Origin of the sequence: Belliella calami (assembly GCF_022549695.1) — a bacterium.
Taxonomy (GTDB): domain Bacteria; phylum Bacteroidota; class Bacteroidia; order Cytophagales; family Cyclobacteriaceae; genus Belliella; species Belliella calami.
The window spans coordinates 1-57,671 of sequence record NZ_JAKZGS010000006.1 but is presented as its reverse complement, the minus strand read 5'-3'; the positions used below and the strand labels follow the sequence as shown (position 1 = coordinate 57,671).

The window sequence follows — 57,671 nt, the reverse complement described above, 5'->3', positions numbered from 1 at the left end:
GAAAAAAGAGTTATTCCAGGATTTGGGGCATCCAAGACTTCTACTTTGTTGAAAGAAGATTTGTTGCAATCACCCATGTGGATGAAAGAATGGGAGAGTATAATAGGTTGCAAAAAGCTCTTGAAACACGAAGCTATCCTGGCGGGTGGATCGACAGGAGCCCTGGTCTCAGCTGTAGAAAAGCTAGAAATGAAACCAAATGAAAAAGCTGTAATCATCATTTGTGATAGAGGGGAAAGGTATTTGGATACGATCTATTCTGATGCTTGGATCAAGGAAACTTTGGGAATTGAAATCTTGGAACTGATAAACAGAAATGTAGATGAAGCTGTGGAACTCAAGCAATATAATTGATATCAGGAGCCAAAATAGGGCTGTTTTGGCTGTTTTTGCAAACAATGATTATCTTCCGGAATCCAATTTCCGTGTTGCAATTGTTGGTGGAGGCCCAAAAGGAGCTTATTCCATAGAACGCCTGGCGAGTAGGTGGGAGAGGAACTGTCCTGGTAAACCTTTAGATATCGTTTGCTTTAACAAAACGCCCGATTTTGCATCAGGACCAAATTACCAAACGGAGCAACCTGATTTTCTTCTGATGAACTATCATCTCGGAAAAGTTGACTTCTGGACAAAGGAAGATGATCAGTTAGTCAATGACAGACCAGATCTTTTGACTTTTCTTCAAAGGTTCAAATTGAATTCTGAGGTGGAAGTTGATCCTTCAGATTATTGTTCAAGGTCTTTGACGGGAATTTATCTCCAATTTTGTTTGAGTAGGGTCATCGAAGCACTTCCCTCTAATATCAGGTTGCATTTGATCATGGATGAGGTAAATTCTATTTCCCAAGAATCAGACAATGTACTGATAAACACAAAGGGTGGTATGAAGTGTTTTTTCTCTGAAGTGATATGCTGCACAGGACATTCCTATAGTTTCGAAGAGAAGGTGAAAGTGCAAAGTCCTATTAACAGCCTAAACCTATGTCCACCGATTATTCTACAATCAGTCTATCCGATTCAAGATCTTCGCGAACAGAATTTTGCAGGGCTGACAGTTGCGGTAAAAGGAATGGGTTTGACGTTTGTAGATGCAGTGTTGACAATGACTGAGGGTAAAGGTGGCTGCTTCAAAAGATGCAATGGAAAGTTGATATATAGGTCTTCGGGAAGAGGGCCACATGAGATTTTGGCCTTTTCTAGAACAGGTTTACCAATGATTGCCCGCCATGAAGATTTGCGAGGGGATGATTTTTCTTTGAGATTTTTCACAGAAAAAGCTGTAAGAGAATTACTGGAAACCGACGCTAAACTCGATTTTCAAAGTCAGTTACTTCCTCTGCTACAACAAGAGTACAGGTATCAGTATATATACAAACTATTGAGTTGGGAAAATGGACTATCCGACTGGTCTGGAAAGACTTTGGAAGAGCTGGAATCTTGGATTATTGAATTTTATCCTGATTTTGACTCCTTTGATTTGGAAACATTTTTGTCACCAAATTTACCGATAGATAATCAACATCTAGGGGTTGTTGATTATTTACATGAAACGATCTTTCCGGAGCGATTTTGCAAACTTCACCATGCTAAAATTTTAATGTCCTCTTTGTGGAGAGAGATTTATCCGATTTTCAACCGAATCTACTCTTTTGGGAGAATGACTGGGGAAAGTCAGCGATATTTTGACCAAAACTATTTTGGTAAATTCCAGCGAGTGGCTTACGGTCCGCCGAAGGAAAACATGGAAAAAATCCTCGCTTTATCTGAAGTAGGGATTTTGAATTTTGACTTGGCAGCCAATCCAAAAGTTTCTATCCAAAATCAGTATCTCTATGCTAAATTGAGTAATCAAAAGATTCCTCATTCGAAAATCATCAGTGCATTGATCGATGCTAGAATACCCAAATCTGTAGGCTTGGCATCTCAGCCAGAATACATCAGAAATCTAGTCAAGGAAATGGGTGTGGGATTTTTCACCAATGGAGAATACCAAACTGGATGCTTGGAAATTGGTACTGATGGCAGATTGTTGCAACAAAAGCATATTTGCATGTATGGAACTCCTACTGAAGGCTGGACGCTAGACAATGAAAGCCTTTCTAGGTCAAACAATAACTTTCTTTCACCTTGGACAAAACAAATTATTGATAATTATGTCAACTTCAACCTTACCAAAACTGACACCAATAACCCAACCTTGGATCAAGGACATCACCGGAGAACTGAATCTTCCTAATAAATGGATTGAGCAATATGGCTCACCAATCAATCTCCTGAATTTGGAGTCTTTCAAACTGAATTTCAAAAGGTTTGATCAGGTTTTTAATCAATATGGAGTCAAAAACAGCGTATTTTTTGCCAGAAAAGCCAACAAATGCAAGAGCTTTGTTTGGGCATCAAAAGAATATGGATTTGGCGTAGACACAGCTAGTCTGAACGAAATCAAGGAGTGCATTGAGGTCGGTTTGGATCCAGAAAGAATCACTGTGACTGCTGCTGTAAAAAACAGGGCACTTCTGAGTTATGTAGTCGAGCATCAGATTCCTGTAGTTTTGGATAATTTGGATGAGTGCGAACTTTTGAATCAAATTTTGGGGGAAACGGACAAGTCGCTAAAAGTTGGTTTCCGAATAAGTGGATTTTCGCATAATGGAGAAAAGTTATATTCCCGATTTGGTTTTGATATAGATCAAATCGTATCATTCATTTCTGAAAATCTTTCTGAATCCGGCAAATTCAAACATTTCAAATATCATGGTTTACATTTTCATTTGAATGGATACAGCACAGAACAGCGAGCTGATGCCTTGTCTCAAACAATAGATGTAGCCGATATTCTAAAAAAATCGGGGTTTGAAACCTCATTTATAGATATTGGAGGAGGGATTTTGATGAATTATTTAACTTCTTCTGAGGAATGGGAAACATTTCACCAAGCTTTGAGAAAAAGTGTCAAGTCTGAAAATCCTGAGATAACATTCCAAAAAGATCTTTTGGGAATGGTCAATGTGGATGGAGAGCTGAAGGGTGAGCCAAAAGTTTACCCATATTTTAATGGTTTGAATCAGGAAAAATTCATAGGTAAAATTTTGGGATCGGATAAGGGAGGAATGAGTTTAGCCGACCATTTGATAGTGCGTGATATTGAAATTAGGCTTGAGCCAGGTAGGTCATTGCTGGATCAATGTGGGATTACCATCGCCAAAGTTGCTTTTCGAAAGAAGGATTCCCATGGAAGACTTTTGGTGGGGCTTGAGATGAATAGAACTCAGATGTTCAGTTCCAGTGCTGATTTTCTCCTAGATCCAATTTTCCTTCCACAGAATACTATTGAAAATTCCCCTTGTGAGGTCTATTTCGTAGGGGCTTATTGCTTGGAGCAAGAACTTCTGCTGAAAAGAAAAATTTCCCTGAATCAACATCCGCAAGTTGGTGATTTGGTTTGCTTTGTAAATACAGCTGGATACATGATGCATTTTTACGAAAGTGAAGCACACCTTTTTGATCTTGCCAAAAATTTGGTGGTGGAGAAAAGTGATTCTTGGAAGGTTACCCTAGATGGGGATTTTGAATTGTCGAAAGAGGTGGGTGAAAAAGGAGCGTTCTGAACAATGAATGAGTGAATTCATTGTTTCCAGTACCTAATTCATTAAAAGACAGCAGTAAAAATTATTGAAAAAAGAATTTTTTGTTTCAATGTGAAAATCAAATTTGGGCACAAACAGAAAAACCCGGTTTTAAACCGGGTTTTTACTAATAAGATCGGAGACTACAAGGATTATAAAGAGTCGATAAAACCTTTTACTTCCTCTTTCGTTTTTCCAGTTTTTTTCTGAATCTTTCCAAGGACTTCATCAGATTTACCTTCTGCGTAAATCAAATCATCATCGGTTAATTCGCCATATTTTTGTTTGAGTTTACCTTTAATCTCATTCCAATTGCCTTTCATTTTATCTTCTAAAGCGCTCATAGTTAAATAATTTAGTTGGTTAGTAATTTATTTAAAAGTATTATTTCACAATCCGTACCATTTCATATGGAATATTGAAAATCGTTTCAATTTGACCAAAAATGAAGGTTTTTATTTATAATCTCATCTGTACTACATTTTAATGCAGTAGCTATGTGGATTTAAGACCATGTATTGGGGAAATGGTTTCCAAAAAATGATTAAAAATAGGTTTTTCAAAATCTTTTGCAATAGAATTGTATTAAATATAACATTCATAATTTTTAATTTAAATATTACAACATTAGTTGTCTATAATGGGGTAGGTATTCCTATGAATGTGGAATTTTCTCACCGATTGGCTCACTGAAAAATTTTGCGGGTATTTTATGTGTATTGTGCTTAGTGTATTGATAATCAGATTTTTACATGTTATTTGTATCCCTTGATTTGAAAATTATTTTATTGGAATCAGGTTTGTTATTGTTTGAAGAAAAAGAAACAATATTAAACAAAACAATACTTAATTATGGAACGTACTAAAGCAATTTTATTAGGAATGGGAATGGGTTTATTCCTGGTAGTTTCTTGTGAACCTAAAGGTAATACAGAGGAACAAACTGAAAGTATCAAAAATCTAGAAAGTTTTGTGGACAGTGTTGAAACTGCAGTAGAAAGAGAAGCCAATCACAATTGGGCAACGCTAGACCGTAGGTACACGCAATTGGTAAGTAATGTTGAGATGGCATACGCAGATGCAAGCGAGGAAGCCAAAGAGGACTGGAGAGAATTGGAAAGAGAATATGAAGAAGCTAAAGTTGAAGCCAATGACAAAACAGCAAAGTGGGAAGCGGATGCGGAAATGCATATGACCAATGTAGAAACGTGGTGGGAGCAGAATACTTCCAAAGCCGAAAAAGGAGCTAAAAGGACAGCTGCCGATATCGAAGAAGGAGCGAAAGAGAGTTGGGATTGGTTAGAGAAAAATGCCGATAAGCTAGGTAGCGATATCCAGACAAGGTACCAAAAGATCAAGCTTGATTTGCAAGACTAAATTATCACTTTTAAATTTTTATACCACAAAAAAGGTTATCCATTTATGGATAACCTTTTTTGTTAATTTTAAATACAAGCCGCAATTTTCAAGTAGCTATTTAAAATTATGATTACATTATAATTATACTATCAGTTGGACTTCATCTAGGTACTAAGAACCAGTTTACGAGTTGATTAAAATCACCCGCAATCTAGAGATATGTAAAATGTCGTGCCGACACCTTCTTTACTTTGCACTCTGATAGATCCGCCATGACTAAAAATGATGTTTTGGGTATTGGTAAGCCCAAGTCCAGAGCCTGTTGGTTTGCTGGTATAGAAAGGTTCGAATAAACGATCAAGGTTTTCCTGAGGGATTCCGGCTCCATTGTCAGAGATTTCTACGATACACTTGTTGGATTTGATGCAAGTTTTGACTTCCAAGAGACCTTTTTTACCATCCATCGCTTCTACCGCATTCACCAAGATATTCACAAAGGCGATTTTCACTTTTTCCACATCAAGGTTTACATTTCCTACATCGGGATCGAGATCTTTGATCAATTCTATGCATTTGAGATTTATTCTTCCTTCTACTTCCTCCAATGCTTCATCTACCAACTTATTCAAAGAATATCTTTCTGATTTCAGCTCAGTGAATCGCGTAGATTCCAGAAGTTCGGTAATCAATTGATTGATTCGTGAACAATTCTTTTTGATAGACTCGATCAAATCGCCACTTTCTTCTTTGACTTCTTTTGGGAGTTCATAACCAAGTTGTTCTGCAGAAAGGAGAATTGTAGTCAATGGATTCTTTACTTCATGAGCCAAGATCCTTGCAATCCTGCCTGTAGAAGAAAATCTTCTCAGGTTAAACAGTTCCTCATTTCTGATTTTAAACTCAGTGAGATCTTTGATCATGATTTGGAATAAGCCCTTGTTTGACTCATTCATCACAATACTCAGCAGGGCTACTATGTTTTGATTCTTATTGACTTTGATTTTTGCTTCAAAATCAAGTACACCAAAGTTCGAATTCAGATTGTTTTTTAGAAATGTTTTGTCCTTCTTATCCACCAAAAGATCAGTGAAATAAAGGGCATGAAAATCCGATTCCTCGGGATTGTACCCAAATTTCTGAACAAAGGAAGGATTGAAATCCATTATAAGGGAATCCTCGTTGATGAGGATGATTGGATCAGCAGATCTTTCAAAAATATTTTTGAACTTCCTTCCGGCAATTTCCAGACTCTCGTGCAATTCGGCATCTCGGATGGCATAGCGGATGGTTCTTCCGAGCATTTGGCCATCAAAAGCCCCTTTGACTAGATAATCTGCAGCACCAAACTCCATAGCTTGGTTGTCAACTTGCCCATTTTCCATGCCTGTCAAAATAATGACAGGAGCATGTTTGGATTTTCGCTTGATAAGTCCAAGTACTTCTATCCCCGATTCAGAGCCAAGTCTGTAATCTACAAGATATGCATCAAAATTTTGTGAAAGCTTTTCTTCCGCTTCTTTGAAGTTCTTGGCATGAGTAAGTTCAAAATTTATCATTTTATAGCTCCTGAGCATCATTTCAATTAAGAAAAAATCCTCAGGATCATCATCTACAAATAATACTGTTTTCTTACTGTCTTTCATTGGCATCGGTAATAGTTTAATTTGGTTATCCGCGATGATACCAGGAGTTGAATTTTCCAATAAAATCATGCGGATAATCGTAACTAGATATTAGTCGATTAGTAAATAGTGCGTGGGTTGATTAAAATATTTCTAGCTTAAAACTTAGTTGGGTAACAAAACTGTTTTCCCCCAATAAGTCTGTAACTCTTTGCCAACTGACAGTAACCCATCAAAAGTGCCAGGTTTGGTGATATAGCTATTGGTTCCACTCGTATAGGTGGCTTTGATATCATCCTCAAGTTGAGAGGTTGTAAATATAATTACAGGGATTGTTTTGAAATTCTCGTCAGATTTGATTTCAACCAAAGCTTCTCTACCGTCTTTCTTTGGCATATTCAAATCCAATAGAATAAGGTTGGGAACAGGGTATTTGTTTTGGTCTTGGTACTTTCCTTCTCTTCGTAGATATGATAATAGGATTTCCCCATTTTCAACACAAATTAGATTGGCTTTGTCAAAAGATTCTTTGAAAGCTTTGGTAATTAGAAGTCTGTCATCAATGTCATCTTCAGCTACCAATATGTTCATTATTTTTTCATTTTTCATTTGTGTTGGGGTCTTAAACTGTTCGTCTGTGACGAAGTTAATTAAAATTTTCCTTAATTAAGCTTATTATAAATTTTAACTTTAAATTATAATATTAAATGGATTGTATTTTAACTTAAAAAATTTATCTTTTGCAGGTAAGTTTTACTACAAAGCTTATTTTTGATAATCTGGGAAAATCATGTGAAAAGTTGCCCCTTCACCCTCAATTGACTCTGCATAAATAATTCCACCCATTTTCTCAAATATTTTTTTACATATTGCCAATCCTATTCCGGTCCCTTCATAGATATCTTTACCAAATAAACGTTGGAATATGATGAAGATTTTTTCTGCATATTCGGGGTTGAAACCAATACCATTATCACTAATTGTCAAATGGAAGTAGTCAATTTCCATGTCAGGTTCATTGATTTTTGTTTTTATCAAAGCTTCATCTGCAACTTTGGAGCTTATTAGAATATGAGGTGGAGTGTCTTTTTTTGCGAACTTGATGGCATTGCTGATTAGATTTTGGAATACTGTCCTCCAGTCAATATATGTCCCGAGTATTTTGGGGAGTTGATCTATTTCTATGACAGCTTTTTTTTCTTTGACTATTACATATAGGTCATCGACGACTTCATTTACTACTTCTTCCAAATCCAAGATGACCTCTTCTTCTTTCTGTCTTCCTGCACGGCTATATTCCAAAAGGTCTGTGATTAATTTCCGCATTCTGTTGGCTGCAAAAGCTATTCTGTCAAGATAAAGCTTTCCATCACCTTCCAAGTCTTCGCTGTACTGTTCTTGGAGTAAGTCATTGAAGGAAGTGATTTTTCTCAATGGTTCTTGGAGATCATGTGAAGCTACATAGGCAAATTGCTCCAGTTCTTTGTTTGTGATGTTCAATTGGCTGACTTGATTTTCCAGCTGTTCCTTGTAATCAGCCAGTTGCCTTGAGGATTCTTCCTGTTCTTTTTTGTAAGCATAGAATGCTTTGAAACTGATGATTACTGCAAGGATTGATATTCCTGTGACGGCCAATACTATGAATGTGAGGATATTGAGGTTATTTAATAGCCCCCTTTCTTTTTGGTTGAACGATGCTTGCTGTTCATCCAAAATAAGGTGATTTAAACCTTTGATTCTTTGTCCAAACTTCAAGAAGTTTTTGTATCGATTTTCTCTTACATTTTGGAGGAAACTGTCATAATCCAAATTTTCCCTGTGGGATTTTTCAAAAACCTCATTTCGCTCTTTGATACTGCTTTCAAGACTGTTTAGCAAGTCAGTATTATAGCCAAGAGAATTGTTGAATTCCCTAAGCGTATCCAGTTTTTTTGAAATATTTCCTTGTATCATATTGATACTATCCAAAAAGATCGAGTCATAAGTAGTCGCATAACTTAGGATAGCGATTTCATTTTCCAAAGACATGATGTGTATGTCATTGGTGTAGTCCACCATTTGGCTCGTTAAGCTATTCGCATTGTTGAGGTGCTTGACTCTAAAGATAGTGTAAAGAGAAATAGCACCACTTATAATGATGAGTATCAGGGTAAGGATTGAAAATGATTTGATTTTGGACATGTCGGGCTTTTTATTTCAGTTTTTGGTACGCGTTTCGGGGTTCTTTTTCCCCGTAATCTCAGTGATTAAACTCATCTTGTACAGAAAATGCACCATTTGACGTCACAATGCACTAAATCCTATTAAGGCACAAAGTTTGGAAATATTTATTTAAAATATTATTTAAATTTAAAATATTAAAAAAATGGGAAATCTATTGTACATAATCGCGGTAATTTTAATAATCGGATGGATCTTTGGTGCGTTCGTTTACAGTGTAGGTGGTTTGATCCACATCTTATTGGTATTAGCCGTTATCTCAATATTGTTTAGAATAATTTCAGGACGAAGGGTGTAATATCTTTTGTGCTAAATAAAAACTGAACACTGACAACCAAAATTTAGTATATAAGCCAAAAGACAATAGCTTTGTCTTTTGGTTTATGTTTAATATACTATCATAACTGGTCAAAAATTCTTCAAACAGGGATTTACAAGGGGATTTCAATATCATAGAGAAAATGGGAAAAAGAAGCGTTTTGATTATAGATGATGAAGTAGGGATTTTGAATTTGTTATCCCGGTTTTTGAAAAGAAAAGGATTTGAAGTGCATACTGCGGTAAATTTGACAGACGGTAAGTCCCAACTGCAAAATATAGCCCCAGATTTCTTATTTTTAGATGTTAATCTCCCTGATGGAAATGGGCTAGACTCTTTGCCAAACCTCAAAAGCATTCAGCCTGAGTTAAATGTGATCATGATGAGTGCTTTTGACCAGAAGATAATGAGAGACGAAGCGAAATCAAAAGGTGCATTGGCTTTTTTGAGTAAGCCTTTTTCCTTTGATGAAATTGACTTGTTGATTAATTGAAAAAAATCACCCGCATTATACTATGGCCAACATATTAGTAATAGACGATAATCTTGATATTTGTAACCTCCTCAAGAGGTTTTTGACCACTAAAGGTCACCAAGTAGAAACTACCCTAAGCGGTAAAAATGGTATTGAACTAGTGAAATCACAAAGCTTTGATTTGATCCTATGCGATTTCAAATTAAGGGATATAGAAGGGCCTGATATTCTACAAGAAGTAAAAAAAATCTCACCAGAAACAAAATTGGCTATCATTACTGGCTATTCGGATGTCCGTGTGGCTGTAGAAGTAATGAAAAAAGGAGCGTTTGATTATGTGGTCAAACCTTTGATTCCAGATGAAATTTTAAGTCTTATTGACAGGGCCATGAATACGCCAACTTTAATTCCAGTGACGGAAGAGAATTTGGAAAAGAAAAAGCTTAAAACCTCTGAAACCCCACAGTTAGATACTGATGAATATATTTGGGGTAAAGGAGAGGCTTCAAAAAGCCTGCTAAAGGAAGTTAGTTTGGTTGCACCTACGAATTTCAGCGTGATCATTTACGGAGAAAGTGGAGCGGGAAAGGAAAATATTGCTAGAACTATACACAATTTGAGCGAGAGAAAAGACAAACCTTTCGTTCCGATAGATTGTGGTGCACTTACTAGGGATTTGGCTGGAAGTGAATTGTGGGGTCATGAAAAAGGCGCATTTACAGGTGCACAGACTGCAAAGCAGGGACAATTCGAAATTGCTGATGGCGGTACGATATTTTTGGATGAAATAGCCAACCTTTCTTACGATATCCAAATAGGTTTGCTGAGATTGGTACAAGAAAAGAAGCTTAGAAGAATAGGAGGGGTCAACGACAAAACAATTGATGTTCGAATTATCGTGGCATCAAATGAAAACCTTAAAGATTCTGTCAGCAAAGGAAAATTTAGAGAAGATCTATTCTACAGGTTCAATGAATTCACAATCAATGTTCCTGCATTGCGCGAGAGGGGAAAAGACATCATGCTCTTTGCAGAGCATTTTTTGAGTGCTGCAAATATAGAGTTGAAAAAAGATGTGAAAGGTTTTTCAAAAGAAGTCAGTGAGTTGTTTATGAAATATGAATGGCCTGGCAACTTGAGGGAAATGAGAAATATTATCAGAAGATCCCTTCTCTTGACAGATGGAGACAATGTAGAAATCAGTGCAATTCCACATGAAATTGTACATGCCAATAAGTTTAATTTTCAAGGTGAACCATCACAAAATCCTTCTAATTCATCCCAACCGATTGTTCAGAAACAAGAGGAATTGGTCGATCTAAAAGAGATCGCAGCACAAGCCGAAGCAGATGCAATCAAAAAAGCACTTTTGGAAAATAACTATAACAAGACAAAAGTAGCAAAGCAATTGGGGATAGATAGAAAAACGCTCTTCAACAAAATCAAGCTTCACAATATCTAGCAGATTGGGTAAATAATATCTTCAAGTGCATAGATGGTATGTCCACGATGGCTTACGAACTCGATAACTTCTTTCGGCTCAAAATCCATTGAAAATTCTATTCTGAGGATCTTATCACAATCTTCCAAATCAAAATTTACTTTCAAACCAGGGAATTTCCCCTCGATTTCATTCAGGATTTTACTTGCCACAGTAGAATCCTGAATATTCGTACAAAAAACTTCTACCATTTTTTCTTTTTTTGAAGATTAAAGCGTCATTACAAAATTATCAATAGAAAAGTTTAACTTTAATATGCAATCACGACATTTTCTGAGGTTGATTGCGACATTGATAAACGTGAATTTTGTATTATGAAACATGTTTCCATCCTACTTTTAAACCATGTCAACTTGGGGAGCATGGAAAATGCCCGGCATGGCCTACTTGAAGCAAACGAATATTTGAGAATGAAAGGGAAACCTGAGGTATTCAAAGTAGAATTGGTTGGAGTAGAGCCGGAAGTAAAGCTCAATAACGGCCTATATACCATCAAACCTGACAAAACCATCGACCAAGTTTCAAAAACGGACCTGATAATCATTCCTCCGGTACAATTTGATTTGCAAGAGGGAATCATCGCAAATCAAGGTTTTTTTGATTGGATCAGCCGCCAATACACAGGAGGTTCTGAAGTGGTTTCTTTATGTTTGGGAGCATTTATTTTGGGAAGCACGGGTTTGTTGAATGGAAAAAAATGTGTGACCCACTGGAAAGCGACAGATCAATTCAGGAAATTATTTCCAAAAACAGACTTGGCACCAGATAGCCTGATGACAGATGATGATGGGATATATACTGGTGGGGGAGCATTTTCTTCAGCAAATTTGATATTGTATCTGATAGAGAAATTTATAGATAGGGAAGCGGCTATCTACTGTTCGAAGATATTTCAAATAGATATGGGTAGAAATTCCCAATCTGAGTTTATCATTTTCACAGGTCAAAAAGATCATGCTGATAAAGCGGTGAAAGATATTCAAGTCTATGTTGAGAAGAATTTTCAGGAAAAGATCAATGTGGATGAATTGTGTAGCAAATTCAATATGGTCCGACGGACTATGGAGAGAAGGTTCAAACAAGCCACAAGCAATACATTGGTTGAGTATATCCAAAGAGTGAGGGTAGAGGCAGCCAAACGGGACTTGGAAAAAACCAGAAAAACCGTCAGCGAAGTCATGTATGATGTTGGCTATGCAGATTCCAAATCATTTAGAGATGTTTTCAAAAAATATTCGGGTATCTCACCGGTGGACTATCGATACAAGTATGGGGTTTTGGAAAGGTAGGAAAGTGCTTTTGATAAAGTAGGAATTTAATGGTGATTTGATGAAAAAGCAAATATTCGCACATGAACTTATTGGTTGACTATTTGTGTATAACAATTTGACAAATTATATTTGACAAATTATGTCAAGAAAATTACTTCTATGGAGACTGTTGGTCAAAAAATAAGAGCGAAAAGAGAAAGTATGGGCTTGCTGCTTAGGCAAGTGGCATCTTATCTTAATATTGATCAAGCTATTTTAAGCAAAATAGAGAGAAATGAGCGGAAGACTAACAAGGACATTATTTTAAAACTTGCGGAAGTCCTTGAGTTTGATAAAGAAGATTTATTGGTTCAATTTATCAGTGAAAAAATTGCTTATGAAATAGCAAATGAAGATTGTGCGGACAAAGTGTTAAAAGCAGCTGAACAGAAAGTAAAGTACTTGAAGTCAAATCTTGTGAAAATCTAAACTATGCGAACTGATAACAATGGAATAGAAATAAACTTGGTAGAAGAACCACAGCTGGATATTTTATATTCCCCAAAAACTTTTTTAAAAGTATCAAAGGGTGAAAAGAAAGAAACGTTAAATGTTTTATCACTCTTTTCAGGTTGTGGAGGAATGGATTTGGGTTTTGAAGGTGGCTTCTCAGTTTTACAGAGTTCAATTAATGAAAATTTAACACCTCATTTTATTGAGAAGAGTTTAAAAAATGGCTTTGTTCAACTAAAAAAGACTAGGTTTCAAACTGTCTTTGCTAATGATATTTTATCAGATGCAAGGAATGCTTGGGTCAATTTTTTTTCGAAACGAGGGCATAGTGCCGAAGGGTTTTATCAAGAAAGTATCGTTGATCTAGTTAAGATGTATCAAAATGGGGTTAATGTTTTTCCAAAAAATGTTGATGTAGTTACTGGAGGTTTTCCCTGCCAAGATTTTAGCATTGCAGGTAAAAGAAAAGGATTTTATTCACATAAAAGTCATAGTGGCGAACTGATAAATGATAAAACAGCTTCAGTAGAAACTCGTGGGCAGTTATACATGTGGATGAAAGAGGTGATTGGGATTACACAGCCAAAGATCTTCATCGCTGAGAATGTGAAAGGGCTTGTTAACTTGGGGGATGTAAAGTCAATTATTCAAAGTGATTTTTCTTCTGCAAACGGAAACGGTTATATTGTTCTAGATCCTCAAGTTTTGCATTCTGCAGACTTTGGTGTCCCTCAATCAAGAGAAAGAGTTATTTTTATCGGGATAAAAAAATCGGCTTTAAATAAGAAAACACTTTTCGAAATTGAAAATGGAAAATTATCAGAACTTTATAATCCTTATCCAAGCCCTACACATGCGTTTAAAGCTGAGGGTGAAAATCTCAAACAGTATGTTCAGCTTAAGGAGGTGTTTAAGCATTTAGAAGAGCCAGAAGAAGCAAAGGACTTGTCCCAACGACATTATTCAAAGGCAAAATTTATGGGTAGGCATTGCCAAGGACAAACGGAAATAAAACTATCTGGTATTGCTCCAACCATTAGGTCTGAACATCATGGAAACATCGAGTTCCGAAGACTATCAAAAGAAAATGGAGGTAAAATTAATATTGAATTGAATAAAGGGTTAGTTGAAAGAAGGCTAACTGTGAGAGAGTGTGCATTAATCCAAACATTTCCTCCTGATTATGATTTTGTTATCGAAAAGAAAAATGGACGAAAAGGTTCCTTTCTAGTAAGTCCTTCCCAAGCTTATAAAATTATTGGAAATGCTGTTCCACCACTATTGGCGTACAATATAGCCAAGAGATTAGAGGATATTTGGGATTTGTATTTTAAAGAATAACTATGATAGTTTCAGTTAACTCAGACCCAGATAGAAAGGAATTTGATTTGTTGCTTCAATCAACAATTTCAGAACTTAACCTTCACGCAAAAAAATCAACCGAAAAAGTAGCGACCCTTATAGGAAGGCAGTTAGAACCTTATGTAAAGGATTTAATGACCGAAATAGCAATTGGAACGCCATTTGAAAATTCAATAGAGTTAATTGGAGGCCAAAAATTCCCTGATATAATTGCTAAAAATTATTATGGTATAGAGGTGAAAACCACAACCCAAAACCATTGGAGAACGACTGGGAATAGTGTTTTGGAAGGAACAAGAGTTGAAAATATAGAAAGAATTTTCATGCTTTTTGCTAAGCTTGCAAGTCCTATAGAGTTTCGATGTAGACCTTATGAAGATGTTTTGTCGGAAGTTGTTGTGACACATTCTCCACGTTATTTGATTGATATGAATTTGGAAGTTGGTAAAACTATTTTTGATAAGATTGAAGTGCCTTATGATATTTTAAGAAAAAAGGATAATCCAATAAGACCGATAGTTGAATATTATAAAAGCAAGTTAAAACCTGGGGAAGAACTTTGGTGGATGGATGCTGATGGCAATAGTAAACCAAGTAATATTGTGATAAGAATTTGGAACAATCTGTCTCTAAAGGAAAAACAAGAACTTAAAAATCGAGCAATGGCTTATTTTCCAGAACTTTTTAGTAACAAAAGCGACAAATTTGGACGCTTTGCTATTTGGCTTGTAACCCGAGAAGCTGTTGTTTGTCCAAATGTTCGAGACTTGTTTACAGCGGGCGGGAAAGGAAGTTTAAAGATAAATGACAATTATTATGAAAAGGTACCAAGAATATTTTTGAATTTGTTGGAAAATGTTCAGTCTATTTCATCAGAAGTTATGCAGACTTCTGAAATCGAACTTTCAGATTACTGGGGTTTTAAAACAACAGAAGATACCAAAATATTTGATTGGATAAATTTGGTGAGTCATCACTCATTAAAAATGGATGACTCAAAACACTTAAATATTAGGCAAATACTTTCTTATTTAATTTTAAAGTGATGAACATAAGGTTTAATGATTGTTAGCCAAATAAAATAAAAATCAGATTTTTTTCCAAAGGCTAAAAAAATTTGTCGCAATTCCCCTTTTTTCTGTCGTTTTCAACATGATATAACGGTTTTTATATTTTATAAATTTGTATTGTATTATTTAGAATTTGATTATCCGAAATTACACCATAAGGTAAATAAAACAATTGGATCAAGCGGATAATCGTCGAAGGATGACAGTCGACAGCAGCTGAATTCAAAGTTTGTACCTAATTAAAAATGGGTATTGGTTTGAAAGCGGATATTCATAATTTAGAATTTAAACACTTAGACCCAATGCAGACCTTAATTAATATCAGTTCAAAAGTCTATGCACCAATGTTCCAAGTTTGGAGGGCATGGACACTGCCTATCCACATAGTCAATTGGAATTTTGCAAGTGATACTTGGCACTGCCCAAGTGCAGAAATTGATCTTGTCCCAGGAGGCAAGTTCAATTACAAGATGGCAGCCAAAGACGGATCCATGGAGTTTGATTTTCATGGGATATTCGATGAAATCAACGAAAGTGAATCTATTGCATATACCCTTGGAGATACTAGGAAAGTATGGGTGAATTTCGAACAGCATGAAGATCATGTATTAGTGACAGAGAAGTTTGAAGCCGAACAAGAAAACTCTTCTGAAATGCAGAAAAATGGCTGGCAGGCTATTCTGAACAACTTCAAAAGTTATACAGAAAGTCTGACTAAAATGGAGCTGTTAAATTTTCAGATAAATATAAATGCAGCAGTCGAAAAAGTATATGATACTATGCTTGCTGATGAAACATACAGGAAATGGACTTCAGCATTTCATCCAAGTTCATTTTACAGAGGGAAATGGGAAGAAGGCGAGAAAATGATTTTTCTTGGACTCGATGAGAAGGGTAATGAAGGAGGTATGGTATCAAGGATCAAAAAGTTAATCCCCAACGAAATAGTAAGTATTGAGCATTACGGTATTTTCGATAAAGGGAAAGAAATATTAGATGGTCCTGAAGTAATTGGCTGGATTGGAGCTATAGAAGAATATCAATTCGAAAGTCAAAATAATCAAACGACATTAAAAGTGAAGCTTGATTCCAATTTGGAGCATAAGGAATACTTTGAAGAAGCTTGGCCCAAAGCATTGGAAATTTTAAAATCTTTATATGAACAATAAATACCGGAAAAATGGCAACAGTTAGCACTTATCTCAATTTCGCTAGGGAAACCGAAGCAGCATTCAATTTTTACAAGGCAGTATTTGGTACAGATTTCATAGAGGGGATACACAGATATGGTGATATGCCTCCATCCGATGAATTTCCCCCTGCTTCAGAAGAGGACAAAAATCTTATCATGAACATGACCCTTCCAATAGTGGGAGGACATCTTTTGATGGGTTCTGATTGCCCTTCATCTATGGGGATGATTGTAAATATTGGTAACAATTCCCATATCAGCTTACATTTGGATAGTAAAGAAGAAGTTCAAAAATACTTCAATTCACTTGCCGAAGATGGAAAAATCACCATGGAGCTTCAAGACATGTTTTGGGGGGATTACTTCGGTAGTTGTACGGATAAATTTGGGATTCAGTGGATGTTTCATTGTCCCTCATGAAAGTAAATAAAACTTAGTAGTATAGGAAAAATATGGCGTCTGACAGGCAAAGCAACCAAAAAGCATCAAAAATGCATTGAAGTAAAGCCCTTTCAGATTTTAATCTAAGTCTTACCAAAAGACATTTTTCCTGGAGCTCAAAGCACTTCTCTGAAAGAACCAATTTTTTTTGGGTAATATATCAAAAACACACCACTATTTATTCAATGGAAAGCATAGAGCAAATCAATTATATCAAGGCTGCTTCACTTATAGTTTACGAAGCAATTACCAAAGAAGAAGGATTAGCCACTGTCTGGACTAAAAAATTGAAGGTAAAACAAGAAGTAGGTTTTGTCAATGAATTTGACTTCGACGAAGGTTACCTGACTAAAATGAAAATCACCGAATTGGAAGAGGGTAAAAAAGTGGTTTGGGAATGTATTGATTCGGATGAGGAATGGATAGGGACTTTTGTTTCTTTCGAAATTTCCCAAGAACAGAGCAATACTAAAATTGTGCTTAAACACTACAATTGGAAGGAGAAGACAGACTATTTTCGTTGGTGTGGATACAATTGGGCCATGTTTTTAAAACGTCTAAAAGATCATTGTGAAAACGAATTTGCAGATCAAAAAATTTAAAAAATAAGATTACCCCCAACATGATGGTTTGCTTACTTCATTACTGGCAAGGTAGCGGATAACCATATATTATTAATAAAGACTTTCAACAATAATCAATTAAAAAAAATAGCAGTATGAAAGTAAAATCAATTTACGTCAATCTACCAATCAAAGATATTGACAAAACCAAGGAATTTTGGACAAACCTTGGGTTTTCATTCGACGAGCAGTTTTCAGATGATAAAGCATTGTGCCTAGTCCTCAACGAGGGGCTAATTTATGCCATGCTGATAACTCATGAATTTTTTGGGACATTCACGAATAGACCAATAGCAGATGGCTCTACAACACAAGTATTGACAGCGATAGAAGTGGAAAGTAGGGAAGAAGTTGATAATATCGTGAAACTAGCCATTGAAAATGGAGCCACTAGATACAAGGATAGTTCAGATCATGAGTGGATGTATTATGACTCTTTCTCAGACCTTGATGGACATCAGTGGGAAGTGATGTTTACAGACCCTAGCCTAATTCCAAATCCTTAATTTGTTAACTTATGAAAAGCAAAATCACATTTGTTGTTTGCCTATTGTTTGGCTTATTGTTTATCAACTCAGGCCTAAACAAGTTCTTCAATTACATGCCTATGCCAGAGGACTTACCAGAAGACATGTTAAAATTAATGGAGGCATTTACTGTTATTGGCTGGTTGATGCCATTGATAGCTGTAGTTGAAATTATCGGTGGAGCACTGTTTATCTTGCCAAAGACAAGAGCTTTGGGAGCGATAGTGATTTTCCCTATCATGGTAGGAATAGTACTTACACATATATTTAACGCACCTTCAGGACTGATCATGGCTTTGGTTTTGTTGCTTATCAACCTTTGGATAATTTTTGAATACAGGAAGAAATACTTAAACTTATTGGGTTAGATAGCTTTGCAGTAATGTTATTTCATCTCTTTTTGTAAGTCGAAATTATTACCCAGACTCCATAGATTTATAGTATAATTTGCTAGATTGGTTCATCAAAAACCATAAATCGAACATTTTGTACGGAAAGGAACAATTTCGGATTTTGTTCAAAAAACCAAATTAGCAACACCATGAAAAAAACATCCTACGTCCTACCACTTATTCTTGCTATAATTTTATGCTCTTGTGGGCAAATATCTGAATACAAAGGAGAAGTAATCGAAAGTGACAAGAGTATTTCACCGTTTAGCCAACTATCTCTAAAGGGAACTTTTGAGCTTTTTTTGATTCAGGGAGACGAAGTTTCGCTTAGATTTGAAGGCAATGAAGAATTGATCGATGAAATAGTAGTTGATCAAAAAGGACAAGAATTGAAGATTTCTTTGGATGGGAAAGGTACAAGGAATTTTCTGAAAAATGAGGCGAAGATATTTTTGACAGTGACAAGCCTTGAGAAAATAAATTTTGAAGGAGTTGGTCAGATCAAATCTGAAGGGCAATTGGCATTTGAGAAACTTGAGATCAAGGGAGAAGGAGTAGGGAATGTGGAATTGGATTTGGAAGTAAGTGAGTTAGTGACCAAATTGAATTTTGTTGGCAAAATGGATCTCAAAGGAGCGGCCGATAAATTTTATCTTTCAAATGAAGGAATCGGTAGTATAAATGCCACCAATTTCATCGCTGAAGATGTGGAAGTGATCAGTAGTGGTATTGGTTCTATTTCTGTCCATAGTATTGGTGAGCTTTCTATGGAAGTAAATGGTATTGGATCCATCAGCTATACAGGAAATCCAAAAGTGATCAAAGAAGATGTCAATGGATTGGGAAGTATAAGTAGGAATGAGTAATCATTCCTTATAAGCTGAAGGAAGCACCCCAAACTGTTCCTTGAACACTTTCCTAAAGTATTTAACATCATTGAATCCAGATTCAAATGCTGCTTGGGAGATTGGTATGTTTTGGTTGGCAATAAGGTTTGCTGCTTTTTTTATTTTTATCATCCGGATGTAAGTATTGATATTGTATCCAGTTATGGCTTTTATTTTCCTAAAAAGGGAAGTTCTACTCATTCCCATTTCCATCACGATGGTTTCTACTTGTGTTTCTTCCTTGCCGATTTGTGCCAAAATGATTTTATCCAACTTTGCCAAAAACTTTTTTTCTACTAAGAGAATATCACTTTGTGTACCGTCCAATAGCTCCGGCCCATTGTTCTTTCCTAGGTCAGAGAAATGTTTTCTCAAATTCTGTCTACTTTCAATCAGATTTTGGACTCTAGTTTGTAAAAGAGAACTATTGAAAGGTTTGGTAATATAATCATCCGCTCCCTCTACAAAACCAGTTTGCATGGTCTCTACATTGCCTTTTGCTGAAAGAAGGATAATTGGAATATGAGAAGTGATGTCATTTTTTTTGAGCGTAGCGCAGAGTTCAAGTCCATCTCTCAGTGGCATCATAATATCCGAAATAATGAGATCGGGAACATGTTTTAGTGCTTTCTGAATCCCGTCTTCACCATCTTGTGCATGGATAAGGTCATATTTTTTTCTTAGTAGGCTATCTAAATAACTGAGGATATCCGTGTTGTCATCAATCAGCAGTATTATCGGTCTTTCCTCTTCTCCATTCACCAAAATTTCTTGATAAGGTGACTCGTGTAATGAAAGGATGGATGTATCGGCAATCAGTGGTACTTGACGTTGGTCAGACGTCCATTGTTCTGAAGAAGAGATAGGAAGATCCCTTGGAATCTCTACTATAAATGTCGTTCCTTTTCCCTGTTCGCTAGCTACTTGGATCACACCATGATGGAGTTCTGTCAAACTTTTTGAAAGTGCCAATCCTATGCCGGTACCTTCTTTTTTAAGTTTTGTTCCAGATTGATAAAACCACTCAAATATCCGCTTTTTGTCCTCAGCATTGATTCCTGGCCCAGTGTCAGAGACAGAAATATAGAAGCTTTGCTCGTCAGAATAGAGACTCACTTGGATTTTATCATTATCTACAGCATGCTTTAGCGCATTGGATAAAAGATTGTTGATGATGATTTGTAGTTTTTCAAAATCAAACCGAGCTAACATATTCCTCTCGGAGAGTGAGCAAGTTAATTGGATATGCCTCTTTTTGGCGAGCGGTTGATAATTTTGAACCCATTGTTCCAAGTATAGCGATAGGTTGTATTCTCCGACAGTCAATTGACTCATCCCCGTTTCTGCCTTTCTAAATTCCAATAAGTTACCAATCAATTGATGAAGATATGCTGCGTTCTTTTGTACAAGTGTAAGCTTGTTGAGATGTGTTTTTGATTTAATTTGGTCGATGAGGTCTTCAATAGGAGCCAAAATCAATGTCAGCGGAGTTTTCAGTTCGTGTGAAAAGCTGGTAAAAAATCGAATTCTCTCTTCGTTGATATCATGTTCGAGCGAGCGTTGTTGTTTTTCCAGTAAAAGGGAGTTTTTGAGCTTCACCCGCTCACTGTAGTATCGCATTACACCAATCACAATGGCAACGATCAGAAGGAAATACAATAAATATGCAGGGAAAGTTTTCCAAAAAGGTGGAGTGATCGTTAGATTGATTTGGCGTTCCAATTCATATTCATTTCCGATTTTGGCCCTCACCAATAAGCTGTATGATCCAGGAGGAATATTACTCAAGTTAGCAGTACCAGTTCCCTGCACTTGAATCCAATGTTTATGAAAACCTTCAAGTTTATAAGAATAAGATACATTTTGAGCAAATGGGAATTTTATTAGTGAAAAATCAAATGATATCAATGACTGACGATGGTTGAGTGTCAATGTCTTTTTGTTAGATATCGCCGAATCAAGAAACTCTTCCCCAACTTTCACTTGCTCATTGAAAAGTTTGAAATTCTCAAAAATCAGGCTATAATCATGTTCTCGTTGATTGATTTTGGTTGGGTTTATAATATTGATTCCCTTATTTCCACCAAAATATAGGTTACCATCATCTGCCAAAGTAACGGCTCCTATATTGAATTCACTTTTTTGCAAATTATCAAAAGTATTAATATGGTCAATGTGGTTTGTAAGAGGGTTGTAGTGACTTATGCCATGATTGGTTCCTAGCCAAAATATACCTCTAGGATCCATTAGCATGCTGTTGATAGTATTGTTGCTTAGGCCGTTTTCTTCAGTGAACATCGTTATAGAGTCATCAGCTGGATTTATCCTGATCAATCCTCCGTATCTACTTCCTGCCAATATATCTTGATTTGGAAGTACTGCTATGGAGAAATAGATGTTTTCAGGGAGTTTTTCATACTGATTCGAATGATAATCCTTGAATGTATCTGTCATTGGATCAAAGCAAATGATTCCTGATCCAAATGTTGCCAACCAAAGCCTTTGTCTGGCATCAAAGGCTATTCCTCGGATATCAATTTTCCCCAAAGTGGCAATGTACTGGAATGTATCATTTTCTTCATCATAGAGGTATAGTCCTCCTTGATTGGTGCCTACCCAAATTTGCTGTTTGTTGTCTTCAGCTATTACCCTGACATCTGATCCATCCTTGGAACCCCCTTGTAAATACTGTTTGAACTTACCACTAGAAATGTCCATTCGGTTTAAGCCACGTTGATATGTGCCAACCCATAATCTTTCTTTGCTATCTTCTTTCAGAGAGATGATGTAGTTGCTACTGAGACTTTCTTTTTGTGAAGGATCATGGTGGTAATTGACAAAATTTCTATTTTCAGCACTATATCTATCCAATCCACCTCCATCAGTTCCAATCCAAATCCTGTTTTTTGCACCGGTAGCAATTGCCCCAATTCTATTGTGGGACAAAGTCTGTTCTGAATTCGGATTTCTTTGGAGCAACTTGATCGGTTCGCCATCTGGATTTACATAATTCACACCAGTGCTGGTTCCAATCCACATGTTTTTTTTCTTGTCCAGCTTCAAAGCGGAGACAGTTCTGTTGAAAACACTTGAGCCATCTGATTTTGGCAAGAACCAATCGATTTTTGGAGCTTCTTTTTTCAAAAAACCTCTTAACTCTAAGATATTCAGGCCTCCATTTCTTGTGCCAATCCAAATATTTCCTCTTTGATCTTCTTCAAAACACAAGACGTCAGAGTCGGAAAGCCCTCTCTCTGGAAGTATTGTTTGGTTAATCTCAAGAGTATCTCCTGCTGTGGTTATTACTTTTAGTCCGGATTTGGTACCTATCCACAGATTACCATTATCATCAGTATATAGAGAATTGATTTGACTTGAAGGTTTATTGGGATTGGATTGAAAAATCCGCTGGTTTGATTTGCTTTTGAGATCAATCTTATTCAATCCTGCATCAAAAGTACCAACCCATATTACGGAGTCCCCCTGTATTGTGATGGATGAAATCTGATTGGAGGATAAACTTCTAATGTCTTTGGCATCATGGGTCATGGTGTGTTCTACTTTTCCATTTTGATCCAAAAATTGGATTCCATATCTGTAAGCTCCCAGGATTATTTTGCCATTTAAGTATTCATACACAGAACTGATGCTGTTTGATAATAATCCGTCTTTTTGATTGATAAGACCAAATTTTTCTTTTTCAAGATTGTAAATATTCAGTCCTCCATCAGTAGCGATCATTAGTTTTCCATCTCTTTTCAAAGAAATTTGTTGGACAAAATTATTGACTAAAGCATTTTCAGGATCTTTGGTATCTTGTTTGAAATTCAAAAAATGTGTACCGTTATACCTGCTTATCCCCTCTATTGTCGCAATCCAAATATAGCCCAACTCATCCTGCTCAATGCTATTCACTACATTATGTGCAAGCCCGTCTTCCATGTCTAGTAAGTGGAAAGTTAGCTGTTCTTTTGTTCCAATTTGTTTGCCATTGATATTTTGGGCAATTGTATTGAAAGACAAAAACAATGTAAAAACACAAGTCAGTAAATAGTTGGGATTCATTTGTTAGTTTTTGACTAGGGTACAATATTTTGGATTAAATATGACATTTACAATCGTTGGACGATTTATCCCCCATTTTTTGTCAATTTATTACCCTTTCAGAATACTTTTTATTCAGAATATTGTACCTATTCTCAAAGTTTGTCCTTTGAGATATGAATTTTAAAATCAATTTAACGATTTAACCCAAAGTAAGATGAAAAAAAATTACTCCCTATGGGTACCATTCGTTGCTATGGTACTATTTTTCGCTTTCCACACTTCGGCTTTTGCACAGCAATCGACCATCAAGGGGAAAGTTTTCGATGAAAATGGTGAGTCCTTACCCGGAGCCTCTGTTTTGGTAAAAGGAACTACAACCGGTGCTGTCACTGACATTGACGGGAATTTCTCTATCAGCGTAAATGTAACTCCACAGACAGTTTTAAGAGTATCGTTTATTGGATACAAGACCCAAGAAGTAGCACTAGGTTCACAGACCGAAATCAACATAACGATGGAGTCTGATATGGATGATCTTAGTGAAGTCGTAGTGGTAGGTTATGGAGAGCAGAAAAAAGTCACCTTAACTGGATCTGTATCTCAGATCGATGGTGCAGAGTTGACGAAAAGCCCCCAACCAAACGTGTCCAATTCCCTTGCGGGTAGATTTTCAGGTTTGATTGCTTCCAACCGAAGTGGTGAGCCAGGTTATGATGGTTCTAGCATCTCGGTACGTGGTTTGGCCACTACGGGCAACAATGATGTATTAGTCGTAATAGACGGAGTACCCGGACAAATCGGTGGTTTGGAGAGATTGAATCCTGATGACATTGAGAGTGTCTCTGTTTTGAAAGATGCTTCTGCTGCAGTATATGGAAGTAGGGCTGCCAATGGCGTCATTTTGATCACCACCAAACGTGGGAAAACTGGAAAACCAGTTGTATCATATAGTTATAACCAAGGTTTCTCATCACCTACTCGTTTGCCAAGATTGGCTGATGCAGCTACTTACGGTACGATTCGTAATGAGATTGCTTATTACAATAACAATCAGAATGGTTTGAACCAGGTTTATAGTCCAGAAGAAATAGAATTGTTCAGAAATGGATCTGATCCTTTGAATTATCCCAATACAAACTGGCAAAGAGAAACGCTTCAAAACTTTGCTTTGCAAAATCAACACAATCTAAGTGTAAGAGGTGGGTCTGAAAATGTAAACTATTTTGTTTCCCTTGGACAACTTACCCAAGATGGACTTTACAAAAACGGTGTAGCAAATTTTAACCAATACAGTTTCCGATCCAACATAGATGCAAACATCAACGAGCGTCTGACAGTAGGTCTTGGATTATCTGGAAGAAAAGAAGCTAGAATGTTTCCCACTGAAGGTGCAGGACACATTTTCAGATCTATATACCGAGCTTATCCCACAGTCAATGCATTCTATCCAAATGGTTTGCCTTCAACGGGAATTGAAAATGCTAACCCAGCAATATTGGCTACTGATATGGGTGGTACCAATGACAATCCGAGATATGTATTCAATGGTATCTTGAGAGCAAAATATGAGCTTCCATTCTTAGAAGGTCTATCTGTTGATGGTTTTTATTCTGTAGATGAAAGCTCTGATAGATACAGAACATTCAGGGTTCCTTACACTTTGCACAATTACAATAGAAATGCAGACACCTATGATCCTATAGTGATCGGTGGAGGCCCAAACCAACGTCCATCTTTGGATGAGGGGCATGAAAATATTTCTATGATTGTAAGCCATATCAAGTTGAATTTCAACCGATCTTTTGGAAAACATTTTGTAGATGCATTTGTAGGATACGAGCAGAGTGAAAACAAATCCCATACATTTGGCGCTGCAAGGATCAATTTCCCAACTGCGGAAACTCCAGAACTATCCCAAGGTGGATCTGCTGCCACAGATTTTAATAACTGGGGAGAAAGCTACAATTTTACGCGAAGAAGCTTTATAAGTAAGTTGAATTACAATTATAATGAGAAATACCTCCTTGAAGTACAGGCAAGGGTAGATGGGTCATCCATCTTTCCTCGTGGCAATAGATATGGATTTTTCCCAGCTGTATCAGCAGGCTATAGAATCTCTGAAGAAGATTGGTTCAGAGACAGGTTCAATTTCATGGATGATTTGAAATTTAGGGTTTCACATGGCCAATTAGGGAATGATAATGTAGGGCAGTTTCAGTTTTATGACAACTATACCTTCAACAACCGCTACGTTTTGGGAAATGTAGTGAGGCCAGGAATTGATTTGATCCGTTTGGGAAACCCAAATATCACTTGGGAAACAGCGAACAAAACGGATATAGGATTGAATGCCGTTTGGCTGAAAAAGTTTACCACGGAATTTATTTACTTCTATGAAGATAGAACCAATATCTTGACTACAAGAAACGCGTCTATCCCTTGGTCTTCTGGAATTGTCAATCCCCATGGTGGAGAATCTTTGGTGCCATCTGAGAATATTGGCCGAGTAAAGAGCCGTGGTATAGAGACTACTTTGGGTTACGAACACCGTGGGCAGGATTTCAGATTTGGTGCATCCGGTAATTTTACTTTCGCCAAGAATGAAGTTGTATTTATGGACGAAGCTGCCGGTGTTCTTGATTACCAAAGACTTACTGGACGACCAATGAATAACTATTTGCTTTATAGAGCTATTGGAATTTTTACATCTGAAGATCAGTTTGACCAGTTTCCACATGTGCCTGGTTCCCAATTGGGTGATTTGATCTACGAAGATATCAATGGAGATGGTGAGATTACTGCCGATGATATGTATAGAACAGAACTGGGAAACATCCCGCAAATTACTTTTGGTTTGAACTTGAATGCTTCATACAAGAACTTTGATTTTGCCATGCTATTTTCCGGACAGGGAAGAGCAAGACAATATGTTCTGCCAGAATCCGGAACTGTAGGAAATTACTACAGCTCTTGGGCTGACAACAGATGGAGTCCAGATACTCCAAATGGTACCTATCCAAGGGTTAGTGAGCGCGCTTCCACAGCAATCAGTGGAGGTTTGTTTCCAAGTGACTTCTGGTTGCAAGATGTGTCCTTTGTACGTCTGAAGAATCTTGAAGTAGGATATACAGTGCCGAAAGCAATCTTGGAAAGATATTCAATTGGCAACCTTAGGGTTTATGCCAATGGTTTCAACTTGCTAACCATCACTAAAGTGAAGGATTTTGATCCAGAAGGCTCTAGCAATAGTGGACAATTCTATCCACAACAGAGAATTATCAATCTAGGTGTCAACATTCAGTTTTAAACCCGAAAAGCCATGAATTCATTTAAAAATATAAAATTATATATTGTTGTTTTATTCTGTGCACTATTCGCAGGATGTAACGAAGATTACCTCGACATTGCCCCGACAGATAGGGTTTCTGATGCATCTATTCTTTCTGATACCACCTTGTTTGAAGCATATGTGATCAATAGGTATTTAGGAGTAAGACTTACTGACAAAGAGGGTGACGGTTCAGTGCCTGGTTTTGGTAGAGGATTTGAATATGCTCTATGGTCTTCTCTAACAGATGAGTCTATTTATAATAATGATGACAATACTTGGGTAATTCAGCAGGGATTGTTGTCTCCTGAGAATACCGGTATAGCTGGTACGCTTTGGGGTAGAAGTTATAGAAGCATTCGTGAATGTAACTATGCCTTGATCAATTTGCCAAACATCACCATGTCAGAATCTGGCAAAGCCAGGTTGACGGCTGAATTGAAATTTATCAGGGCCTTTAGATATCATGATCTGATCAGAAATTATGGAAAGGTTGTTTTAAGGGGAGACAATGTCTCAATGTTGGGAGATGATTTTACAGATCCTTCATTGTTTGAAAGGGCAAGTATTGAAGAAGGGCTTCAATATGTTTTGGCTGAGTTGGATGAAGCGATCGCTGGATTACCAACTCAAAATAACAATAACTGGCTTGAAGGTAGGGCTACAAAAGGTGCCGCTATGGCATTGAAATCAAGATTGCTTTTGTATGCAGCAAGCCCACTTTACAATGGAGGTGCTACAGGAAGTGCAGAGCAATGGCAACGTGCAGCCCAAGCGGCTCAAGATGTTATGGATTTGGGGATTTATTCCTTATACCAACAAGGTTATTCAGATATGTTTACAGCTTCTGAAAGCCATCAAGAGGTGATTTTTGCAAGATTCTATAATCTTAACCAAAGACATACCGCTCTGGAAATTGCCAATGGACCAAATGGCTACGACGCTTGGGGAGGAAATGCACCTCTTCAAAACTTGATTGATGATTATGAAATGCTGGATGGATCCTCGTTTGATTGGAATAATCCTTCACACGCAGCCAATCCTTATGCAAACAGAGACCCACGTATGTCTGAAACGATCTTATATAATGGTTCTCAATACAGAGGTAGGGCAGTAGAGACATTCCTTCCTGGAGGAAGAGACAGCCAAGATGGACCTTCCAACTGGAATACAAGTCGTACCGGCTACTACATGAAGAAGTTTATTGATGAATCTTTGCCAATCCAGAATCCTTGGCAGGTGGCTGGTACCCAAAATTGGCTATATTTCAGGTATGCAGAAATACTCTTGAATTATGCAGAGGCAAGAAATGAAGCTTCTGGCCCAGATGCATCTGTTTACGAAGCGATCAACAGTATCAGACAAAGAAATGGTGTGAACATGCCACCTTTACCAACGGGTCTTTCTAAAGATCAAATGAGAGAACGGATTCAGCACGAAAGAAGAATAGAATTGGCATTCGAAGAGCACAGGTTCTATGATGTCAGAAGATGGATGATAGCCGAAACTACAGAAAATGAACCAGCTTATGGAATTGATATCAGAAGGGCTCAAGATGGTACACTGACTTATCAGAGGAAGATTTCTCTTCAAGGTAGAAGGTTTTTGGAAAGACATTACTGGTTACCTATTCCAAGACAAGAAATATTGGCTTCCAACAATGTTTTGGAGCAAAATCCAGGTTATAATTAAATGGCCTCAGCAACCATGGGGGGGATTTTATCCCCCCTTTTTTCTTTTAAATTAATTGAATATGAAAACAGAAATTCTTAAAAATTTAAAATCTGCTGCTTTTTTTGGAACGGCTTGGATAATGTTGTCATCTACCTCTTGTAGTGACAATGAAAGCAGGGGACAAAAAAATGATGAGCAGAAAAAAATATCTACCATTCAAGTATACCCAGAGACAATCTATCAAGAAATAGATCACTTTGGTGCGTCTGATGCTTGGGCAGGACAGTTTGTAGGAAATTGGCCGGAAGCAAAGAAAGCTGCCATAGCAGATCTTCTTTTTAGCCAAGAAGTGGATTTGCAGGGTAAACCCAAGGGAATAGGACTTTCATTGTGGAGGTTCAATTTAGGTGCAGGAAGTGCTGAGCAAGGTGCTGAAAGTGGTATTGGAGATTCGTGGAGACGAGCACCGTCGTTTATGGATGCTGAGGGGAGTTTCAAAATAGAAAGACAAGCTGCACAAGTTTGGTTTGCAAAAGCTGCCAAAGAGAGATCAGTAAATCATTTACTCGCTTTCCTAAACAGTCCTCCAGTTTGGTTGACAAAGAATGGGAAAGCATATGCTTCCAATGCCAATGAATCAAATCTTGCAGCAGAGAATTATGATGCTTTTGCAAAGTACATGGCTGCCTCGATCAAAGGAATGGAACAAGAAGGTTTGAAGGTAGATTACATAAGTCCTGTCAATGAACCACAATGGGATTGGATTGATGGAGGACAGGAGGGAACGCCATTTTGGAACAATGAAATTGCAGGGATAGTAAAGGCTTTGGATCGGGAATTGGAGGCAAAAGGACTCGATACAAAGATCGATGTCGCCGAAGCAGGACAGATCGAATATCTATACGAAGAACATAACCGACCAGGCAGATCAAATCAGATTTATGATTTTTTCAATGAAGCCTCAGATCATTACATTGGAGACCTCAAGCATGTCAGCCAAAATATCTCAGGTCATAGTTATTTTACCACCTCACCTTTTCAGCAAGCAGTAAGTAAAAGAAAGCAACTGTCACAAGCTGTGGAGAGTGCTTCAAATCTGAAATTTTGGATGTCGGAATATTGCATTTTGGGAGATAACGATGGGGAAATCCAAGGCAATGGAAAAGATTTGGGAATGTCTCCAGCTTTATATATTGCTCGAGTAATTCATAATGACCTTACTATTGCTCAGGCATCTGCTTGGCACTGGTGGATTGCCATTTCCCCATACGATTACAAAGATGGCCTCGTCTACATTTCAAAAACAGAAGCTGATGGAACTTATGAAAGCAGTAAGATGCTTTGGGCTTTGGGTAACTACAGCAGATTTATTAGACCTGGGTTTCAGAGGATAGATGTGAAGATTGATGTAGAGTCAATACAAAATCAAGACTTACTATGTTCTGCCTACAAAGATCCAAATTCGGGCGAAATAGTGATTGTGGCAATCAATTCATCTGTAAATGATTTGGAATTGGATGTGAAAAACAGTCAAATTGGCGCAACAATGGATTTGACTGGTTATCTGACAGATAAAGAAAACGATCTGAAACCCATGGATCTAGTAAATGGAGAGCATATAGTTATCCCCGCTCGATCAGTAGTCACTTTACTCACCACAAAATAACAACAAAATGACCCCAAAATACCACGTTTATACCTTCTTGATGTTTGTCCTATACATGAGCATTGTGAGAGATCTTTCAGCACAACAACAAGACAAAGTTTTGTTCAATGATGATTGGCAATTTCAATTGAAAGATACAGATTGGGAGGGTATACAATCAATAGAAAAAGGCTGGAGGGAATTGGATCTTCCGCATGATTGGAGTATCGAAGGGCCATTCAGTGCTGAATGGGCTAGTGGAACGGGTTTTTTGCCGGCTGGGATAGCTTGGTACAAAAAAGATTTTGCCATAGACAATTTCGATAAAGAAAAAGTTTATTCCATCTATTTTGATGGGGTTTACAAAAACAGCGAAGTTTGGATCAATGGTCAATATTTGGGTAAAAGACCATTTGGGTTTATACCATTTCAATATGATCTAACTACTTTTTTGAAGGAAGGAAACAATACTATTTATGTAAAAGTTGACCACAAGAATTTCGCCGATGCGAGATACTACACGGGGTCTGGTATTTATAGAAATGTGTATATGATTGCGTCAAATCAAATCCATTTTTCACAATGGGGCGTATTTTTTCATACTCCAGAAGTAAATGCCTCATCTGCCAAAGCAGTTGTAGAGATCGAAATTGATCAAAACCAAAGACCAAATGCGGAGCTTCAACTAAAAGTAATATTAAAAGATAAGAAAGGTAAAAAAGTAAGTGAAAGAAAGCAGGATTTTGTAGCAAGAAAGGGGAAGTCAAATCCAGAAAAATTGGAATTGACGATATCCAATCCACAGCTTTGGTCTCCTGATCATCCATATTTATATAGTTTGGAAATTGAACTCTGGGATGGAAAGGAAAAAGTAGATAGCTGGAAAGAAAAAGTAGGAGTTCGGACTTTTGAGTTTGATGCGAACAAAGGATTTTTTCTAAATGGAGAATCCATGTTGCTCAAAGGTGTGTGTATTCATCATGATGCAGGAGGTTTTGGTGCAGCAGTTCCTGAGGAAGTTTGGAGAAAAAGACTTGAAACTTTGAAGGATTTGGGAGCTAATGCTATCAGAATGAGTCATTATCCACACCAGGATTACATTTATGAACTCTGTGATGAGATGGGTTTCTTGATTCAAGACGAGGCATTTGATGAGTGGGAGATTGGAAAAAACAAATGGATCGAAGGATGGAATGCAGGTACACCGGGAAATTATAGGCATCATGATGCATTCGAGGAATGGGCAGAAAGGGATTTGGAAGATATGGTAAGAAGAAGCCGAAATAGGCCTTCCATTATCATGTGGAGTATTGGAAATGAGATTGATTATCCCAATGATCCTTATAGTCATCCAGTTTTGGATGAAGGGAGAAATCCACAGATTTATGGGAAAGGTTACCAACCTGACAATCCTGACGCTTCCAATTTGGGGCGTATTTCTGAAAAGTTGGCAAAAGCGGTGAAAAAGTGGGATACTACTCGCCCTGTAACGGCAGCATTAGCAGGCGTCGCAATGTCAAATTATACAGACTATCCTTCTAATTTGGATATAGTCGGGTACAATTATCAGGAATATAGGTACGAAGAAGACCATAAGCAATATCCCGAAAGAGTCATTTATGGAAGTGAAAATGGAGACGCACTCGAAGCTTGGCTTGCGGTAACTGAGAATGATTATATTTCATCACAGTTTTTGTGGACAGCATTTGATTTTATAGGTGAAGCAAGGCCTTGGCCATCAAGAAGTAGTGGGGCAGGGATCATTGATCTTGCAGGCAATCCAAAGCCTGATTTTTATTTCAGACAAAGTCTGTGGTCGGATAAACCGATGGTCTATTTAGGAGTCACGGATAGTGAAAGGCAAGTCCTTCGGAGGGCTGGTATTTCAAATACATGGAATGGAAAAACCGGTGAATCACGTTGGGTTACAGTATATTCGAACGCTGATGAAGTAGAGCTTTTTCTAAATGATCGTTCTTTGGGGAAGAAGAAGGTCGAATATAGTCTGGAAGAAATGATCGGTTGGGAAGTGCCTTTTGAACAGGGGGGACTCAATGCCGTAGCTTACAGTAATGGAAAGCAAGTGGCAAATTATGCTCTGAAATCACCGGGTTCTTTAAGTTCAATTTCAGGTGAATTGTCAAAATCTAGTTTTTCTAAGAAAGGAGAAATTATTGAATTAAATCTTATTTTGACTGATGACAAAGGGAATTTGATCCAAGACGATGATTTGGAATTGACAGTTGAAATTGATGGTCCAGCAGAAGTTATTGTGATGGAAAGTGGTGATTTGTCAAGTCATGAACCGTATCATGCTCCAACGAGGAAGACTTACCAAGGACGTTTGAAAGCTTACATCAGAACTTTGCAAGACGAAGGAGCATTGAAATTTGTAGTCAAGTCCTCAAGTTTGCCAGAGAAAGTATTTACTGTAAACGCCAAGTAGCCGAACAGGATTGATTTGCTTGGTAATAATGTTTGATCTAAAATTTTCTTAAACTATTGTTAATTCTCTTATTATAAGTTAAAACCACCTCTAATCTCCAAAAATCATAGCTATTATATCTGTGATTATACCCAAATTCAAAAAATCAATTTTGTGAATTTATGTGGTATAGTTGTTTATGTATCTTAGTAGTTTTTGGTTTTTCCGGTAAAAAAGAAGTGACATGGAAAGGAAAAGTATTGGATGGAACCACTGGGCTGCCTATCGAAAATGTGCATGTGTTTTATAAAAATGATCAAGGAATTACAGATAAGGAGGGTCGTTTTGAATTGGTTTTGCAAGCCGATGAAATTGTCACATTTAGCCATATAAGTTACGAGCTGAATAAGGTGGCTGTGTCTTTAGATGCTTTGCCTGCGATTATTTACCTTTTCCCTAAAGAGAGCGAACTTGATGCAGTAGAAGTCAGGCCTTTTCCGACTGAAAGTGATTTCAAAGAATTGATCCTTTCCAAACCTTATGTTCCAAGTAAATTGGAGGTCAATTTGAAAAAGAATACTTCAGTCATGAAAACGGTTTACATGTATATTCCTACCGAAGGAAAGGGAGGATTTAGTGAATTTATGGAAAGAGTGATTCCTAATGGGGCAGGGGGAGCCACTTTTTTCAATTCAGGAGGTGGAGGCTTGTTGCAGTTAATCAAGGAATTAAGGCAAGACTATGAATTGCCAAAACCTATCTTCCAAGAAATGGACTCTGCCAAAGTGGACAAAATCTACCAGTCGAAATACAAGTTTTTGAGACAGAATTGAAAAATAAGGCTGTCCTACACACAGTGTAGAACAGCCTTGAGAATTAGCTCTATTTGAATTAATAATTTACTTTTTGGCCCAGTATAAAGGAGTTAGTACGGCATCTGGACCACCCAAAAATGCACTAGCAGCAGCATATCCTGTTGGGTCTGCATTTCTCAAAGAGGATGGATATGGCAATCTCTGAGGGAAGAAACCGATACTACTTGTCATATAGGTTGAAGAATTCAAACCTGGAAGATTTGGTAGAGGGTTTTCCACAGCAGGATTCACAAAGAATGGCAATCCTAACCTTCTATGGTCATTCCATCCTTCAAGAGGTAACCAAGGTACATTTGACAAGTATTTTTGCGTAATGATTTTTGTCAGTTTATCATTTCTAATTGCACCCGATTGGTAGAGATTGTTGACTGGATACGCATAATCAAACGTCGTCACAGGGCCTGTTTTTCCAATCCTGTGAGTCATTGCTACAGTATTTGGGGGCTCTTCAGTGTGTGAGTACCTTACTGAAGTTCCGTTCCTGTTAAAAGCATCTGAATTTAGATAAGCGTCCACAAACTGTCCTGCATTGAAGTATTCGAAAGAATGTCTTACGCCAGTCTCATATGCCTGCTCATCACCCAAAGGCACTGTCCAACCTCTCAATCCAGCTTCTGCCAAGAGAAAGTATGACTCCCAACTACCGAAGAACACCCTTCTGCTGTTGCTTCCTCTGAACTGTTGACCCAGACCTGGCGCTTTTCCTACGATTCCTCGTAGCCTGTTTCTTGTGCCTTTTGCTCCCCAATCACCATTGGCGAAGGCATTCCAAGTGTATGTGGCATCAATCCTCACTGTATCACCATTCGTTTCCAATAAATATCCTTGTTGGTTTCTAGCATCACTGGTGTATGTAGGGAAAAGGGAATAGTTTGGATTGTCAAAATCTCCAGGTATGAAGAACGCTTTGTAAGCCCTTGGATCCATCGTTTCTGGAAGTCCATCCAACCAGTGTGCTTTTGCAGGATCATTCGTGCGATCGGCAAATTGATCTGGAAAATACATTCCCAAGTAATCTGCGGGTCTGATGTGGCCGTGTAAATGTGTGCCAACTTGTGTCTGAGTAGGTACACCACCTAGTCCCACATAGAGGTTGTTCAGGGTTGAGGATAGCCATTGGGCATTCCATTCACGAGACATTACGCCTGTAAGATCATCCCATCCTGGACGTTCTTCTACAGTGAAATTATGCGAAGCATCTGCAATGAACAAATTTGTAGAAACAGCTGCCTGAAATTCAGAAGCAGCCTTTGCTGGATCGACTTCAGACAGTCTCATTGATAACCTCATTCTAAGTGAATTGGCAAACCTTTTCCATTTCTCCCAATCATACATATATGCAGCGTCGAGATTTTGGAGTTTGGTAGGCCTTGCAATATTAATGTCTATTTCTGCTTGGGCTTGAGCCAATTCCAATAACATATAGTCATACACATCTTTTGTAGAGACAAACTCTGGATTGACTCCTTCGAAGGCATTAATCGGTAATGGACCAAAATTATCCGATAGCTCTGATATTAAGTAAGCTCTCCATATTCTTGCTACTTGAATAAGGTTTTCATTGTATGGCTGTGCAGAACCATTAGCAGCTTTTTCGTTGCCAATTTGAATCGCAGTAGAAGCTGCATTGAGCCAAGAGGATGCTGATCCCCAATAATCTACAGACCATCCATCATTGTGTGTGCCCAGTGCGATGCCTCCTCCTAAATGATGCATGCTGGCACCTTTCCAATAAAGGACAAAAGCCCTTTCGGCAACATGGGGATTCTGTTGTGCTCCGATAATCGATTGATTGATGAAATATTCCACCTGGACCTGATCTGCACTTGCAGCCATTGGATCATCATTGATGATATCAAAGTCTTCGCAACTCACAAGGGAAAATCCCAAAATTGCTGGTATGATAGTTTTTAAAATAATATTTTTCATGATTTATCTCGTTTTTATACTTAAAATCCAAAAGCAGCTGTAAAGAAGTAGGAACGGGATGTTGGAAATGAAAGAAGTTCAAAACCCACAGCGTTGGTATTTGTTGCAAATACCGATTCAGGATCAACTCCATTGGCATGGCTTACTAGCATCAATAGATTGTTTCCAGTAACCGAAACTCGTAAGCTTTTCACAAATGAATCTCCCAATATTTTCTTTGGAATGTTGTAGGACATTTGAAGAAGCCTCAACCTTACGTTGGTTGCATCATAGATATTTTGTTCTGTGATACCCAAATTCCCAACTCCTGACACGGCATTCCAATAGTTTTGATGAGATACTGCATTAGTGTTTTGTACAAACTGCTCACCTGAGCTGATGACTCCATCCACTACAAATTCCTCTCTTCTACCATTCACTACAGTTTCTGCGGCTAAGCCAGCACGCTGGGTCATTACATTGGTACCGGCAAAGAACACACCGCCAAATCTACCGTCAACTTGGGCTGAAAGCGCAAAGTTTTTGTATTTAAAAGTGTTCGTCACACCCAAAAGATACTTCGCAGTTTGGTTTCCTAGCAAATGGATTCCGTCGTCTGCAATAGGCAAGCCTTGGTCGTTGAGGTGTAGTTTGCCAAAATGTTCACTACTTTCATCTTTGACTCTTCTGAATCGTGAACCATAGATAGCACCATACAACTGACCTACCTCTCCAAATACAGTTACATTGTCATATCCTCCCAATGGTACTTGTCTTACCTCTTCGTGGAGTTCATTGATCGTATTGATGTTGCGTGAAAAATTCGTGCTGATATCCCAGTTAAGTCCAGAATAGCTTCTCAAAACAGAAGCGTTGAATATGATTTCTAAACCTTTGTTTTCGATATCTCCGGCATTGACCAATCGACCGGTATACCCTGACAATGGGTTCATTGGAATGGTCAAAATTTGGTTTACTGCATTGCTTTTGTAATAAGTGAAATCAATCCCAAATCTGTTGTCAAAAAAAACCATGTCAAATCCAGCTTCGAAGGATTTTACCAACTCGCTTCTAATGTTTTCATTGAATAAGGTTCCTCTTCTGCTTGCGGTAGTATTTCCACGAGGGTCTCTACCTATATTATACACGTTGAAAATTTGGTATGGAGAAAGATCAGAGCCTGTCTCTGCATAAGAAATCCTCACTTTGGCGAAGTCCATCCAGTTGGGGATTGTGCCTCCATTTTTACCAATCATCTCACTTATGACCAAAGATGTACTGACTGATGGATAGAAAAAGCTTCTGTTTCCTGGTCCGAGCGATGATGACCAGTCATTTCTCCCTGTTACATTCAAAAACCAAAATTTGTCATAATTGATTTCTGCTGTTGCGAAGAGGGAATTGATTTGCTTCTGGTTGAAGCTTTCACCAATTCCTGGCATTCCAACAGCGTTGCCTAGGAAAAAAAGATTGGGTACTTCAAGTTCTCCAGTACTTCCTGATAGGGAAGAGAAGGATGTTTTCATCAACTGCCCATAGACGGAAGCTGCACCACCCCATTTGCCATAGAGATCATCTTTACGGGCATTCAAGCTCAGAATAAAGTTGTTTTCATAGAAACTGTCAAAACCTATGCTGTAACTAGGGTTGATTGGAGCACCAGTATATGTTCTACCTGTCGTCTTTGTAGTAAAGATATCCGAACCTCCTTGGAACTGAGCATCTAGCCAATCATTGATTTGGTACTTTACAGTTGCATTCATTAGAAACCTGTTTCTCACATCTTGGTTCAGTCTATTGTTTGCTGCCCAATATGGGTTTACCTGGCTAGATTGCGGATTGTACCACACTTGAGGAGCACCTAATTGATCCATTCCAGCTTTCAATGATGCGATATCCACCGTATTTGGCATCGTCAGGACAGTACCATAGTAATTGCCAGAATTGTTGCCACCAATTGGTCTGTTGTTGGCATCGGTATTCATATACTGCACTTTGATATCAGTCATCCAGCGTTCGTTTTTTCCAAAGCTTGATGTCAATCTGGTCATCAAATTGATCCTATCAAGTGTAACACCAGGTGTTTTGCTATTGTCACGAAGGTAGTTTGCAGATGAGTATATAGTAGTATTCTTGCTCAGAGATTGTTGGAAAGATAGATTGTGGGTGGTGTTGTTCCCTGTTCTAAAGAAATTGCCAAGATTGTCATAAGCACGCATAGGTGTAGAAGTCCCAGTCCAATCAGGTACCAGCTGTCCAGTGATTTCTGGACCCCAACTATCTCCCGAAAGTGGATCATAGACACCGTTGGATCCTTGTCCAAATCTGTTTTGTAGATTAGGCTGCATGAAAATATTCTCAAAACCCACAGTAGCAGAGTAACTTATACCAGTGCCTTCTCTGTCTTTTCCAGATTTTGTCGTTATGAGAATGACACCATTTGCAGCTCTTGATCCGTATAATGCAGAAGCTGCACCACCTTTCAGCACAGACATGGACTCAATGTCATCTGGGTTAAGATCACCTAAACCATTACCCATATCCGCAGTTGGATTCCAAAAATCATTGTTGGCAGCACCTGTAAAGTTGGAGAGAGGAACTCCATCAACTACTATCAAAGGCTGGTTGTCCCCAGAAAGTGAGTTGAATCCACGAAGAATGATTTTAGATGATGCAGCAGGGCTACTGCTACTTCTCATAACTTGGAGTCCCGAGACTTTACCAACTAGTGCGTTCGCAATGTTGTTTTCTCTGGAGTCTACCAAGTCCGAGGATTTAATCTCTTGAAACGCATATCCTAATGATTTTCTTTCTTTTTTGACGCCCATGGCTGTGACCACCACTTCTTCCAAGTTTTGGGAATCTTCTTTCAGAAAGATCTCGATTTCTGTAAGACTTCCTACCTTCAAAGTCTGTGGAAGATATCCAATGTAGCTAAACCTCAAAGATGCATCTGGTGAAATGTTCAGATTGAACTGACCATCTAGATCTGTCGTGGTGCCTGTATTGGTTCCGACCACGATGACATTCACACCAGGAAGTGTCTCTCCTGTACTGGAGTCTTTGACAGTACCGCTGATTTGTTGTTGTGCCCATGTAGGTAAGCTGATTATTGCTAGCAGCAAACCTATCAGTAAAATTTTTGAGTTGAATTTTTTCATATTTTTCTAGCTTTTTAGTTTGGGGTTTATAATTGATTCGTTTTGGGTTATTCCACCAAATTAGTAGGGGCATGCATCTAAGTTTTTTTCATTTGAGTTTCGTTTTGGTTAAAAATATATTGATAAAATTCAAGCAGATGGTTAATGAAAATCTTTATGGTTTCTAAGTATTATTCCTTAACAAAGATTGCCTATTCTAATACTTGATCACAAAATTCTTGTAGAAGAAATGTCAAAAACCCACCTCAAGTTATATAAAAAAATAATAAAACATGATGATGTTTATAAAAAAAATTATTTTTAAAATAAAGTTTCGAAAAATACTTGTGATTGAGGATGCTTGCCTATATATCTTATATGTGTTTTGTTTACATTTATCTAGATACGAGTCTGTTGTGTAAAAATAAAATGGTTGTGCTAAACCTATCTAAAACCTCGTTGGTGATCAGTTTTTATGAATATTTACTTAAAAAATTATATTTGAAGTCGGAAAAAACTATTAATCTTTATGTGTATCCGCTTTCTTGCACGTAGCCAAACAATAGGATGTCGGATGAACGATTTGTGGTTCTGTTGACAGTAAACTGTTGTCTGCCGACGAGTATCCGCAATTTACAAAGTTACTTTTTAACCAAGGTGCAACATTGCGGATACTCATATTAATCTTTAAGTATTCCCTTTACACCAAAATTCCCATCCCATTCCCAAACAAAACTTGGGATTTGGTAAGAATTCAGAACTTCCTCGACATCTTTCAAATATGAGATTCTGGACGCTCTATCCGCATTCTCTGTAGCGCCAAATTCTGTACACCAAAGTTTTACCTGATTGCGATTAGCCCAAGCGACGATCTGCGATATCTTATCGATTACGGCGGTTTTGTTTCCTGTTTGTGCATAATCCCGAAGGTTGATTTCTCCCTCCGTTCCTTGGGCTTCAGCTGCTAACTTTGGCATTTTACTTTCCTGAAAAGGGTAGGGGATTCCAATGGTCGCATTTTGAGAACCTGTCCATGCGGTCCCTTGATGGGTGAAAATATAGGGTTCATAATAATGAAAAGTATAAATGAGGTTCTCAAAAGAGAATGGCTTGGTCCTGCTCAATTCGAATAAGCTGTTGAAGTTAGTAGCCCCGATGATGATAGGAATGCGTGGATTTACTTTTCTCACATCAGAGATTATTGCTGGAGCTATTGATTCCCAGGTATTTGGGTTCAGATTAGGTTCGTTTACAAGTTCTATATATAAGTTTTTAGAATCTTTTTTTAAGCTTTTCATTACTTTGACCCAATCTTGAGAGATTTCTTTGGCTTTCTTTTTTGCATTTTTTTCCGATAAATCATGTCCAAAATAAGCTATGATCAATGGGATGTTATTTCTCTCCGTGTATTTTACTATCTTTTGAAGTTCTTTCAAAAAGTGTCTGTCGGTTTTCAAATAATGATTGATAGCTATTGGAATGCGGATTGAACTGTATCCGGATTTTTGGATTAATTTGATATTATCAATAATCTCTTCGGCCAAAAAATTTTCTTTTTCCCAAATTCTTTCTTTTCCGGTCAAATTTATTCCGAGATCAATTTTTTGCGCAAATGATTTCGGAGACACCAAAAAAGTAGCAAAAAACATAAAAGGTAATATGTAAAGATTTTTACTGAACATGATTCTTAAGGATAACTATTTATTAAATTTTCACTAAATAATACTACATAAAACTATATAAGATTTAGTTGAGTAGAATGCCTAAAAATATTTTTTTCAGGAAAAAATTTTGACATATTTGTGATATCACCCTCAACACCATGATATTTAATTTACCTATTTCAAACGATAAGGACTCTTCCTCAACACTTAATTCTACATTAGAAAGGAAGACTTGGGATGCAGCCAATTATATTTATTGGAGTGTAGTCTGTATAGTTTTAATGTTATTCATATTAGATTTCTTTCTGCTAAAGGAGTTGTGGGATGATACTTTGTATCTAAAGGTAGCATTTATCATCCTTAGTTTTATTTCCTTTACAATATTAAGGCCACTTCTCAAAAATCCAGAATGGTTGATGTTTGGGATTTTAGCTTTATTCTCAGCTTATATTTTCAATGTAATACATTTGACTTCGGGATTTTTTGTCACCATTTATTTTATTCTTTTGACTGTGGTGATTGGTGCAGGAAATTTTCTTGCACTTTGGAGGTCTAAGTTTGGTGTATTGCTCTTTTTATATAACACCTCGATTTTCTTTGCTTTTCAATATTTCGATTCCTTTGAAAGTCTCAACGATAAATTAAGCCTTGGCGGTTATGCATTTTTCTTGGTTCTGATCGTCACCTCATTTATTCCCGATGCACGCAAGAGAAATTACCTGGTGAACATTCTACGTGAAGAAAAGAAAAATGTCATCATCCAAAGTCTCAATGAGGAACTAATCAACAGCAAACTGCAACTAACAGAGCTAAAGCAAATTTCAAAAATCCACCAAGAAAAAGAAAAACTGGTGCTGCATGATCTGAAAAACAAGATTAATAATATTATCGGTCTATCAGATTTGATTGATGATCATGGACAACAATCGCATGAAGAGACCCATAGCTACAATCAGCTCTTAAAAGAAGTTAGTATAGATTTGTTGAAATACGCCAACAACATTTTTTCCGTGGATTCACTCACTTCAGGGAGTCATTTGAAAATTCAAATTGAAGCTGTCATGCTTCACTCATGTATCAAAAGGACAGCAAATGAATTGAAACTCAAATTGGAAGCAAAAAATATCACCTTGAATATCGAAGAAAGTGATTTGCGAACAAGGGTTTTAGCAGATTTTCTGGTTTTCAAAAATAGTTTGGAAAACATCCTCAATTATCTAATCAATTGGTCTTCTGACCAAAGTAGCATTACTATAAAATGGTTTGGTCATAAAGGAAATATCCGAATTGAATTGGCGGCTCCTTCTGCCAAAATTCAACCTAGTGAGTTGAATAGGATCTTTAAACCTCTCGAAAATTTTGAAAACCAGACGAGTATCTCTGCTCCTCAAGGAATGGGCTTACAGATTGCCAGAAATATGACTGAACAAATGGGAGGCTACTTCAAATATCAATCAAGTACCGAAAAGGGAGTGCTATTCAAACTTGAATTCCCGGAAGCATTATAAATTCAATATTTAACTCAATCATCCATCTATGAAGGAATTATACAAATCAACCATCATAAAAAGTATTGTATTTATACTTGCTATATTTTGTTTCAATCAATCCATGGCTATCAATCATGGATTTGAAGCTTTCGGCTATCCAAAACAGACTACAGTATTTGGCCCAAAAAGCAGTTCTATATTTTTCTTCAAACAAAGAAATGACCTCCAACATGATGGAACTCAAATTCATTTGGAAATAGTCAATTCCAAAGTATTGGATAAACAAAAAAGTAAAATCTTATTTTTTATCAATGACTTACCAATATTGACAAGTGCCTTGAGTCAGGAAGGAGATACTTTGAAGGTTGACCTTCCTGTTGGTACAGAAGATTTCGAATCGGGATTTCTGAAACTCGAACTCAAATCAGATCTATTCAAAATCGATGATGATTGTAGAGATTCTTCTGATTCAGAATATTGGATCAAGATTACCCAAAACTCTCATCTTGAAGTGAATCTAGCAAGTCAATTCACAACTGCTAAGCCTTCAAAAACGCTTGATAAATTGATTCCGGATATAGAAAGGTTAGTTATCCCGAGAAACAATGATTTAAATCTCATCAAGCATGTCTCTTATATCCACTTCTTTTACAAAAGCAGATTTGGGATGACATTGCCTGTGTCTTATTTGGATGAAGTGGTGATGGACTCTCTTGACCGTGCCATGATTATTGGGCCATGGGATTTGGTTTCTAGTGGAGTTGATCAAAATGTGAAAGTATCCAAAGGCCAAGGTGAACTCAAAATTTTGAATAATTCAGTTACCGACTCTTTGACAAATTTTCAATACTACACTTCAAATATACTACTAACCAGCCAAGATTATGATGGGATCAAAAAAGTACTCCATTTCTTGTTTGATCAAGATCTTGCAAAAAGTGCTATATCAGATCACTTGATCGTAAAAAATTCTGTTGTTGGGGAGTTGGATTTCAAATATCAACTGAATTCAACCTATAAACTGAGTGAATTGGGACTTGAAGAAGAGGTCGTATATGGCGCTTGTAGAATCACCAAAAACATCCAATTGCCAAGTTTTCTGACTAAAAATGAACTTAAATTGATTTCTTTTCAATTGAAAGTGAATCATAAGCCTATCCAAGCAGATGAACAAGGATATATTAATATCTACTTGAATAACAGTTTGTTGCAAACTATCGTAATGGATAAATCAGGAGTGGTGGATAGAACGATAGCGGTAAAAAGAAAGCCTATCAGAGCAGGAAGTTACTTTAGCGTAGAATATGTTTATTTGTCCGGAGGGGATTGTTGTGGAGAAAACAACACAGAATTTTTTGCACAAATTGACCCAATCGAATCAAAGATAAATATTGATATTGGAAGTGATTCGCCACCGATATTCTCTGCATTTCCTGAAAACTTCTCTGGCAAACAGATCCAATTGCTTACTGATTTGAATTTCAACAAGAATGAAATCCCTGCACTTTCCAATTTGATAGGGCAAATCAATGTCAAATCAAATGACCAAAAATCAGTGTATCTGCCAGAATTTATTTCTTTGAAGGATTATTCTTTTGAAAATTCAACTTCCAATATGATCATCATTACTGATCAACCGCAGAAATTCAATGCCTTGTTTGAAGACAATCAATATATACAGTTTCTTCAAGATAGCATTTCATACCATTCTGATGAATTGGAAAAATTCTTTACTGTGAATTATAACAAGAAACTTACGTATGCCCAGATTTTTCCAAAAAACAATCAGATGGTAATGTTGATCACTCATCTTTCAGACAATCCAATGTCACTCAACAATGCTATAGAAGGTATCTATGATCCTTATCTGACAAACTCAGGAAATGTTCTCTTGGCAAATGATCAACATTATTACTTTTTTGATTTGAGGGACAAGATTTCGACAAATCAAAAAGCAGGAAGAAGTGAGGGGTTCGTGACATTCTGGGATAATTATAAACTATTCATAATTATACTGGTATTGGCATTTATCATCGTGCTGCTCAGTTACATTTTCAGAAAATCAGAATTGGCCAAAACTCAAATAGAAGATGCTAGAAAATAGAAAATTTACAATTCTGATATTCTTTTTTGTCGTTTTGTCATCGACATCTTTTGCACAAAACCCTTGGCAACAAGACAAAGGTGAATTTCTCTTGTCTCCTTATTTGAGCCATTACAGCGCTGCAGCATTTCGGAATAGAGACGGGGATAAAATAGACTTCGAAAATCAAGGAAAGTTTGTCAATTACAACCCTAGGATATATTTCAGCTTGCCACTCAATGGATACAAAGTGAATTTGTTTGGCTCGTTGCCATGGTTTTTCAATCAATATGAGGATACCAATTTGAGACAACAAAATCGTGACTTGGGGGATATTGAACTTGGTGCAAGATTTCATTTGGGAAAAGTGAATATGCATTACCTGATGGCGAGTGTCACCACATTTATTCCTGCTTATAACAACAACCAATTACCATACACGGGTTTTGGAAGGTTTGGAGTGGAAGGCAGGTTGATATTGAGTGGAAATTCGCCATGGATAGGAGAAAGCAATAATTTTCACAAAATAGAGCTTGGATACAGGTATTTCTTCCCAAGTGATCCAGGTCAGATCAGGTTGTTTTCATCAAAAGGAATTCGAATAATTGACAAATTTGTCCTTTTGGGAGAGATCGATGCTATATTTTCTTTTAGCAATGACAGTGATTTTTTTGAAAACAACCTTCAGTTGGTTTCAGATTTTTCAGTAATCAAAGCGACTGCGAATATTGGGTATGAATTTACTCCTAAATTCTCTCTCTATGGAGGTTTGTTTCATGACGTTTTGAATAGAAACTCAGGTATTGGCAGTGGATTCCAAATATTTTCTGTAATTAGATTCGACAAAAAATGATGGATAATCGGGAGTACTATAGAAAATCGCTTTTCCAAGAAAAGGGAAAATTAAGCCAAAAAAAAATCTATAGAGTAGAAGAGCTTGAGAAAAGTCTCAATAAAAGCTTTCTCAGGATTGTATTGAACTATGGCTATTTGAGTAGAAGGGCTTGGAAAAATATTTTGCTAGATGAAGGGATTGAACTTTACAATTTTGATTTTGACAACTTGGTTCAGATTCCTAAGCAAGAAATCATCAAGGAGAATCTACATAAATTTCTTGATGCTTTGGCTTTCCCTTTGGTTCAGACTGAGGATTATTTGGAGATAGTCATTGCAGATCCTTCTGATAGTATCAATATCAATCAGGTTGAAGGGATTTTGGGACAAAAGGTCGATAAATTTCACGTAGCCGAAGATATGGATATTCTCAAAGCCCTTCATGTCACATATGGGCTAGATTATTTGGACAAGGCTGTTTTTGGGATTTATGACAGCGATCGTGAAAGTTGTGCCATCGAGACATTTACCAAGCCTCAACTAATAGCCATTGGATTGACATTAGCTGTTGGGGTATTGTTTTTTTATTTTTTTCCGATCAATACTGCTATTACACTCAATTTGATTTTGAATTTTCTGCTGTTTTTTTCCATCAGCTTTAAGTTCCTCTTGACATTGTATGGTTCCAAGATGGAAACTGCGAGGAAAATCTCAAAAGCCGAATTGGATGCCATTGATGACAATGAATTGCCATTTTATACGATTCTACTGCCTGTATTCAAAGAGTCAGAAGTGATCCATAAATTGGTGTGGAACCTGAAAAATCTGGATTATCCCCTAGAGAAACTTGACATCAAACTTCTGATAGAATCTGATGATGCAATGACCTACAATGCTGTAAAGGAAATGGATTTTCCTTGTGTTTTCGAACCTTTGATCATTCCCTATGCACAGCCAAAAACAAAACCCAAAGCCTGTAATTATGGATTGTATTTCAGTAAGGGAAAATACCTGACCATCTATGATGCTGAGGATATTCCTGACAACAATCAGCTGAAAATGGTTTATGCTCTTTTCAAAAAAATCTCAGACCAATATGTGGTCGTGCAATGTGCATTGAACTATTTCAACAAAAAGGAGAATTTGCTGACGAGGCTTTTCACTTTGGAATACTCTTATTGGTTTGACTATATGCTTCCTGGATTGGATAATCTTGACGTACCGATTCCATTGGGAGGGACAAGCAATCACTTTAGGTTTGATAAATTAATGGAACTTGGCGGATGGGACGGATTCAATGTGACTGAGGATGCTGACTTGGGACTTCGGGCTTATGCCAAATCCTATAAAGTAACAGTTTTGGATTCTACGACATTAGAAGAGGCAAACAATGATTTTTTCAATTGGATCAGACAAAGGTCAAGGTGGATCAAAGGTTACATGCAAACGTATTTGGTTCATATGCGAAATCCCATCAAACTGTACAAAAAGATTGGTTTGAAAGGCTTCTTTGGCTTCCAGTTTTTCATTGGAGGGACATTCTTCACGTTTCTGGTTTATCCTATCTTGCTAACGTTTCTGGTTTTTATCCTCTTTCTGCATACAGGTTGGCTAGATTATATCTTGTTTTGGTCAGACGCTGAGATCAGCCAAGGGATCTTAGATTCTATATCCGTCTTTTTCCCTGATTGGCTAGTAGTAGTCGCTATTTTCAATTTTACGGTTGGGAATCTGATGATGATCTATGTCAATATGATAGCAGTTTTTAGAAGGCGTTCTTATCCTTTGATCGTCTATGCTTTGGTCAATCCGTTTTACTGGTTGATGCATTCCATTTCTGCTTATAAAGGATTAATTCAATTGATCACGAAGCCATTTTATTGGGAAAAAACCAATCATGGCTTGACCAAAGGATCTAAATAAGGTTGTATATGAAAAAACAATCGATCATTTATGCTATTAGCTGGCTGTTGTTTTCTTCGGCTTATTTCCTTCTGAGCCTTTGGCTTCAAAGTAGGGGATTCTACAATCTTGAGGCTTATTTTATTGAGTACAAAACGATATTGACTACAAAGTTTGAAACTGGATTTCTTAGGACTTACTTTTTCACCAAACCTACAATGTTGTATTTGGGGTCTTTGTTGATTTCATTTATCAGGCAAAGTCAAAGCACCTATATCTTCAATGCCATCCTTATCGGTTGGCTAACAAACCATCTCTTTCTGAAGGGGTTGAAGGAAAAATGGAATGTCAGGGTATTCTTGATTTATCTTTTGTTTAGCCCAATCATAATTTATGCAGCCGTTTCTGGAGGAAGTACTGGGATGTACTTGATTTTCTATTTTGCATTCTTTGCTTTGTTGTTCAAGTACACTAAGTCCTATTCTGTTTTTCACCTTACCTTATTGAGCCTTTTGTTGGGGGTATTTGTGCTTTTTGATTTGAATTTGCTGAAATTTTTACTCCTTTTGATACCAGTTTTCTTCTTTGTGAATTTCTCCAAAGCGAAAGGTATCAATGGTAGTTTTTATTACCGGGCAGCCATTATTCTCAGTAATGATTCCCAAAGGAGAAAATTTTTCACAGGTTTTTTCTCCTCTATTTTCATTGTGGCATTTATTCCATTGATGTCAATCTTGATATATTTGATTATCAATAAAGTATTTGCAGGGAAATTTTTCTATTTTGTAGATGGTATAGGTGATTATTGGAGTAGTTATTCGACACTTTACCCATTGATTTTCACAGACAATTCTATTTGGGAAAGAATAGCTGACAATAGCCTTACATTTATGCTTCCATTGGTTTTTGTCTCAGGGCTAGCATTGATACAGCTTTTCAATTTCGATGGATCGGTTACCAAAAATGCGCTTGTACTTTTGAGTTTACTTTTTTGCTATTCTGAGATTGCAGAAAACAGAATCCTTAACCTCAATCTCCACAACCTCACTTTGATTACAGCAACCGGTCTAGCCACCATCTTTTATGGTCAAAACTTGAAAAATGGCAAAGAAAAGGTTTTCCAAATTGGAATTGGTCTGGTTATCCCTGTTTTGATGATTTTTCTTGAATTTTATTATTTCAAATTTACTATCAATGGAAATGAAAAACTTTTCATTCAATCTGTCAACGAAAAAACTGAAAGCGAATTCGCTAATTCTTTCAATAACATATCTTCTACACTGAACAAGCAGGGAAAAGGAAGGGTTTTGGCAGATGATGCAATACATTATGCCACACTGACCAAACTAAATTCTGGCTTCACTTGGGAAGGACACTTTAGTCCAGATTTTCAAGCAGCTTTGCAGCTTCCGCAGATTTATGCCGATTACATTATTGTTAGCAAGCCAGCATTCTTGCTCTATCCCAATGATGTGGTAGCAGCTGCTTTGAGAAGGCTTGATCATTTTGAAATACCATTGGATACAGAGATTTTATATGAAGATGAATTCTCGATTTTATTGAAGGTGAAATGAAAAAGGAGTGTTTAAATAATATGATCACCCGCAATGACTTCAATAGGTGAATTTATCACTTAATTATCATTCGAATAATCGTGAATAGACTACAGTCATCCGACCACATCTGATGACCTTCAAAACTGCGTATTTTACACATGATTTATATTGTTTTAATTTTAGCTGTAGCATTCTTTGCTTACAGTAATGGGGCAAATGATAACTTCAAAGGTGTAGCTACGCTTTATGGAAGTAAACAAGTCAGTTATAAAACAGCAATAGGTTGGGCTACTTTTACCACTTTATTGGGTTCCATTGCTTCAATATTCTTGGCAGCATCTTTGGTGAAGAATTTTTCGGGCAAGGGGCTTGTTCCTGATGCTTTTGTCAGTGATCCTGCATTTGCCACTTCAGTTGCCGTAGGAGCGGCTTTGACTGTTTTTTTTGCCACTAAAATCGGAATGCCAATTTCAAGTACTCATGCAATGGTAGGAGCGCTTTTTGGAACAGGCTTTATTGTATCAGGAGGTGATGTCAAGTTTGAATTACTTTTGGGAGTGTTTTTGATACCTTTGATTCTCAGTCCAGTACTCTCAGCATTTTGTGCTGCAGTATTGATAAAAGCCCAAAGCCTTCTCTCTTCTCGTGATAAAAATTGTATTTGCATCACCGATTCAAAAATAGCCTTAGAATCTGGTCCAAGGAATTATTTTTTTGATTCCAAAAAATTAACCTTTGCCAACATACAGGAATGTCAAAAAAACAATTTGCAAAATGGAGTGACCTTTAATTCTTCAAAAACCATTGATTCACTTCATTTTTTGAGCTCAGGAACAGTATGTTTTGCTAGAGGATTGAATGATACACCTAAAATAGTGGCTCTTTTGATTTTGATACCCTGGCTTCAAGTTTATCAAGGTCTTTTATTAATCGCTATTCTAATGGCTGTGGGAGGATTGTTTCATTCTAGATTGATCTCAAGAACTATGGGGGATAAAATTTCCTTGATGAGTCGTCAACAAGGATTTATTTCCAATTTGATTACAAGTTTTTTCGTGATTTCAGCATCTTTGTTTGGTTTGCCTGTCTCTACTACGCATGTTTCTGTTGGTGCGATTTCAGGAATGGGAATTGCCAATAAGTCAGTTGATTTTAAAGTGCTAAAGCATATTTTGTTGTCGTGGGTTTTGACACTACCATGTGGAGCATTGATTTCTTTTTTGGTTTATCTTTTTATTTCAAATTTATAAAATCTATCAAATTTCCATTGTGATAATCAGATAATTAGAATTTGGTTTTAATAGAAAAAATCAATTAATCTTTATTTGGATTTAATCTAAATATAACGACATTTGTTATGTTATTTAAAATTAATCTAAATAAATGAAAGCGAATTTCCTTTTTCTATTGTTCATAGTAGGAGCTTGTTCCTCTCCTCAGCAAAAGCAGGAATCTGAAAGCAAGAAAATCATAACAGCAGGAGGAACAGTCACTGAGATTGTTCACGAGTTGGGTTTTGGTGCATCGATAATAGCCACCGACATCACTTCGACCTTTCCAGAATCTATGAAATCGTTGCCTTCTATTGGATACAGAAACCAGATCAAAACAGAAGGGATTCTTTCTTTGTCACCCGATATGATCTTGGCAGAACAAGATTACCTTTCTCCAGAAGTGGTAGCACAATTGAAATCTACAGGTGTTGAAATAAGGTTTTTTGAAAAACCGACTACTGTCGATGGCACTGTTCAGCTGATAACAGAACTTTCGACTTATCTCGATGCCAAAGAGCAAGGTGAATCGATCATATCAAAGTTGAAAAGTGACCTTGATAAACTTGAGACTTATTTGGCGCAAATCCAAACGGACAAGCCAAGCATGCTATTTGTCATGGCTAGGGGAGAAGATATGATTTTTGTGGGTGGAGATGAAACTTTTGCACCCTCGATCATTACTCTTTCTGGCTTAGAGTCACCTCTTTTGGGTTTCAAAGATTTCATTCCACTTACTCCAGAAGCATTGACCAAATTCAACCCTGATTATATACTACTGTTTGATTCCGGTTTGGCTTCTTTGGGAGGAAAAGAAGGATTGAGAAAAATCAGAGGAATAGAACAAACTACAGCATTTCAAAAAGATCAAATCCTTGCATATGATGGACTTTTGCTCTCAGGCTTTGGCCCAAGAGTAGCCGAGGTTGCATTGGAAATCGCAAAAGCTGTCTATCAAAAATGAAAACCCTTCAATCAGATATCAGGACTTCAAAGCTGCGCTATCAAAATGCAGTCATGCTGATGCTTTTGCTGATTTTATCAGTGATAGTGTTGCTATCTGCTTCTTTTGGTGCATTTCATATTCCTGTAGCTGCTGTCATTGGGATCTTCAAGAGCCAATTGGGAATTGATTCACATGTATTCACTGATGCACAAGCGCAAGTTTTGTTGAATATCCGAATGCCAAGAATTCTGATGGCGATGCTCATCGGTGGTGGATTGGGCTTGGCTGGTGCTGCATTGCAGGGCTTGTTCAGAAATCCATTGGTGGAGCCGGGATTGATAGGGGTAAGTGCCGGTGGAGCATTCTTTGCGGTTTTGTTTATTGTATTTGGATCGAGTTTGGTAGTCATGAGCCCTTTATTTTCACTAATTGGGCTGCCTTTGTTTGCTTTTTTGGGTGGCTTGTTGGTGACTATGTGTGTGTACAAAATTGCAAGTAATTCGGGCAAAACTGATATTTCTGTATTGATCCTTGCCGGTGTTGCAATCAATGCTTTGATGGGAGCCTTGATTGGATTGGTGTTATTTTATGCAGATGATGCTGCGTTGAGAAACTTTACTTTCTGGAGTTTGGGTGATTTGGGAGGTAGCAATTGGTCAAAGCTTGGTATTGGCTCATTGCTGATTATTCCTGCTATTGGGATGATTCTCAAATTGTATCCAGAACTGAATGCCATGGCTTTGGGAGAAAACGAGGCTTACCATATTGGTGTCAACATCCAAAAAGTCAAATATACACTTTTCCTGTCCTCGGCATTGATTGTTGGGACTGCTGTTTCTATGAGTGGTACAATTGGATTTGTGGGTTTGGTAGTTCCACATTTGATCCGATTAGGTTTTGGAGCTGATCACCGGTTGGTATTGCCAGGTTCATTTCTTCTTGGGGCGATTTTGCTCTCAGGAGCGGACTTATTGGCAAGAAATATAGTCCGTCCTGCAGAACTTCCCATTGGAATAATCACAGCGCTTTTGGGAGCACCATTTTTCATTTATCTGATTCTGAATTTCAAGAAAATAAATTATTGATATGCTACAAGGAATAAATATACACTTCTGTATCAGTGATAAGCCAATCATCGGCGAGGCAAGTGTCAAGTTATTTCCGGGACAGTTTACTGCGATCATTGGGCCAAATGGAGCAGGGAAATCCACACTTTTCAAGCTTTTGTCTGGAGATCTTACATGCAGCCGCGGGAATATACTCTATAATGGCCGACCAATTCAAAAGTACAGAAGTAAGGAACTGGCACAGATTCGTGCCGTCATGCCTCAGCATACAGTCCTCTCTTTTCCCTTTTCAGCATGGGAGGTTGTCGAACTTGGGTCTTTAAATGCACCCAGAGAGATTTCCCAACAAGATATACAGGATGTAATGGAGCGCTTGCAAATTTGGCACCTAAGAGATAGAAAATACAGTCTTCTTTCAGGTGGCGAAAAACAAAGGATTCAGCTCGCTAGGGTTTTGATACAAATCTGGAAAAATCAGCCATTTCCAAGATATCTCCTTCTGGATGAACCTATCTCTAGCATGGATGTGTCATTGCAACATCTTGTATTGGCAATGCTCAATGATCTGAAAGATCGAAATATAGGTGTTTTGGCAGTCTTGCATGATTTGGGTTTGGTGGCAAATTATGCAGATCAGGTCATCATGATGAAAGCAGGGAGTATTGCATTTCAAGGAAACTTGTCTGAAGTCTATAATAGCAAAAACTTGGAAAAACTATTTGGCTATCCAATACAAGTAAAAAATCACGAAAGTGGAATGGGGGTTATGGTACATAGCCTTCCTTATCATTATATCAATCATACCATAAAACAAGCACAATAAGATATGGAAACTTCAACTTTAGATCGAAAAATCACATTGAAAAACGACTGGCAAAAGTTGGTGTCTGATAATCCAAAATTGAGGATCAGAGATGCCGCTGAGAAACTTGGTGTTTCAGAAGCAGAACTTTTGGCAACTAATATTGGCAATGGGGTGATCAGACTGAAACCTGAATGGACTTCTTTGCTTTTTGAATTCAAAAAACTTGGCAAAGTAATGTCTCTCTGTAGAAGCAATGGCTGTGTGTTGGAGCATAAAGGGAATTTTCAAAAAATCAGCATCGAAGGAAGTCCAGTCCATCAAGTTGGTACAGTAATAGGTCCGATCGAGCAAAGGATATTTTTCAGTGCATGGAAGTTTGGTTTTGCAGTAGAATCAGAATCTCCATGGGGAGTGATGAGGAGTTTTCAGTTTTTTGACAAAGAAGGAGCAGCCATCCTCAAAATTTACCTTCAAGAAGACTCAAACCTTGAAGCTTTTCAAAATCTGGTAAACCATTACCTCGCAGATGACCAATCTGGAGATTTGGAGATTGAGAAATTTCCTCTAGCAGAATATGCAAAATCCATCGATATGGATGCATTTACCAAAGACTGGGAAAACATGAAAGATACGCATGACTTCTTTGGGATGTTGAGAAAATACAAAGTCCATAGACTGGATGCGATCAAGTGGATCGATGACAAATGGGCTTATGAAGTAGATAAGTTTGCTACTAGCAAAATTTTGGAAGTGGCATCCAGAACACAGATGCCAATTATGATTTTCGCAGGAAATAAAGGAAACATCCAGATTCATCAAGGAAAAGTAAGGACGATCAGGCAAATGGGCAGTTGGCTCAATGTACTGGATCCGCAATTCAACATGCACCTAAACGAAGATTTGATTGCCCACGCATTCGTTGTACACAAAAACACTGAAGATGGGTTGGTCTCTTCCTTGGAGCTTTTTGACCATGATGGAGAGATGATAGCTCAATTCTTCGGTCTTAGAAAACCTGGGTTGCCGCAGTTGGCAGCATGGAAGGATTTGATCGATAGCTTATAGTTCTACCCGCAGGCAGGATTGAAATTCCTGCCTGCAAAAAAATTTAAACATATGTTTAGAATTGATCTTAATAAACTTAATGTCATTATTCTTCTATTTCTACTTGTAGTCAATTTTTCGGTTTTGGCAGACCGAAAGGGAGTAGTAGAGGATATAGATGGGAAATCTATACCTTTTGCTTCCATTACGTGGAGCCAAGAAAGGGGAGTAGTCGCAGATGAAAAAGGACATTTTTCAATTCCTGATACACTGAAAAATCAAAAGATTAGGGTTAGTGCTATCGGATATGAAACAAGTATCATGGATATAAATGACTCAACATCCATCATAAAAGTTCAACTCTCGCCAAATACCACTGAGCTCACTGAGGTAGTCGTAACTGGATATATAGATCCCCAAAGTGCAAAGCAATCAGTCTATCAAGTAAGAACTATTTCTAAAGATATCATCAAAAATCGAGCAGTTGGCAACATACAGGAAGTATTAAATACTGAACTAGGGATTAGATTCAGTCAAGACAATGCAGTCGGAAGTAGTAATCTTGAGATGATGGGGATGGCTGGACAGAATATCAAAGTCTTGATAGACGGAGTTCCAATGGTAGGAAGGCAAGGTGTAAACAATGAAATCAATATCAATCAAATCGATGTAAATCAAATAGAAAGAATTGAAATTGTCGAAGGGCCTATGTCGGTAGTATATGGCGCAGATGCGTTGGCAGGAGTCATTAATATCATCACCAAGAGACCAGAGACATCCAAATTTTTGCTCAATGCCAGAATCCAAGAGGAATCAGTCGGGAGTGATTATCAGTTTGCTCAAGGCAAGGGAAATCATATCCGAAGTATTCAGTCGCAATGGGGGCTTTCTGAAAAGTGGAGTTTTGGTTTGGGGTACACCAACAATGCTTTTGGTGGTTGGAAAGGTGAAAATATAGGAAGACAATTTGCCTGGCTTCCCAGAAATCAGCACTTGGCCAATACTCAAGTCAATTTTAACAACAATAATGTAGAGCTTAACTATAGCTTGGATTATCTCAATGAGACAATCACAAGTTATGGGCCTGAAAATAGGGTTGAAGTGATTGATAGTGAGTTTCTGACCAAAAGGTGGATGCATAGATTGAATGGTACTTACACATTCTCACCGAATGTAAAGACATCTGTTCAGGCCGGATTTACAAATTACACTAGGGAGACAATTACAAAATTTACAAATATCAGAACCGGTGAACAAGGACTTGCAACGGGTCCTGATAGCCAAGCTAAATTGCAATATTCGGGGTTGAATTTCAGGTCAACTACTTATTGGAAACTCGCCAATAAACTTGCACTTTCCGGAGGTCTTGATTTAAACTACGAAGAAGGTCAAGGGGATAGGATTAGCGAAAATGAAGGTATTGCAGATTTGGCGGCATTTCTCAGTGCAGAGTGGAAACCTACCGATAAGCTTAGTATCCGACCAGGAATCAGAAGTACATACAATTCTGCATATACAGCTCCTCCAATTATTCCCTCTGTCAATGGACGGTTCAATATTACAGATGCGCTTAATTTTAAATTTGGTTATGCAAGAGGCTTTAGAGCGCCTTCTATCCGCGAGCTTTACTTTAACTTTTTTGATGCCAGCCATTCTATCATTGGCAATCCTGACCTGAAGGCAGAGACTTCCCATAGTTTCAATACCTCATTGGCTATGGATCGAAAGGTCTCCGATAAAGTGAAAGTTGAAAGCTCTTTGAGCGGATTCTATAATGATGTAAAAAATCAAATCACCTACGGAATCTCACCTGAAGATCCCAGATTGACCAGTTTATTTAATTTGGAAGAGTTCAAAACTGGAGGTTTGATGATTAGAAACAAGATTCTATTGGGTAAAAGCAGCCTTGATTTGGGAGTGTCAAGAATAGGAAGATTCAATAGAATCAGTAGTGAAATTCCAGCATTAGAGCCTATGCTTTGGTCTACGGAGATCAATTCCAACCTTGGCATTTACCTTCCATTTGCAGATAGTTATCTCAATGTATTTTACAAATGGACTGGAGCACTTCCTGCTTTTGTGTTGGATACAGAAAGTGAAAGTGGTGCAAGAGCTGTCCAAATGGACGGTTTTCATTGGATGGATTTTACTTTCAAAAAATCTCTTTTTGGAAATCTTGATTTCACTGTAGGAGTGAGAAATCTTCTGGATATCAAAAATATACAAAGCAATACAGGTGATGGTAGCGCCCATTCGGGTGGAGCAAGTAGGCCTGTAGGGTACGGCAGATCTTATTTTATTGGAATGAATTACCAACTATTTAAATAAAAACAAAAAATATGAAAAAGTATAATTACATCGTATTGCCATTTGTTTTGGCAAGTTTGGGACTAGGTTTTAGTTCTTGTTCAGAAAATGAGGATCCCATCGTCGAAGTTCCTCCAGTTGAAGAAGCATTTATAGAAATCAATGGAGGAGGAAGTACCTTTCCAAACATGGTCTTTGTTGATTTGAGTAAGGAAGTACAGACAGCAGTCAGAAGAGACTCTTGGGATTTGGCTTTCAACAGCGGTTCAGAGTTTCAAGTATTGATCAATGGAACGACTGGGGCGATGGCCTATGAGACTGAATTTACAGATTTTGCTCAGGTTGGAGCAGACTTGGAGCAAGAATTGAGAAGTGCTGGATCTCTTGATCTTACATTTAGTAATCTTGATGGAATAAAGTATGTTGACAATCCATCAAACCCTTTAGCTGAGTTCAATGTACTCGGTCAAGCAGCAACTTCTGCCCAAAGTGCCAAAGTATTCGTAATCAACCGAGGTGAGAGTGGAGCTGAGGCCAAGCCATGGAAAAAGATCAAGATTTATAGATCTAACAATGCTTACATCATAGAGCATGCAGAAGTCAATTCAAACCAAATCACCTCTGTACAAATCTCAAAAGATGAGGATTTCAATTTTGTCTATTTTTCTTTTGAAAATGGGAAAGTGGAGGTGGAACCAAAAAAATCCGAATGGGACTTTGTATGGACAGCAGGAACATCCTCAACACCTTTTCCTCAGGCATTTGAAGGGACATTGGCATATTTTTTCCAAGACCTTGCCTATCACAATATTTACGGTGGTGTTTCTGCCATACAGATTATGGAAGCCGAGATTCCATTTGATTCATTTTCTTTTGCAGCGTTGTCAGGATTGGAATTGGACAGTGAAAACAGGCTGGTATTAGGATCAAACTGGCGATCTGGTGGAGGTCCAAATTCAGAACCAAATATCAGAAATGATAGATACTACATCATCAAAGATAAAAATGGGAATCATTATAAATTAAGATTCCTATCCCTAACATCAGGAGGAGAAAGGGGAAGACCAAGCTTAGAGTATGCTTTGGTGAAATAATATTGATTGTATGGTTTATTGATTTGAAAAAGAGAAGCTCATTTGGGCTTCTTTTTTTATGAAAAAATAAATAGGTTAAACATAAAACGTGGTCACTTTACTCTGGAAAAGTCTTAGAATTTTCTTTGGATAAAATTAAAAGAAGAAAGGCAGGCAAGATTGATTTCTCACCTTTTACCTTTTTTCTTTTTTGTTTACATTTTTAATGTTATGCACTAGCGAATTGATTGCAACCAAAATTGGCTCCTGTGATGAATTCTATTGACTTTGCGTTGGCATCAAGAGGTTTTCCATCGTTGAGAACTGGAATAATAAAATCAGGATCCATTTTGGATTCAATGTGGCTTAATTTGTTGCATTCACCGTAATTTTCTTTTTGAGCTACTACTGGAGCTTCTGTTTCCCAGTAATTGCAATTTGAACATACCTTTTCCATTTTTCTATTGTTTTATTTTGTGTTAGTATTTTTAAATTTTGTAGTCACATAAATATACTCAAAAGCCATAAGTTAGTTACGTCAAAAAATTGATAAGCAGTAATTTGTAATTGATTCAAATAAACTTAACTAACAAAACGCTTAAGCATTTGAGATATTCACATTTACTTCAGGAGATCTAATATGAAGTTGTCCCACTATGGCTCGCAAAGGAATTGGTATGGCAATTATTTATAGAAACATCTCCTTTGCGCATCCTAGCGTCCCTAGCGGCTTATCTTACTAAAAAATGATTTAACCGCAAAGTTTCGCCATGGAACGCAAAGGAATTGGTATGGCAATTATTTATAGAAACATCTCCTTTGCGCATCCTAGCGTCCCTAGCGGCTTATCTTACTAAAAAATGATTTAACCGCAAAGTTTCGCCATGGATCGCAAAGGAATTGGTATGGCAATTATTTTAGAACTATTCCCTTTGCGCATCCTAGCGTCCCTAGCGGCTATTTTTACTAAAAAATGATTTAGCCGCAAAGTTTCGCCATGGATCGCAAAGGGTTTTGTACAGGAATTGTTTTTCATTAAATTTTTTTTGCGTACCCTAGCGTCCCTAGCGGCATATTTTTACTAAAAAATGATTTAGCCGCAAAGTTTCGCCATGGATCGCAAAGGGTTTGGTATTGCAATTATTTATAGAAACATTTCCTTTGCGTACCCTAGCGTCCCTAGCGGCATATTTTTACTAAAAAATGAT

44 protein-coding genes (1 of these 44 running past the window's edge) are annotated in these 57,671 nt (G+C 37.4%); 34 read left to right on the top strand and 10 right to left on the bottom strand.

Features of this window, described 5'->3' with window-relative positions; all coding sequences use genetic code 11:
- The 3 genes in view from sbnA to MM236_RS09305 are tightly spaced (each overlapping or abutting the next) and all read left to right on the top strand, a layout consistent with a single transcriptional unit that may run on beyond the window.
- On the top strand, positions 1-354 hold the end of the coding sequence (gene sbnA / locus MM236_RS09315) for a 2,3-diaminopropionate biosynthesis protein SbnA (RefSeq protein WP_241274702.1). 693 nt of this gene lie to the left of the window's left edge; only the last 354 of its 1,047 coding nucleotides appear in the window; its start codon lies beyond the left edge, outside the window; its stop codon occupies positions 352-354.
- Positions 323-2,236, top strand: a complete 1,914-nt coding sequence (locus MM236_RS09310; protein WP_241274701.1) for an FAD/NAD(P)-binding protein — start codon at positions 323-325, stop codon at positions 2,234-2,236. Before sbnA ends, MM236_RS09310 begins: the two co-directional genes overlap by 32 nt.
- Positions 2,154-3,608, top strand: a complete 1,455-nt coding sequence (locus MM236_RS09305) for a type III PLP-dependent enzyme domain-containing protein (protein ID WP_241274700.1) — start codon at positions 2,154-2,156, stop codon at positions 3,606-3,608. The genes MM236_RS09310 and MM236_RS09305 overlap by 83 nt, the downstream gene beginning before the upstream one ends.
- A gap of 170 nt (positions 3,609-3,778) precedes the next feature.
- On the opposite strand, the gene MM236_RS09300 is transcribed toward MM236_RS09305, so the two are convergent.
- The gene (locus MM236_RS09300; protein WP_241274699.1) at positions 3,779-3,970 is read right to left on the bottom strand and encodes a CsbD family protein; all 192 of its coding nucleotides are present in this window, start codon (positions 3,968-3,970) and stop codon (positions 3,779-3,781) included.
- A gap of 508 nt (positions 3,971-4,478) precedes the next feature.
- Here MM236_RS09300 and MM236_RS09295 point away from each other — a divergent pair.
- The gene (locus MM236_RS09295; protein WP_241274698.1) at positions 4,479-5,003 is read left to right on the top strand and encodes a hypothetical protein; all 525 of its coding nucleotides are present in this window, start codon (positions 4,479-4,481) and stop codon (positions 5,001-5,003) included.
- A gap of 182 nt (positions 5,004-5,185) precedes the next feature.
- Here MM236_RS09295 and MM236_RS09290 read toward each other — a convergent pair whose 3' ends face one another.
- The 3 genes from MM236_RS09290 to MM236_RS09280 form a co-directional block, all read right to left on the bottom strand.
- On the bottom strand, positions 5,186-6,628 hold the full coding sequence (locus tag MM236_RS09290) for a hybrid sensor histidine kinase/response regulator (protein WP_241274697.1): 1,443 nt from the start codon (positions 6,626-6,628) through the stop codon (positions 5,186-5,188).
- 144 nt (positions 6,629-6,772) lie between these two features.
- Positions 6,773-7,216, bottom strand: a complete 444-nt coding sequence (locus MM236_RS09285) for a response regulator (RefSeq protein ID WP_241274696.1) — start codon at positions 7,214-7,216, stop codon at positions 6,773-6,775.
- 156 nt (positions 7,217-7,372) lie between these two features.
- Positions 7,373-8,788 carry a sensor histidine kinase gene (locus tag MM236_RS09280; protein WP_241274695.1) on the bottom strand — a complete coding sequence of 472 codons (1,416 nt, stop codon included), beginning with the start codon at positions 8,786-8,788 and terminating at the stop codon, positions 7,373-7,375.
- Between the two features lie 184 nt (positions 8,789-8,972).
- On the opposite strand from MM236_RS09280, the gene MM236_RS09275 reads away from it, so the two are divergent.
- The 3 genes from MM236_RS09275 to MM236_RS09265 all read left to right on the top strand — a co-directional run bounded on the left by MM236_RS09275 (position 8,973) and on the right by MM236_RS09265 (position 11,083).
- The gene (locus MM236_RS09275; protein ID WP_241274694.1) at positions 8,973-9,125 is read left to right on the top strand and encodes a lmo0937 family membrane protein; all 153 of its coding nucleotides are present in this window, start codon (positions 8,973-8,975) and stop codon (positions 9,123-9,125) included.
- 163 nt (positions 9,126-9,288) lie between these two features.
- Positions 9,289-9,639 carry a response regulator gene (locus MM236_RS09270; RefSeq protein WP_241274693.1) on the top strand — a complete coding sequence of 117 codons (351 nt, stop codon included), beginning with the start codon at positions 9,289-9,291 and terminating at the stop codon, positions 9,637-9,639.
- A gap of 22 nt (positions 9,640-9,661) precedes the next feature.
- Positions 9,662-11,083 carry a sigma-54-dependent transcriptional regulator gene (locus tag MM236_RS09265; protein WP_241274692.1) on the top strand — a complete coding sequence of 474 codons (1,422 nt, stop codon included), beginning with the start codon at positions 9,662-9,664 and terminating at the stop codon, positions 11,081-11,083.
- Here MM236_RS09265 and MM236_RS09260 read toward each other — a convergent pair.
- Positions 11,080-11,313: a hypothetical protein gene (locus tag MM236_RS09260; protein WP_241274691.1), complete on the bottom strand. Its 234-nt coding sequence runs from the start codon at positions 11,311-11,313 to the stop codon at positions 11,080-11,082. The two genes, MM236_RS09265 and MM236_RS09260, sit on opposite strands and share 4 nt — an antisense overlap.
- Before the next feature lie 123 nt (positions 11,314-11,436).
- Between MM236_RS09260 and MM236_RS09255 the strand changes: the two genes are divergently transcribed.
- From MM236_RS09255 to MM236_RS09210, 10 genes are all read left to right on the top strand, one after another.
- Complete coding sequence (locus MM236_RS09255; RefSeq protein ID WP_241274690.1) at positions 11,437-12,411, top strand: GlxA family transcriptional regulator; 975 nt, start codon at positions 11,437-11,439, stop codon at positions 12,409-12,411.
- 141 nt (positions 12,412-12,552) lie between these two features.
- On the top strand, positions 12,553-12,861 hold the full coding sequence (locus MM236_RS09250; protein ID WP_241274689.1) for a helix-turn-helix domain-containing protein: 309 nt from the start codon (positions 12,553-12,555) through the stop codon (positions 12,859-12,861).
- Positions 12,862-12,897: 36 nt separating this feature from the next.
- Positions 12,898-14,226: a DNA cytosine methyltransferase gene (locus MM236_RS09245; RefSeq protein WP_241274688.1), complete on the top strand. Its 1,329-nt coding sequence runs from the start codon at positions 12,898-12,900 to the stop codon at positions 14,224-14,226.
- 2 nt (positions 14,227-14,228) lie between these two features.
- Entirely contained in the window at positions 14,229-15,293 is a 1,065-nt protein-coding gene (locus MM236_RS09240) for a hypothetical protein (RefSeq protein ID WP_241274687.1), read from the top strand.
- 326 nt (positions 15,294-15,619) lie between these two features.
- Positions 15,620-16,486, top strand: a complete 867-nt coding sequence (locus tag MM236_RS09235) for an SRPBCC family protein (RefSeq protein ID WP_241274686.1) — start codon at positions 15,620-15,622, stop codon at positions 16,484-16,486.
- 11 nt (positions 16,487-16,497) lie between these two features.
- Positions 16,498-16,929: a VOC family protein gene (locus MM236_RS09230; protein WP_241274685.1), complete on the top strand. Its 432-nt coding sequence runs from the start codon at positions 16,498-16,500 to the stop codon at positions 16,927-16,929.
- A 206-nt stretch (positions 16,930-17,135) separates the two neighbouring features.
- A complete protein-coding gene (locus tag MM236_RS09225) occupies positions 17,136-17,552 on the top strand; it encodes an SRPBCC family protein (protein ID WP_241274684.1) in 417 nt (138 codons plus the stop codon).
- Between the two features lie 116 nt (positions 17,553-17,668).
- Positions 17,669-18,079 carry a VOC family protein gene (locus MM236_RS09220; protein WP_241274683.1) on the top strand — a complete coding sequence of 137 codons (411 nt, stop codon included), beginning with the start codon at positions 17,669-17,671 and terminating at the stop codon, positions 18,077-18,079.
- 11 nt (positions 18,080-18,090) lie between these two features.
- Positions 18,091-18,468 carry a DoxX family protein gene (locus tag MM236_RS09215; protein ID WP_241274682.1) on the top strand — a complete coding sequence of 126 codons (378 nt, stop codon included), beginning with the start codon at positions 18,091-18,093 and terminating at the stop codon, positions 18,466-18,468.
- A 173-nt stretch (positions 18,469-18,641) separates the two neighbouring features.
- Positions 18,642-19,358 (top strand): head GIN domain-containing protein, encoded by a 717-nt coding sequence (locus MM236_RS09210; RefSeq protein WP_241274681.1) that lies wholly within the window; start codon positions 18,642-18,644, stop codon positions 19,356-19,358.
- Here the strand turns inward: MM236_RS09210 and MM236_RS09205 are convergent, their stop codons facing one another.
- The gene (locus tag MM236_RS09205; protein WP_241274680.1) at positions 19,359-23,444 is read right to left on the bottom strand and encodes a hybrid sensor histidine kinase/response regulator transcription factor; all 4,086 of its coding nucleotides are present in this window, start codon (positions 23,442-23,444) and stop codon (positions 19,359-19,361) included. It lies immediately after the preceding gene.
- A gap of 196 nt (positions 23,445-23,640) precedes the next feature.
- On the opposite strand from MM236_RS09205, the gene MM236_RS09200 reads away from it, so the two are divergent.
- The 5 genes from MM236_RS09200 to MM236_RS09180 all read left to right on the top strand — a co-directional run bounded on the left by MM236_RS09200 (position 23,641) and on the right by MM236_RS09180 (position 33,331).
- Entirely contained in the window at positions 23,641-26,733 is a 3,093-nt protein-coding gene (locus MM236_RS09200; RefSeq protein ID WP_241274679.1) for a SusC/RagA family TonB-linked outer membrane protein, read from the top strand.
- Between the two features lie 12 nt (positions 26,734-26,745).
- Positions 26,746-28,446 carry a RagB/SusD family nutrient uptake outer membrane protein gene (locus MM236_RS09195; protein WP_241274678.1) on the top strand — a complete coding sequence of 567 codons (1,701 nt, stop codon included), beginning with the start codon at positions 26,746-26,748 and terminating at the stop codon, positions 28,444-28,446.
- Between the two features lie 61 nt (positions 28,447-28,507).
- On the top strand, positions 28,508-30,094 hold the full coding sequence (locus tag MM236_RS09190) for a glycoside hydrolase (protein ID WP_241274677.1): 1,587 nt from the start codon (positions 28,508-28,510) through the stop codon (positions 30,092-30,094).
- 7 nt (positions 30,095-30,101) lie between these two features.
- Complete coding sequence (locus MM236_RS09185; protein ID WP_241274676.1) at positions 30,102-32,519, top strand: glycoside hydrolase family 2 protein; 2,418 nt, start codon at positions 30,102-30,104, stop codon at positions 32,517-32,519.
- 161 nt (positions 32,520-32,680) lie between these two features.
- Positions 32,681-33,331 (top strand): peptidase associated/transthyretin-like domain-containing protein, encoded by a 651-nt coding sequence (locus MM236_RS09180; RefSeq protein ID WP_241274675.1) that lies wholly within the window; start codon positions 32,681-32,683, stop codon positions 33,329-33,331.
- Between the two features lie 66 nt (positions 33,332-33,397).
- Here the strand turns inward: MM236_RS09180 and MM236_RS09175 are convergent, their stop codons facing one another.
- The 3 genes from MM236_RS09175 to MM236_RS09165 all read right to left on the bottom strand — a co-directional run bounded on the left by MM236_RS09175 (position 33,398) and on the right by MM236_RS09165 (position 40,103).
- Entirely contained in the window at positions 33,398-35,302 is a 1,905-nt protein-coding gene (locus MM236_RS09175) for a SusD/RagB family nutrient-binding outer membrane lipoprotein (RefSeq protein WP_241274674.1), read from the bottom strand.
- 20 nt (positions 35,303-35,322) lie between these two features.
- On the bottom strand, positions 35,323-38,442 hold the full coding sequence (locus MM236_RS09170) for a SusC/RagA family TonB-linked outer membrane protein (RefSeq protein ID WP_241274673.1): 3,120 nt from the start codon (positions 38,440-38,442) through the stop codon (positions 35,323-35,325).
- Between the two features lie 659 nt (positions 38,443-39,101).
- On the bottom strand, positions 39,102-40,103 hold the full coding sequence (locus MM236_RS09165; RefSeq protein ID WP_241274672.1) for a glycoside hydrolase family 5 protein: 1,002 nt from the start codon (positions 40,101-40,103) through the stop codon (positions 39,102-39,104).
- Between the two features lie 140 nt (positions 40,104-40,243).
- On the opposite strand from MM236_RS09165, the gene MM236_RS09160 reads away from it, so the two are divergent.
- From MM236_RS09160 to MM236_RS09105, 12 genes are all read left to right on the top strand, one after another.
- A complete protein-coding gene (locus MM236_RS09160) occupies positions 40,244-41,593 on the top strand; it encodes a sensor histidine kinase (RefSeq protein ID WP_241274671.1) in 1,350 nt (449 codons plus the stop codon).
- 28 nt (positions 41,594-41,621) lie between these two features.
- Positions 41,622-43,679, top strand: a complete 2,058-nt coding sequence (locus MM236_RS09155; RefSeq protein WP_241274670.1) for a cellulose biosynthesis cyclic di-GMP-binding regulatory protein BcsB — start codon at positions 41,622-41,624, stop codon at positions 43,677-43,679.
- A complete protein-coding gene (locus tag MM236_RS09150; protein ID WP_241274669.1) occupies positions 43,666-44,511 on the top strand; it encodes a transporter family protein in 846 nt (281 codons plus the stop codon). The genes MM236_RS09155 and MM236_RS09150 overlap by 14 nt, the downstream gene beginning before the upstream one ends.
- Entirely contained in the window at positions 44,508-46,415 is a 1,908-nt protein-coding gene (locus MM236_RS09145; protein ID WP_241274668.1) for a glycosyltransferase family 2 protein, read from the top strand. The genes MM236_RS09150 and MM236_RS09145 overlap by 4 nt, the downstream gene beginning before the upstream one ends.
- Before the next feature lie 8 nt (positions 46,416-46,423).
- On the top strand, positions 46,424-47,968 hold the full coding sequence (locus MM236_RS09140; RefSeq protein WP_241274667.1) for a hypothetical protein: 1,545 nt from the start codon (positions 46,424-46,426) through the stop codon (positions 47,966-47,968).
- A 140-nt stretch (positions 47,969-48,108) separates the two neighbouring features.
- On the top strand, positions 48,109-49,200 hold the full coding sequence (locus MM236_RS09135) for an inorganic phosphate transporter (protein ID WP_241274666.1): 1,092 nt from the start codon (positions 48,109-48,111) through the stop codon (positions 49,198-49,200).
- A gap of 133 nt (positions 49,201-49,333) precedes the next feature.
- Positions 49,334-50,185, top strand: a complete 852-nt coding sequence (locus tag MM236_RS09130; RefSeq protein ID WP_241274665.1) for a heme/hemin ABC transporter substrate-binding protein — start codon at positions 49,334-49,336, stop codon at positions 50,183-50,185.
- Positions 50,182-51,252, top strand: coding sequence for a FecCD family ABC transporter permease (locus tag MM236_RS09125; protein WP_241274664.1), 1,071 nt, complete (start codon positions 50,182-50,184; stop codon positions 51,250-51,252). Before MM236_RS09130 ends, MM236_RS09125 begins: the two co-directional genes overlap by 4 nt.
- Position 51,253: 1 nt before the next feature.
- The gene (locus tag MM236_RS09120) at positions 51,254-52,057 is read left to right on the top strand and encodes a heme ABC transporter ATP-binding protein (RefSeq protein ID WP_241274663.1); all 804 of its coding nucleotides are present in this window, start codon (positions 51,254-51,256) and stop codon (positions 52,055-52,057) included.
- A gap of 3 nt (positions 52,058-52,060) precedes the next feature.
- The gene (locus MM236_RS09115; protein ID WP_241274662.1) at positions 52,061-53,104 is read left to right on the top strand and encodes a hemin-degrading factor; all 1,044 of its coding nucleotides are present in this window, start codon (positions 52,061-52,063) and stop codon (positions 53,102-53,104) included.
- 51 nt (positions 53,105-53,155) lie between these two features.
- Positions 53,156-55,411: a TonB-dependent receptor gene (locus MM236_RS09110; RefSeq protein ID WP_241274661.1), complete on the top strand. Its 2,256-nt coding sequence runs from the start codon at positions 53,156-53,158 to the stop codon at positions 55,409-55,411.
- Positions 55,412-55,422: 11 nt separating this feature from the next.
- Positions 55,423-56,484 carry an HmuY family protein gene (locus MM236_RS09105; protein WP_241274660.1) on the top strand — a complete coding sequence of 354 codons (1,062 nt, stop codon included), beginning with the start codon at positions 55,423-55,425 and terminating at the stop codon, positions 56,482-56,484.
- Between the two features lie 208 nt (positions 56,485-56,692).
- Here MM236_RS09105 and MM236_RS09100 read toward each other — a convergent pair whose 3' ends face one another.
- A complete protein-coding gene (locus MM236_RS09100) occupies positions 56,693-56,920 on the bottom strand; it encodes a hypothetical protein (RefSeq protein WP_241274659.1) in 228 nt (75 codons plus the stop codon).
- Positions 56,921-57,671: the final 751 nt, after the last annotated feature.

What these genes read in the sequence shown, in the direction of transcription:
- MM236_RS09310 (WP_241274701.1), top strand. Translation starts at nt 323, where the DNA reads ATGAAGCTGTGGAACTCAAGCAATATAATTGATATCAGGAGCCAAAAT.
- MM236_RS09305 (WP_241274700.1), top strand. Translation starts at nt 2,154, where the DNA reads ATGTCAACTTCAACCTTACCAAAACTGACACCAATAACCCAACCTTGG.
- MM236_RS09300 (WP_241274699.1), bottom strand. Translation starts at nt 3,970, where the DNA reads ATGAGCGCTTTAGAAGATAAAATGAAAGGCAATTGGAATGAGATTAAA.
- MM236_RS09295 (WP_241274698.1), top strand. Translation starts at nt 4,479, where the DNA reads ATGGAACGTACTAAAGCAATTTTATTAGGAATGGGAATGGGTTTATTC.
- MM236_RS09290 (WP_241274697.1), bottom strand. Translation starts at nt 6,628, where the DNA reads ATGAAAGACAGTAAGAAAACAGTATTATTTGTAGATGATGATCCTGAG.
- MM236_RS09285 (WP_241274696.1), bottom strand. Translation starts at nt 7,216, where the DNA reads ATGAAAAATGAAAAAATAATGAACATATTGGTAGCTGAAGATGACATT.
- MM236_RS09280 (WP_241274695.1), bottom strand. Translation starts at nt 8,788, where the DNA reads ATGTCCAAAATCAAATCATTTTCAATCCTTACCCTGATACTCATCATT.
- MM236_RS09275 (WP_241274694.1), top strand. Translation starts at nt 8,973, where the DNA reads ATGGGAAATCTATTGTACATAATCGCGGTAATTTTAATAATCGGATGG.
- MM236_RS09270 (WP_241274693.1), top strand. Translation starts at nt 9,289, where the DNA reads ATGGGAAAAAGAAGCGTTTTGATTATAGATGATGAAGTAGGGATTTTG.
- MM236_RS09265 (WP_241274692.1), top strand. Translation starts at nt 9,662, where the DNA reads ATGGCCAACATATTAGTAATAGACGATAATCTTGATATTTGTAACCTC.
- MM236_RS09260 (WP_241274691.1), bottom strand. Translation starts at nt 11,313, where the DNA reads ATGGTAGAAGTTTTTTGTACGAATATTCAGGATTCTACTGTGGCAAGT.
- MM236_RS09255 (WP_241274690.1), top strand. Translation starts at nt 11,437, where the DNA reads ATGAAACATGTTTCCATCCTACTTTTAAACCATGTCAACTTGGGGAGC.
- MM236_RS09250 (WP_241274689.1), top strand. Translation starts at nt 12,553, where the DNA reads ATGGAGACTGTTGGTCAAAAAATAAGAGCGAAAAGAGAAAGTATGGGC.
- MM236_RS09240 (WP_241274687.1), top strand. Translation starts at nt 14,229, where the DNA reads ATGATAGTTTCAGTTAACTCAGACCCAGATAGAAAGGAATTTGATTTG.
- MM236_RS09235 (WP_241274686.1), top strand. Translation starts at nt 15,620, where the DNA reads ATGCAGACCTTAATTAATATCAGTTCAAAAGTCTATGCACCAATGTTC.
- MM236_RS09230 (WP_241274685.1), top strand. Translation starts at nt 16,498, where the DNA reads ATGGCAACAGTTAGCACTTATCTCAATTTCGCTAGGGAAACCGAAGCA.
- MM236_RS09225 (WP_241274684.1), top strand. Translation starts at nt 17,136, where the DNA reads ATGGAAAGCATAGAGCAAATCAATTATATCAAGGCTGCTTCACTTATA.
- MM236_RS09220 (WP_241274683.1), top strand. Translation starts at nt 17,669, where the DNA reads ATGAAAGTAAAATCAATTTACGTCAATCTACCAATCAAAGATATTGAC.
- MM236_RS09215 (WP_241274682.1), top strand. Translation starts at nt 18,091, where the DNA reads ATGAAAAGCAAAATCACATTTGTTGTTTGCCTATTGTTTGGCTTATTG.
- MM236_RS09210 (WP_241274681.1), top strand. Translation starts at nt 18,642, where the DNA reads ATGAAAAAAACATCCTACGTCCTACCACTTATTCTTGCTATAATTTTA.
- MM236_RS09205 (WP_241274680.1), bottom strand. Translation starts at nt 23,444, where the DNA reads ATGAATCCCAACTATTTACTGACTTGTGTTTTTACATTGTTTTTGTCT.
- MM236_RS09200 (WP_241274679.1), top strand. Translation starts at nt 23,641, where the DNA reads ATGAAAAAAAATTACTCCCTATGGGTACCATTCGTTGCTATGGTACTA.
- MM236_RS09195 (WP_241274678.1), top strand. Translation starts at nt 26,746, where the DNA reads ATGAATTCATTTAAAAATATAAAATTATATATTGTTGTTTTATTCTGT.
- MM236_RS09190 (WP_241274677.1), top strand. Translation starts at nt 28,508, where the DNA reads ATGAAAACAGAAATTCTTAAAAATTTAAAATCTGCTGCTTTTTTTGGA.
- MM236_RS09185 (WP_241274676.1), top strand. Translation starts at nt 30,102, where the DNA reads ATGACCCCAAAATACCACGTTTATACCTTCTTGATGTTTGTCCTATAC.
- MM236_RS09180 (WP_241274675.1), top strand. Translation starts at nt 32,681, where the DNA reads ATGTGGTATAGTTGTTTATGTATCTTAGTAGTTTTTGGTTTTTCCGGT.
- MM236_RS09175 (WP_241274674.1), bottom strand. Translation starts at nt 35,302, where the DNA reads ATGAAAAATATTATTTTAAAAACTATCATACCAGCAATTTTGGGATTT.
- MM236_RS09170 (WP_241274673.1), bottom strand. Translation starts at nt 38,442, where the DNA reads ATGAAAAAATTCAACTCAAAAATTTTACTGATAGGTTTGCTGCTAGCA.
- MM236_RS09165 (WP_241274672.1), bottom strand. Translation starts at nt 40,103, where the DNA reads ATGTTCAGTAAAAATCTTTACATATTACCTTTTATGTTTTTTGCTACT.
- MM236_RS09160 (WP_241274671.1), top strand. Translation starts at nt 40,244, where the DNA reads ATGATATTTAATTTACCTATTTCAAACGATAAGGACTCTTCCTCAACA.
- MM236_RS09155 (WP_241274670.1), top strand. Translation starts at nt 41,622, where the DNA reads ATGAAGGAATTATACAAATCAACCATCATAAAAAGTATTGTATTTATA.
- MM236_RS09150 (WP_241274669.1), top strand. Translation starts at nt 43,666, where the DNA reads ATGCTAGAAAATAGAAAATTTACAATTCTGATATTCTTTTTTGTCGTT.
- MM236_RS09145 (WP_241274668.1), top strand. Translation starts at nt 44,508, where the DNA reads ATGATGGATAATCGGGAGTACTATAGAAAATCGCTTTTCCAAGAAAAG.
- MM236_RS09140 (WP_241274667.1), top strand. Translation starts at nt 46,424, where the DNA reads ATGAAAAAACAATCGATCATTTATGCTATTAGCTGGCTGTTGTTTTCT.
- MM236_RS09135 (WP_241274666.1), top strand. Translation starts at nt 48,109, where the DNA reads ATGATTTATATTGTTTTAATTTTAGCTGTAGCATTCTTTGCTTACAGT.
- MM236_RS09130 (WP_241274665.1), top strand. Translation starts at nt 49,334, where the DNA reads ATGAAAGCGAATTTCCTTTTTCTATTGTTCATAGTAGGAGCTTGTTCC.
- MM236_RS09125 (WP_241274664.1), top strand. Translation starts at nt 50,182, where the DNA reads ATGAAAACCCTTCAATCAGATATCAGGACTTCAAAGCTGCGCTATCAA.
- MM236_RS09120 (WP_241274663.1), top strand. Translation starts at nt 51,254, where the DNA reads ATGCTACAAGGAATAAATATACACTTCTGTATCAGTGATAAGCCAATC.
- MM236_RS09115 (WP_241274662.1), top strand. Translation starts at nt 52,061, where the DNA reads ATGGAAACTTCAACTTTAGATCGAAAAATCACATTGAAAAACGACTGG.
- MM236_RS09110 (WP_241274661.1), top strand. Translation starts at nt 53,156, where the DNA reads ATGTTTAGAATTGATCTTAATAAACTTAATGTCATTATTCTTCTATTT.
- MM236_RS09105 (WP_241274660.1), top strand. Translation starts at nt 55,423, where the DNA reads ATGAAAAAGTATAATTACATCGTATTGCCATTTGTTTTGGCAAGTTTG.
- MM236_RS09100 (WP_241274659.1), bottom strand. Translation starts at nt 56,920, where the DNA reads ATGGAAAAGGTATGTTCAAATTGCAATTACTGGGAAACAGAAGCTCCA.